This window comes from Paenibacillus agricola, assembly GCF_011440305.1.
Classification (GTDB): Bacteria; Bacillota; Bacilli; order Paenibacillales; family NBRC-103111; genus Paenibacillus_S; species Paenibacillus_S agricola.
In genome coordinates this window covers 173,014-230,684 of sequence record NZ_JAAOIW010000007.1, presented here as the reverse complement: position 1 = coordinate 230,684, position 57,671 = coordinate 173,014, and the positions used below count along the sequence as shown (strand labels likewise).

General features: G+C 49.0%; 49 protein-coding genes (1 of these 49 running past the window's edge). 28 read left to right on the top strand and 21 right to left on the bottom strand.

Annotation, left to right across the window (positions count from 1 at the left end; all coding sequences use genetic code 11):
- Positions 1-37: 37 nt before the first annotated feature.
- Positions 38-319 carry a hypothetical protein gene (locus G9U52_RS20135; protein ID WP_166152427.1) on the top strand — a complete coding sequence of 94 codons (282 nt, stop codon included), beginning with the start codon at positions 38-40 and terminating at the stop codon, positions 317-319.
- 152 nt (positions 320-471) lie between these two features.
- On the opposite strand, the gene murC is transcribed toward G9U52_RS20135, so the two are convergent.
- On the bottom strand, positions 472-1,764 hold the full coding sequence (gene murC / locus G9U52_RS20130) for a UDP-N-acetylmuramate--L-alanine ligase (RefSeq protein WP_166152426.1): 1,293 nt from the start codon (positions 1,762-1,764) through the stop codon (positions 472-474).
- 130 nt (positions 1,765-1,894) lie between these two features.
- Here murC and G9U52_RS20125 point away from each other — a divergent pair, with 130 nt between their 5' ends.
- The 9 genes from G9U52_RS20125 (at position 1,895) to G9U52_RS20085 (ending at position 12,881) form a co-directional block, all read left to right on the top strand.
- Positions 1,895-2,254: an MGMT family protein gene (locus G9U52_RS20125; protein WP_166152425.1), complete on the top strand. Its 360-nt coding sequence runs from the start codon at positions 1,895-1,897 to the stop codon at positions 2,252-2,254.
- Positions 2,255-2,406: 152 nt separating this feature from the next.
- A complete protein-coding gene (locus G9U52_RS20120; RefSeq protein WP_166152424.1) occupies positions 2,407-4,245 on the top strand; it encodes a cache domain-containing sensor histidine kinase in 1,839 nt (612 codons plus the stop codon).
- On the top strand, positions 4,223-5,755 hold the full coding sequence (locus tag G9U52_RS20115; protein ID WP_166152423.1) for a response regulator transcription factor: 1,533 nt from the start codon (positions 4,223-4,225) through the stop codon (positions 5,753-5,755). The genes G9U52_RS20120 and G9U52_RS20115 overlap by 23 nt, the downstream gene beginning before the upstream one ends.
- 109 nt (positions 5,756-5,864) lie before the next feature.
- Positions 5,865-6,773, top strand: a complete 909-nt coding sequence (locus G9U52_RS20110; RefSeq protein ID WP_166152422.1) for an ABC transporter permease — start codon at positions 5,865-5,867, stop codon at positions 6,771-6,773.
- Between the two features lie 13 nt (positions 6,774-6,786).
- Positions 6,787-7,656: a carbohydrate ABC transporter permease gene (locus G9U52_RS20105; protein WP_166152421.1), complete on the top strand. Its 870-nt coding sequence runs from the start codon at positions 6,787-6,789 to the stop codon at positions 7,654-7,656.
- A 25-nt stretch (positions 7,657-7,681) separates the two neighbouring features.
- Positions 7,682-9,343, top strand: a complete 1,662-nt coding sequence (locus tag G9U52_RS20100; RefSeq protein WP_166152420.1) for an extracellular solute-binding protein — start codon at positions 7,682-7,684, stop codon at positions 9,341-9,343.
- Positions 9,344-9,387: 44 nt separating this feature from the next.
- Positions 9,388-10,308 carry an ABC transporter permease gene (locus G9U52_RS20095; protein WP_243767458.1) on the top strand — a complete coding sequence of 307 codons (921 nt, stop codon included), beginning with the start codon at positions 9,388-9,390 and terminating at the stop codon, positions 10,306-10,308.
- Positions 10,309-10,323: 15 nt separating this feature from the next.
- Positions 10,324-11,196 (top strand): carbohydrate ABC transporter permease, encoded by an 873-nt coding sequence (locus G9U52_RS40120; RefSeq protein ID WP_207953089.1) that lies wholly within the window; start codon positions 10,324-10,326, stop codon positions 11,194-11,196.
- Between the two features lie 68 nt (positions 11,197-11,264).
- On the top strand, positions 11,265-12,881 hold the full coding sequence (locus G9U52_RS20085) for an extracellular solute-binding protein (protein ID WP_207953088.1): 1,617 nt from the start codon (positions 11,265-11,267) through the stop codon (positions 12,879-12,881).
- A 133-nt stretch (positions 12,882-13,014) separates the two neighbouring features.
- Here G9U52_RS20085 and G9U52_RS20080 read toward each other — a convergent pair whose 3' ends face one another.
- The 5 genes from G9U52_RS20080 to G9U52_RS20060 form a co-directional block, all read right to left on the bottom strand.
- A complete protein-coding gene (locus tag G9U52_RS20080) occupies positions 13,015-13,704 on the bottom strand; it encodes a class I SAM-dependent methyltransferase (RefSeq protein WP_166152417.1) in 690 nt (229 codons plus the stop codon).
- Positions 13,705-13,858: 154 nt separating this feature from the next.
- Positions 13,859-14,626: a hypothetical protein gene (locus tag G9U52_RS20075; protein WP_166152416.1), complete on the bottom strand. Its 768-nt coding sequence runs from the start codon at positions 14,624-14,626 to the stop codon at positions 13,859-13,861.
- A gap of 251 nt (positions 14,627-14,877) precedes the next feature.
- Positions 14,878-15,603, bottom strand: coding sequence for a DsbA family oxidoreductase (locus tag G9U52_RS20070; protein ID WP_166152415.1), 726 nt, complete (start codon positions 15,601-15,603; stop codon positions 14,878-14,880).
- Between the two features lie 250 nt (positions 15,604-15,853).
- Entirely contained in the window at positions 15,854-17,185 is a 1,332-nt protein-coding gene (dcm, locus tag G9U52_RS20065; RefSeq protein ID WP_311764900.1) for a DNA (cytosine-5-)-methyltransferase, read from the bottom strand.
- A gap of 368 nt (positions 17,186-17,553) precedes the next feature.
- Complete coding sequence (locus tag G9U52_RS20060) at positions 17,554-17,970, bottom strand: MerR family transcriptional regulator (protein WP_166152414.1); 417 nt, start codon at positions 17,968-17,970, stop codon at positions 17,554-17,556.
- Positions 17,971-18,063: 93 nt separating this feature from the next.
- On the opposite strand from G9U52_RS20060, the gene G9U52_RS20055 reads away from it, so the two are divergent.
- The gene (locus G9U52_RS20055; protein ID WP_166152413.1) at positions 18,064-18,894 is read left to right on the top strand and encodes an SDR family oxidoreductase; all 831 of its coding nucleotides are present in this window, start codon (positions 18,064-18,066) and stop codon (positions 18,892-18,894) included.
- A gap of 63 nt (positions 18,895-18,957) precedes the next feature.
- Here G9U52_RS20055 and G9U52_RS20050 read toward each other — a convergent pair whose 3' ends face one another.
- From G9U52_RS20050 to G9U52_RS20030, 5 genes are all read right to left on the bottom strand, one after another.
- Positions 18,958-19,938 carry a FecCD family ABC transporter permease gene (locus G9U52_RS20050; RefSeq protein WP_166152412.1) on the bottom strand — a complete coding sequence of 327 codons (981 nt, stop codon included), beginning with the start codon at positions 19,936-19,938 and terminating at the stop codon, positions 18,958-18,960.
- Entirely contained in the window at positions 19,935-20,966 is a 1,032-nt protein-coding gene (locus tag G9U52_RS20045) for a FecCD family ABC transporter permease (protein WP_166152411.1), read from the bottom strand. The genes G9U52_RS20050 and G9U52_RS20045 overlap by 4 nt, the downstream gene beginning before the upstream one ends.
- Positions 20,967-20,969: 3 nt before the next feature.
- The gene (locus G9U52_RS20040) at positions 20,970-21,995 is read right to left on the bottom strand and encodes an ABC transporter substrate-binding protein (protein WP_166152410.1); all 1,026 of its coding nucleotides are present in this window, start codon (positions 21,993-21,995) and stop codon (positions 20,970-20,972) included.
- Between the two features lie 92 nt (positions 21,996-22,087).
- Positions 22,088-22,915, bottom strand: a complete 828-nt coding sequence (locus G9U52_RS20035; protein ID WP_166152409.1) for a helix-turn-helix transcriptional regulator — start codon at positions 22,913-22,915, stop codon at positions 22,088-22,090.
- 15 nt (positions 22,916-22,930) lie between these two features.
- Complete coding sequence (locus G9U52_RS20030) at positions 22,931-23,962, bottom strand: zinc-binding alcohol dehydrogenase family protein (protein WP_166152408.1); 1,032 nt, start codon at positions 23,960-23,962, stop codon at positions 22,931-22,933.
- Positions 23,963-24,100: 138 nt separating this feature from the next.
- Here G9U52_RS20030 and G9U52_RS20025 point away from each other — a divergent pair, with 138 nt between their 5' ends.
- Positions 24,101-25,702 (top strand): phospholipase D-like domain-containing protein, encoded by a 1,602-nt coding sequence (locus G9U52_RS20025; RefSeq protein ID WP_166152407.1) that lies wholly within the window; start codon positions 24,101-24,103, stop codon positions 25,700-25,702.
- A 58-nt stretch (positions 25,703-25,760) separates the two neighbouring features.
- Entirely contained in the window at positions 25,761-26,816 is a 1,056-nt protein-coding gene (locus G9U52_RS20020; RefSeq protein ID WP_166152406.1) for a suppressor of fused domain protein, read from the top strand.
- A 112-nt stretch (positions 26,817-26,928) separates the two neighbouring features.
- On the opposite strand, the gene G9U52_RS20015 is transcribed toward G9U52_RS20020, so the two are convergent.
- From G9U52_RS20015 to G9U52_RS20005, 3 genes are all read right to left on the bottom strand, one after another.
- The gene (locus tag G9U52_RS20015) at positions 26,929-27,843 is read right to left on the bottom strand and encodes an L-lactate dehydrogenase (RefSeq protein ID WP_166152405.1); all 915 of its coding nucleotides are present in this window, start codon (positions 27,841-27,843) and stop codon (positions 26,929-26,931) included.
- The gene (locus G9U52_RS20010) at positions 27,836-28,810 is read right to left on the bottom strand and encodes a TRM11 family SAM-dependent methyltransferase (protein WP_166152575.1); all 975 of its coding nucleotides are present in this window, start codon (positions 28,808-28,810) and stop codon (positions 27,836-27,838) included. The genes G9U52_RS20015 and G9U52_RS20010 overlap by 8 nt, the downstream gene beginning before the upstream one ends.
- A gap of 64 nt (positions 28,811-28,874) precedes the next feature.
- A complete protein-coding gene (locus G9U52_RS20005; protein WP_166152404.1) occupies positions 28,875-29,918 on the bottom strand; it encodes an LLM class flavin-dependent oxidoreductase in 1,044 nt (347 codons plus the stop codon).
- A gap of 271 nt (positions 29,919-30,189) precedes the next feature.
- On the opposite strand from G9U52_RS20005, the gene G9U52_RS20000 reads away from it, so the two are divergent.
- On the top strand, positions 30,190-31,632 hold the full coding sequence (locus G9U52_RS20000) for a DEAD/DEAH box helicase (RefSeq protein WP_166152403.1): 1,443 nt from the start codon (positions 30,190-30,192) through the stop codon (positions 31,630-31,632).
- A 159-nt stretch (positions 31,633-31,791) separates the two neighbouring features.
- On the opposite strand, the gene G9U52_RS19995 is transcribed toward G9U52_RS20000, so the two are convergent.
- On the bottom strand, positions 31,792-33,138 hold the full coding sequence (locus G9U52_RS19995) for a DUF455 family protein (RefSeq protein ID WP_166152402.1): 1,347 nt from the start codon (positions 33,136-33,138) through the stop codon (positions 31,792-31,794).
- A gap of 127 nt (positions 33,139-33,265) precedes the next feature.
- Here G9U52_RS19995 and G9U52_RS19990 point away from each other — a divergent pair, with 127 nt between their 5' ends.
- Positions 33,266-34,147, top strand: coding sequence for an AraC family transcriptional regulator (locus G9U52_RS19990; protein WP_166152401.1), 882 nt, complete (start codon positions 33,266-33,268; stop codon positions 34,145-34,147).
- A 12-nt stretch (positions 34,148-34,159) separates the two neighbouring features.
- Here G9U52_RS19990 and G9U52_RS19985 read toward each other — a convergent pair whose 3' ends face one another.
- Positions 34,160-35,761 carry a response regulator transcription factor gene (locus G9U52_RS19985; RefSeq protein WP_166152400.1) on the bottom strand — a complete coding sequence of 534 codons (1,602 nt, stop codon included), beginning with the start codon at positions 35,759-35,761 and terminating at the stop codon, positions 34,160-34,162.
- A complete protein-coding gene (locus tag G9U52_RS19980) occupies positions 35,754-37,541 on the bottom strand; it encodes a sensor histidine kinase (protein ID WP_166152399.1) in 1,788 nt (595 codons plus the stop codon). Before G9U52_RS19980 ends, G9U52_RS19985 begins: the two co-directional genes overlap by 8 nt.
- Before the next feature lie 193 nt (positions 37,542-37,734).
- On the opposite strand from G9U52_RS19980, the gene G9U52_RS19975 reads away from it, so the two are divergent.
- The 9 genes from G9U52_RS19975 (at position 37,735) to G9U52_RS19935 (ending at position 50,035) form a co-directional block, all read left to right on the top strand.
- Positions 37,735-39,126 carry an ABC transporter substrate-binding protein gene (locus G9U52_RS19975; protein ID WP_166152398.1) on the top strand — a complete coding sequence of 464 codons (1,392 nt, stop codon included), beginning with the start codon at positions 37,735-37,737 and terminating at the stop codon, positions 39,124-39,126.
- Positions 39,127-39,147: 21 nt separating this feature from the next.
- Positions 39,148-40,041: a carbohydrate ABC transporter permease gene (locus tag G9U52_RS19970; RefSeq protein ID WP_166152397.1), complete on the top strand. Its 894-nt coding sequence runs from the start codon at positions 39,148-39,150 to the stop codon at positions 40,039-40,041.
- 80 nt (positions 40,042-40,121) lie between these two features.
- Positions 40,122-40,955 carry a carbohydrate ABC transporter permease gene (locus tag G9U52_RS19965; protein WP_311764902.1) on the top strand — a complete coding sequence of 278 codons (834 nt, stop codon included), beginning with the start codon at positions 40,122-40,124 and terminating at the stop codon, positions 40,953-40,955.
- 407 nt (positions 40,956-41,362) lie between these two features.
- A complete protein-coding gene (locus G9U52_RS19960; protein ID WP_207953087.1) occupies positions 41,363-41,941 on the top strand; it encodes a class I SAM-dependent methyltransferase in 579 nt (192 codons plus the stop codon).
- A gap of 385 nt (positions 41,942-42,326) precedes the next feature.
- Entirely contained in the window at positions 42,327-46,508 is a 4,182-nt protein-coding gene (locus tag G9U52_RS19955) for a response regulator (RefSeq protein WP_166152395.1), read from the top strand.
- The gene (locus G9U52_RS19950; RefSeq protein WP_243767457.1) at positions 46,505-47,341 is read left to right on the top strand and encodes a CheR family methyltransferase; all 837 of its coding nucleotides are present in this window, start codon (positions 46,505-46,507) and stop codon (positions 47,339-47,341) included. Before G9U52_RS19955 ends, G9U52_RS19950 begins: the two co-directional genes overlap by 4 nt.
- Positions 47,342-47,365: 24 nt before the next feature.
- A complete protein-coding gene (locus G9U52_RS19945; RefSeq protein WP_166152394.1) occupies positions 47,366-47,941 on the top strand; it encodes a chemotaxis protein CheB in 576 nt (191 codons plus the stop codon).
- Between the two features lie 33 nt (positions 47,942-47,974).
- Positions 47,975-49,090, top strand: a complete 1,116-nt coding sequence (locus tag G9U52_RS19940; RefSeq protein ID WP_166152393.1) for a sensor histidine kinase — start codon at positions 47,975-47,977, stop codon at positions 49,088-49,090.
- Between the two features lie 27 nt (positions 49,091-49,117).
- On the top strand, positions 49,118-50,035 hold the full coding sequence (locus tag G9U52_RS19935; RefSeq protein WP_166152392.1) for a phosphotriesterase family protein: 918 nt from the start codon (positions 49,118-49,120) through the stop codon (positions 50,033-50,035).
- 87 nt (positions 50,036-50,122) lie between these two features.
- Here the strand turns inward: G9U52_RS19935 and G9U52_RS19930 are convergent, their stop codons facing one another.
- From G9U52_RS19930 to G9U52_RS19915, 4 genes are all read right to left on the bottom strand, one after another.
- Complete coding sequence (locus G9U52_RS19930) at positions 50,123-50,989, bottom strand: polysaccharide deacetylase family protein (protein WP_166152391.1); 867 nt, start codon at positions 50,987-50,989, stop codon at positions 50,123-50,125.
- A gap of 28 nt (positions 50,990-51,017) precedes the next feature.
- Positions 51,018-51,776 carry an ABC transporter permease gene (locus G9U52_RS19925; protein WP_166152390.1) on the bottom strand — a complete coding sequence of 253 codons (759 nt, stop codon included), beginning with the start codon at positions 51,774-51,776 and terminating at the stop codon, positions 51,018-51,020.
- Entirely contained in the window at positions 51,773-52,621 is an 849-nt protein-coding gene (locus tag G9U52_RS19920) for an ABC transporter ATP-binding protein (RefSeq protein ID WP_207953086.1), read from the bottom strand. Before G9U52_RS19920 ends, G9U52_RS19925 begins: the two co-directional genes overlap by 4 nt.
- An 85-nt stretch (positions 52,622-52,706) precedes the next feature.
- Positions 52,707-53,747, bottom strand: a complete 1,041-nt coding sequence (locus G9U52_RS19915; protein WP_166152389.1) for an ABC transporter substrate-binding protein — start codon at positions 53,745-53,747, stop codon at positions 52,707-52,709.
- 236 nt (positions 53,748-53,983) lie between these two features.
- On the opposite strand from G9U52_RS19915, the gene G9U52_RS19910 reads away from it, so the two are divergent.
- The 4 genes from G9U52_RS19910 to G9U52_RS19895 form a co-directional block, all read left to right on the top strand.
- Positions 53,984-54,937, top strand: a complete 954-nt coding sequence (locus G9U52_RS19910; protein WP_243767456.1) for a GDSL-type esterase/lipase family protein — start codon at positions 53,984-53,986, stop codon at positions 54,935-54,937.
- 12 nt (positions 54,938-54,949) lie between these two features.
- On the top strand, positions 54,950-55,867 hold the full coding sequence (locus G9U52_RS19905; RefSeq protein ID WP_166152388.1) for an ABC transporter ATP-binding protein: 918 nt from the start codon (positions 54,950-54,952) through the stop codon (positions 55,865-55,867).
- Positions 55,860-56,840, top strand: a complete 981-nt coding sequence (locus G9U52_RS19900; protein ID WP_166152387.1) for a DUF2705 family protein — start codon at positions 55,860-55,862, stop codon at positions 56,838-56,840. The genes G9U52_RS19905 and G9U52_RS19900 overlap by 8 nt, the downstream gene beginning before the upstream one ends.
- Before the next feature lie 269 nt (positions 56,841-57,109).
- A protein-coding gene (locus tag G9U52_RS19895; RefSeq protein WP_166152386.1) for a methyl-accepting chemotaxis protein crosses the window boundary here: on the top strand, positions 57,110-57,671 show its 5' portion. The gene runs 956 nt beyond the window's last position; 562 of the gene's 1,518 nt are visible here — the first part of the coding sequence; it begins with the start codon at positions 57,110-57,112; its stop codon lies beyond the right edge, outside the window.

Below are 57,671 nucleotides of genomic sequence, written 5' to 3'. Positions count from 1 at the left end.
CATTCAATTAAAAGATAAAGATAGGGTGGGGTAAATTATGACAGATCGATATCTTATCAATATTGAATACTCAACTCGTCAAGGCAAATACAATAAAGAATTGGCAGTAATATGTGCCAAAGCTACCAGACCGAACATTGGCGATTTTACACAGGCATTTAAAGAGCAAGGGATTGAAGTGGAGCTTAAAGACATCCAGAATATGATCTTTCAGCCGATTGACCAGGATTCAACGGATGTAACCTCGCTAAAAGTAATTTCTACATATAAGGATTTTAATTATTCGGAAAAGACCCAGAAAACAAATCGGCGTTTTTGATTCGTTTTACAGCACCACCACCATACAACCCAACCTATTGAGATAAGCAAATAAGACCGGTAATCCTCCAAGGATTTCCGGTCTTACCTGTTTATATTGCCTATGAGCCAGATAGACTTATTCTACGGCAACTTGGCTTGTCATGCTGGGAGCTAAGCCTCAAACAAACGGGCTTGGTATTTCTGGATATCGCCTGCACCCATAAATACAAGGATGGCGTCTTGGTAGGCAGCCAAATCGGCGGCAACGTCCTCAGACAGGAGGCGCGCATTCGGAATCCGTGCTTGCAGATGCTCGATGGCAATAGCGCCATTATTTTCTCGCGCGGAGCCGAATATCGGGCATAGGAATACATCATCGGCTTCTTGTAGCGTGAGGGCAAAGTCCTCCAACAGCTTTTCCAATCGGCTATAGGTATGGGGTTGAAAGACAGCAACAACCTTGTTGCCCGGGTATTTGCTCCTTACGGCTTCAAGGGTAGCCTTGATCTCTGAAGGATGGTGCGCATAATCATCAATCACGATATTGGAGTGCCATGGCTTTTCGGTGAATCTCCGTTTTACTCCAGGGAATGTGGCCATCTGCGCTCGGATCAGCTCCATATCGAGGTCTAATACCAACGCGACTCCGATCACAGCTAAACTGTTTAATACATTGTGCTTGCCAAAGGAAGGGATCGTGAAACGATCAATCCAAGTGCCCTTGTAATGGACATCAAAGGCTACACAGTTATTTTCCACTTTAAGCTCGGAGGCGACCAGCTCATTATCCGGCTCGAAGCCGTAGCGCAGCATCGGCGTCTCCGTTTGCAGCAGGCGGATTTGCGGGTCATCGCCACATACTACCAATTGCTTGCCAGTCAGGGCGGCCATTTCCTCAAAGGCATGCCTAACATCATCCAGATCAGCGAAATAATCAGGATGGTCAAAATCAATATTCGTAATCACCGCTATATCCGGTTTATAGGCAAGGAAGTGGCGCTTGTACTCGCAGCTTTCAAAGATGAACAGGCGTGCATCGGGATGCCCGTTGCCGGTTCCGTCTCCGATCAGGCTACAGGTAGGTTCGACGGCTTGAAGCGCGTGGACCATCATGCCGGTCGTTGTCGTTTTGCCATGTGCCCCTGTAATTGCAATACTGGTATAACCACGCATCCAATCCCCGAGAAAATGATGGTAGCGTTTGACAGGCAGGCCTAATTCCTTGCACTTCACAATGGAAGGATGCTCATCACTGTAAGCGTTAGAGGCAATGACCTCCATCGGCTGGGATAAAGGGGCTTCCCCGAACGTATATAAAGGAATGCTGCGCGAGTCCAAGGGTGCTTGGGTGAACAAATAAGGCGCGATGTCCTCCCCTTGGACGCTATTTCCCAAGTCGTATACAATTTGTGCCAACGCACTCATCCCACTGCCTTTAATTCCAATAAAATGATAACGATCCATAGTAACCTCCAAAAGAAGCAATTACGTTATATAATGACCGTATGTCATTATTGCTTCTGTCTATATAACCATTATACAATATTTTATACATCGATATACATGCAAGGCTTGAGGAAGCGGGGAGAGCACGATGAAACCTTATACTTTAAGGGTCATTACGATTATTAAGAGCATACCGGCAGGTTCTGTAATGACGTATGGACAAGTGGCAGCGGTTGCTGGAAGCCCCAGAGGGGCGAGGCAGGTGGTACGGATTTTGCATGCGTTAAGCGGCATCCATAAGCTTCCTTGGCATAGGGTGGTCAACGCCAAAGGGGAAATTGCGATCAAGGATGAGGAATCGCGCTCTTTGCAGATGCTCCATTTGCAAGGCGAGGGTGTGGTCTTGAATGCAGAGGGGCGAATTGACTTGGCCACATACCGATATATTCCTATGGATATAGATGACGATATGGATATGAATAGGGACGAGGATGAGGATATTCTATAGCGGGACGTAGACCTGTGACGATGATCCAAAAATCTGTAACTATTATCTAAAAATTATAGCTATTCGCCCATAATTTATAGATGTTTAAAGCCGGCAAATGGACTACACTGGCTATGGGGACCTTGTAGAAGTCTTCAGGAGGAATATAAATAATGAGGCATCGGCATGTTCTCCAATACATCAATCAACATTTCAAAGTGAAATTAATTTTGGTGCTGTCCGTCATTATTATTGCCTGCTCCTTGGTTACCGGATATGCTTCCTATAGAATTTATTTGAATCTGTTCGAAAGTGAAATCAGCAAGCAATACCTCAATACGAGCAAGCAAACGATTGAGCAGATTGGCTTCAAAATTCAGGATATGTACCGGATCACCGACTTTATTTTTTTTCATCCGCTGATTGAGCAAATCGTTCAAGGCATGCACACGGAGCCAGCGGACGGTGAGAGCAAGGAATACCGCAGATTTATATTAGAGCGGGATTTAGCGGATATTTTATTGCCTGTTAAAAACGAGACCCCGCAAATCCGTGCCTTATATATTGTGGATTTGCAGGGAAATAACCATTATTTTAGCCATAACAGCCCCTCGATGCAGCTCGAATTTCCTGAGTTTTATGAAAAGGTGAAAAGCGGCTTGAAAAACCAATCCGCCGAGCTTGTATGGCAACGATTACAAATCTCCGATTCCTCCGAGCCCTCAGGTGAGAAAAGCCATCTGGTAGCTGCGCGGCTGCTCAAATCGACCAAACAGCAGACGGTATACGGCATGATTATTATGATTATTGATGAATCCTTCCTAGCCAGCCCGCTTGACTCACTGATGGAAGGACGGACGACAGGCGCCTACATATATGACCAATATAACCGGCTTCTTTACAGCCGCGAGCCTGAGGGAGGCGGCGGATTCGTACCGGACGGGGCTCACCAAGAAGGAACCTTCACCCAGCGCAACGACGGCAATGACTATTTATTTGTCAAAAGCACCTATGATCCACGGTCATTCACGCTAGTGAGCGGAATTTCACTTGCCGATATTGAAGCCAAAGGTCGCAGTGTATACCAGGTCGCGTTAATTTCCGGCCTTGTCAGCGTCATCCTTATGGCGGTCAGTGTTTCCTTCTTTAGCGGCAAGCTGCTGCAGCCGCTGCAAGGGCTGGTTGGGGCCATGCAGCAGCTACGCAAAGGGAATTTGCAGGTGGAAATCGCTACAACCTCGAATGATGAATTTGCTTTTCTGGCGGAAAGCTTTAATGCGATGGTTGCCAATATTCAATCCCTCATTCAGGAGGTATATGTCAGCAAGCTGAGTGAGAAGGAGGCGGAGCTGAAGGCGCTCCAGGCCCAGCTCAATCCGCATTTTCTGTATAATGCGCTCAACTCGATTTATTGGAAAATTATGCTGCTTTACGACGACGCCGAGACCGCTTCGCTGGTGACCAGCTTATCGGAGCTGCTGAGATACTCCTTGGCTTCCATATCGACACCAAGCACCTTGCAGGAGGAGCTGGCGCAGATCCGTAATTATATGACGATACAGGAGGCTCGGCATGGCGAGGGCCTGCATGTCAGTATCGAAGCCGAAGCGGAGCTGGCAAAGTGCGGGATGCAAAGGCTACTACTGCAGCCGCTTGTAGAGAACGTGTTTGTGCATGCCTTCCGCGACCAGACGGCCGACAAGCGCTTGTCGATTCGCGCTTTCCGTATGCATGCTGAAATGCATATTGAAATTGAGGATAATGGATGCGGGATGGATGTGGAGGCCATTCACCATATGACCAAGGATCAGTCCGCCTACGACCCGCATCGGGAACGGGAGAGCATCGGCATCCGCAATGTGATCCGGCGTATTTATTTGGTGCACGGAGAGCCCTACAGGCTGGACATCCAGCGTTTGCGGCAGGGTACCCTGATGCGGTTGATTTTGCCATGTGTAGCTTATGAGTCTAAGAAAGGAGGCGGGGAGGGTGAACCAACTGCTTCTGGTTGAGGATGAACCGTTGTTCCGTAAAGGGCTTGCGAAAATGATTGCCGGATCGGGAACGGACTGGAGCGTGTGTGGCGAAGCAGAGAACGGGATGGATGCGGAGGCGATGATTGCGGAGCTGCTGCCGGACCTCGTGATCACGGATATCCGCATGCCGCTAATGAATGGATTAGAGCTGCTACAGCGTGTCAAAGCCAGGTTCCCGGATATTGAGTTTATCGTTATAACGGGTTTCCAGGATTTTCAATACGCGCAAACTGCGCTTCGCTACGGCGCACTTGATCTGCTTATCAAGCCTTGCAGCAAGCAGGATATTAATCGTGCGCTGGATAAGGTGTACGAGCTTGTGCTGGAAAAGCAGGCCAAGCTTAGGAAAGCGGAAACGGAGCATCAGCTGCAGCTGGAAAATACATTAAGAGCGGTATTCCTAAAATTCCCTTACCGTATGGAGCCAGTGGAAGAGCTCGAACGAGACTTGGGTACCAGCAAGCTGATCCTGTTCCGAGTTATGGATTACTACCCTGCCCATAAGCAATATACGAAACGGGATGTGCCATTATTGCAGTTTGCAGTCTTAAATATTATTAGTGAATTGTTAGATATCCACAGGATCGCCGGCAAGCTGCTGCTAATTGAGTATGGGCGGTATGCGTTACTTCTGAAGGATACCGATCAGGAGGAGGCCGTTTGTGCTGCGGTATGCCATACGGTTAACCATCTGCTGGGCTTATGTGTATCCTCGCATGCTGCCGGTTCGGTCAAAGGCCTTGCCCAGCTGGCTGACCTATACGAGGCCGCCGTGGAAGGGACGAAAATAGCGGAGCGCCCAGAGAAGGAGGAAGAGCCGGAGGCCGCTTTTCCGATGAACCGCGCCCGGCAGCAGCTGATCCGTGCCCAGCTGGCTGCTTTTATGATAGCCGGGCAAATGGAGCCGTTAAAGCAATACCTCGGCCAGCTGATCAAGGGAATTCATGGCCTGTCCGTGGAGAACGGCAAAATCGAGGCGTTATCGCTCAGCTTTGCCTTGCAGGATACGGCACGTAAGGAGCTTGAGCGGATAGCGGAGCCGCAAGTATTGACGGCACGTATAGGCGAGCTGCATGGATGTGTCAGCATTGGCGAGGTGCAAGGCTGGATGGCGGCGGAAACGGATCGGTTTTTGGACAATTTTCATACATGGCAGGGCAAATATAGCGAGAATGCGGTATCAAAGGCGGCACGTTATATGGAGGAGCATTATGCTGAGCAGCTTCCTTTGCAGCAGGTGGCCTCACAGGTGCATTTGAATGCTGCGTATTTCAGCCATTTGTTTAAAAAAGAAACCGGTCGCAGCTTTGTTGATTATTTGGTCGAGCTGCGCATGGAGAAAGCGAAGCAGCTGCTCGCCAACACTGATATGAAAATTACTGAGGTATCGGGCAGGATCGGCTATGATTTGCCCAATTACTTTGCCAAGCTGTTCAAGCAGGCCACCGGCCTCACCCCCAAGGATTACCGCAAGCTGCACCAGTAATGATCTAAAGATTGTCTCGTTTTCCCCATAAATCGTAGATGTCGACAGCTGCCAATTCCCTTACAATTAGCTACATAAAGCAAACAAAAAATGCTGGATGGTGTAGGGAATGCGGCTTGTCATTAACAAAAAAAGGCTCCATCACAACCTTCCCCTGCTGCTGATGTTTATTCCAGTCATCCTGTTTTACCTTTCGTTTAAATACCTTCCGATGCTTGGTGTGCTGGTCGCTTTTAAGGATTACAGCCTTGCCGCAGGAATGGTTCGCAGCCCTTGGGTAGGGCTTGCCAATTTCCAAATGCTTTTCGACCAATCGCAAACTTTGAATATCATTCGCAATACATTGGGTTTAAGCGTATTGAGCTTGGTATTCGGGTTTCCAGTCCCCGTTATGCTGGCAATCATGCTGAATGAAATACGAAAGTCGTGGTTTAAAAGGCTCGTGCAGACAGTGATCTACTTGCCCCATTTTCTCTCCTGGGTCGTTGTTGGCGGTCTGGTGTTGACTCTGTTTTCGATAGAGTCCAGCGTGATCAACCGTGGGATCGAACAGCTATTCGGCAAGCCGTACCCGTTCTTGTACAAGCCGGCTTCATGGATCGCTATCTTCATTGCTTCAGGTGTATGGAAGGAGATGGGCTTTAATGCGATCATTTATTTGGCTGCGCTATGTTCGATCGATCCGAGCCTTTATGAGGCCGCAGCAATGGATGGTGCAGGCAAGCTGAGGCAGCTTTGGCATGTCACCTTGCCAGGCATCCAGACCACGATGAGCCTGCTGGCTATTTTGGCTGTTGGCCATGTGATGGATGTTGGGTTTGATCCCGTCTATAACCTCCAAAACGATGGGGTTAACGGCGTATCAGAGGTGATCAGCACCTATGTGTACCGGGCAGGCATCCAGCAGGGGCAATTCAGCTTGACGGCGGCGATGGGGCTGCTCGAGTCGGCAGTAGCTTTGGTATTGGTGCTGGCGGCTAATGGGCTGGCTCGCAAATACGGGCAGGGGCTTTGGTAGGGGGAGTCGGCTGATGAAGCCAACAAGAGGTGAGAAGCTATTTTATGGGTTCACTTATACGCTGCTGACTCTTATCGCGTTAACCTGTCTGCTGCCCTTGATCCATGTCGGTGCACTTTCCTTCAGCGGAGCCCATGCGATTACTTCAGGTGACATCGGGATGTGGCCGGTGGATTTCACTTGGGACACCTACAGGGAAGTGCTCAAGGGCACGAGGATAATCCAATCGTTTTTGAACAGCGTGGTGATCACAGGTGTTGGCGTTGTGCTCAGTATGCTGGCTACGATATTGGCCGCTTATCCGTTGTCCCGGCGCTCTTTTTATGCGCGGCGATTTTTTACACTTGCCATGGTCTTTACGCTGCTGTTCAATGGAGGCATCATTCCCGCCTTCTTGGTTGTGAAGGGCTTTGGGCTGATGGATTCGTACGCGGCAATTTGGCTTCCGGCGTTAGTCAGCACGTACAATATGCTCGTTATGCGTACTTATTTTGAACGTATCCCGCAGGAATTACTGGAAGCGGCCCATATGGACGGCTGCAATGAATGGAGGCTGCTTGGGCAAATTGTGCTGCCGCTCTCCATGCCGGTATTGGCGACGTTGACATTATTTTATGGGGTATCGTATTGGAATTCGTTTATGAATGTACTGCTCTTTATGAACTCAACGGACAGCTATAATATGGCCGTGCTCGTGCAGCAAATGGTACAAAACCAACAGCTGCTAGGTGAGCTTCGTGCTCCCGGGGATAACGTCCAGCTCGTTGCTGAAGGGGTAAAAGCCGCGGCGATCGTGCTGATGATGCTTCCAATGCTGGTAGTTTATCCGTTTGTGCAACGTTTTTTTGTCAGGGGCGTTATGCTGGGTGCTGTGAAGGGGTAGGGGCTAATCAGGAAGGGGGAGGGCAATGTCTGAACGAATGAAAAGGGTGCTGCTATGGGGTACTGCGGCACTCCTCGCTATCGGTGCGGGCTGCTCTGCCCCAACTGACGAGACTGCTGCGGGCGAAGCGCACAATCTGGAGAAGCGGCGACATATTACCGCGACCATCTATGACCGCGGCAATATTCCCTCCAGTGAGGGCACGATTGAAAACAATAAAATATCGCAATGGATCAACGACGCCGGTCCGGTCCAAGTGAAATTCATTGCGGTGCCTCGGGCACAGTCCGAGCAAAGGCTGAATACGTTATTTGCCGGAGGCGGGGCGCCGGATTTGATCCTAGAATATGGACCGCAGGTTAAGAATCCCTTGATTGACCAACAGCAGCTTCGTCCCATTGACGAGATGATCGAGAAGTACAGCACCGTCTATAAGGGGCTTTTACAGAAATATCCGTTGCTTAAGAAAGCAGGGACGGCTCCCGATGGGCGGATGTACCAGTTTGGGCGTATCAACGAAACGATTCCGCAGCGGGGTCTGTTTATCCGTACGGATTGGCTGGCCAAGCTGAATCTGGAAATTCCACAAACCACCGCGGAGCTTTACCAGGTGGCCAAAGCCTTCACCGAGCAGGATCCGGACGGCAACGGCAAAAAGGACACCTACGGCATGGCGATGTCCTACAATTCGGGAGCAATTCTCGACGAAATGTTTGGCGTCACCTATCCGGGCTTTATCGTGTACAATAACGAGCTTATTCACGGCTGGGATCATATAAAAGCGGCTACAGAGTTTAAGAAACAGCTCTATAATGAAGGCCTGGTAGATCGGGATTACTTGAACGATAAAAACGGTTCGAAGGCGAAGCAGGATTTCCTGAAGGGTAAAATTGGCATCTATATGGAGCAATTTAATGTGCCCTTTGTCTTTTACAGCGATTATTATTTGAATTTGAAAAAAAATGTGCCGGGTGCCGAAATTACGGTCATGCCTTATCCGAAAACACCGGTAGGGCAGTTTAACCCGATTCTTGTTAACCCGGTGCAGCTGACAGCGGCGGTGAACGCCGAAGCCAAGGATCTGGAAGCGGTGATGCAGTATGTGGATTTTGCGGCATCCGAGACATTTATGAAGGCCATGTATTATGGCTTCGAAGGCGTGCATAGCAAGACCGAGCCAGGCCAATGCCCGCAGGTGACGAACCTCGATAAATGGAAAACCGAATTTAATTTCGGCGCTGGCGATTTTGCGATGCTGGCTTCCCCGACTTTGGCGGGCACTTGTTATTTTGGCACAGAAAAGCTGGATGCCAAGGATGCGCTCCAGAACCAGGTGAAGGCCATGTTTGAAGCGAACTCGTCCTTTGTCCATCTGGACCTTCCGATCGCGGGTCCGACGCATGCCGAGCAAATGCCCCAGCTGCCGAAGGAGCTCCAGCTGATTCTGACCAACACGACGAAGCAGGTTGGTGTCGGCGAGGGTGATATCTGGGTCAAGTCGATATTGACGCCAAGCTATACCCCCGAGCAAGCCAAACAGGATGCTATCGCAGCCTGGCTGAAAGCGGGCGGCAAGCAGGTGGATGAGTGGTATAAAAGCTACTATGCCAAGGATAAGGACAAAATGATTTTGACCAAGGATATTTATGAAATTTTCAAGGAGCAACGTGCACTCCAGAAAAAATAAGCACAGCGAATTTGAAGGTAGGCGGTGGGAACGGAATGGGAACCATGTCGGCAAAAAATATGAGATTGGCATTAAGATATGTAAATAAGAAAAAATATTTATATATATTGTTAATTCCGTGCGTGGTTTACTTTTTGGTTTTTAATTATTTCCCCATGTATGGCGTTATTATCGCTTTTAAGGATTTCAATTTTTCCAAAGGGATTCTTGGGAGTCCGTGGATTGGGCTGGATAATTTCCGGTATATGTTCGGGCTCAGTGATTTTTATACGGTATTCTGGAACTCGCTTTACCTTAGCATGCTCAGGCTCATTTTCGGGTTCCCCTTTCCGATTCTGCTGGCCATCCTGCTGAACGAAATGCGCAACCGTACCTACCAACGGATAACGCAAACCATCATCTATCTCCCCCATTTTATATCATGGGTCGTCATTGGGGGGATTTTGGTCAATTTTCTCTCACCCTCCTGGGGAATTGTAAATATTTTCCTTAAACAGATTGGCTATGAGCCGATTTTCTTCTTGGCTGACAATAACTATTTTCGACCATTGGTCATTATTAGCAGCATATGGAAGGAATCGGGCTGGGAAAGCATCCTATACCTGGCCGCTATGATGGGGATTAATACCGAATTATACGAGGCTGCGAGCATCGATGGCGCGAATCGCTTTCAGAAAATGCGCTATATCACGATGCCCGGAATCAAATCGACGATTGTTATTTTGCTGATCCTCAGGCTGGGGCAAATTATGGGCAACGGCTTCGAGCAAGTTTTCGTGCTGCAGAACCCTTTGAATCTAGGCGTTTCTGAGGTTTTTGAAACTTATGTATATCGCGTAGGTTTAATTGGCGGCCGCTTTTCATTCGGAACAACAGTTGGGCTGTTTACCTCCGTAATCGGATTGATTTTCCTGCTGGCAAGCAACCAGATTGCCAAATGGCTGAAAGAGGATGGCATATGGTAAAAGGAGGTCGTTGTAGTGAGTATCCAATCATTTGGTGATAAGGTTTTTGACCTGTTGAATTACATCATTGTCACCTTGTTCGCTTTGGCTTGTTTATTCCCGTTTTTTTATGTAGCCTCCTTTTCGGTGACCCCCTATTCGGAATATTTGCAAAATCCGTTAAAGCTGATCCCTAACGAAATTGAGCTGGGCGCCTATAAGCAGATTCTGCAAATGCCACTGATGTGGACCGGCTATAAAAATACGATTATTATCACCGTCGTTGGAGTCGCTTTAAACATATTTTTACTGATTATTTCCGCCTACCCGCTTTCCAAAAAGGATTTAAAGGGCAGGAATTTAATCATGGTGTTAATCACCTTTACCATGTTTTTCAATGGAGGCTTAATCCCTAATTTCTACCTGATAAAAACACTGGATATTTATAACACGCTCTGGAGTATGATTTTGCCGGGGGCATTGGGTGCGTATAACCTGATCCTGATGAAAAACTTTATTAGCGCTATACCCGAAAGCTTGGAAGAATCAGCCGTGATCGATGGTGCAAATGAAATCAGGGTGCTGTTTAGTATTATTGTTCCCCTATCCAAGCCAGCGATAGCCACCTTTGTTATTTTTCATGCGGTGACCCAATGGAACACCTTCTTCTCGGCGATTATTTATACGTCCAAAAGAAGCCTTTGGCCACTGATGCTCATATTGCGGGAGATGGTCGTCGAAGATGGAGGCATTGCCAAGGATGCAATGGATATGAATAATACAGGAGTCACGGTCTTTACGATCAAAATGGCGATTATTATTTTTGCCACGCTCCCGATTTTGCTGATCTATCCTTTTATGCAGAAATATTTTATGAAGGGCGTATTGGTGGGCTCGATCAAGGGATAGCCGTTTGTTTAAAACCGATTAAGATCTGCGGCCTGCTGCAGTTTTAATAATGTTGAAATTCAAAGGAGATGTTGGTATTGAAAGGGTCTGTCAAAGGTCTTGTCAGTTCTTCCGTTAGTATTTTATTGCTTTCCTCCCTAGTTGCGGCCTGCAGTTCAAATTCAGGTCCCCAAGGCAATGGGGCCACAAGCGCCACACCAAGCACGACACCAAGCACTATCACAGCAACACCAGCTCCCGCCAAAACAGCAGCACCCGCAGCGATCAAAATATTTAACAGGGTCAATGCCACGGTTGTTGTCGAGAAAAATCCGGTAATCGCAGAAGCTGAAAAGCTGGCCAACGTCAAATTGGAGGTGGAAGCCCCCCCGATTAATAATTATGTAGATAAGCTGCAGGTGCTTATGGCCTCAGGGGATTTACCAGACCTCATCTATAATTGGGGTGGCGCAGATGCCAATATGGAGAAATGGGCGCAGAACGGCCTTCTTGTATCTCTGGATGACAAGATTAAAAATTACCCCAATTTGACCAAAAACATAACGAAAGAAATGTGGGATGCGGTCAAGTCCGTTAACGATGGAAAGACCTATATCATTCCAAGAACGAATATCGTCAATCACTGGGGATATAAGGTCAACCAGCAATGGCTCGATAAGCTTAAGCTGAAGGCTCCTACTACCTTGGACGAATTTACCAACGTCTGTAAAGCTTTTACCAATAATGATCCTGATGGCAATGGGAAGCCGGATACGTATTGTGTAAGCTTTTCCAATCCGACGTTGGGCGCTAATACGATTTGGAATGCCTCTAATTTTCTGACCTCGGCCTTTAGCCTCCCCGTCGTTAATGGAGCTAAGGATACAGACGGTGCTTATAAAATAAGGGAAAAAATGTCGGGCTATATTCCTTACCTGACCTACTTGAAGCAGTTAAATGATGAGAAATTAATTGATCCTGAGTTCCTAATTAACAAAATCTATGTGGACCAGGAAAAGCAGAACCAGAATCGTATCGGGATCATTTATGCCCATCAGTATTCGGTTATGGCCAACCTGTCCAATGATAAAGATTCGGATAAAAAGTACACGTATCAGCCTGTTCTAAAGGATAGCAAGGGTGTTGCATCAGACTGGGTTACGCCAGCGATGTGGGGTGGCTGGATGATCGCCAAAAACTCCAAAAATATCGATGCTGTGTTGAAATTTCTCGATTGGGGCAATACCACTGAGGCCAATACGTTGTTCCAAGTTGGCTTGAAAGGGCTAACTTATGAAAGCTATGACCCGGCTACCAAGAATATAACCAGAACGGCAGACCAAACGACCAAGCTTGCTTCGGTCACAAGCACTTACATGACGCTCGCTAACGCTATAGATGGGAACGGTGCCATTATCGAAGGTGCCGATTCGCTGGAAAGGCTTAACATTTATAAAACGCAAGCAGATGCTGCTTTAAAGCAGATGACTGTTATTAACGTTCCTGCTGTTCGGTCACCGAAAATATTAAACCTGAATAGCTCCATCCCCGACCTTGTCAAGAAAAAGGACGACCAAGAACTCAAGTACATCACGGGTAATATTACGCTGCAGCAGTTCAAGGATTTCCTGGAGAAGGAATGGAATCCAGCGACAGCCGATGCTGAAAAGGAATACGTGGAGTACATGAACAAGGTAGCTAAATAAAAGGGGAAGATGTGGCTCAAGACCAGCTGATTTTGAAGAGAGTCAAGTAATTCTCGGTTCAAAGCCCCCTTCCCATGGAGAAGGGGGCTTTGTTTATGAATCCCATCTTTCGTTAGGGATGTGCAGTATGACATTATTCCGTATGCAGCCACCAGACCCCCGCACATTCCGGCAAACGCACAAGGTTCTGCTGTACGACCCTGTCAGCCAAGGTATCGTCGAAGAAAAACCGGGTTAAGCTTTCTGCTTGCTCGATATGATCGAATTGGTAATCCGTCCTTAGCCAGGTATGGGAGAAGCCGTATCGCTGAGCGAGCTCCGCATAATAGCTGGTTAAAAAATCAGGAGGTGTCGGTGTCTCGAAGCCCGTCCCCATCGTTTCAAAGATAATGATCGTCCCCTTGAACCGCAGCACCCGCTTGATTTCGTTTATAACCTGCTCTAGGTTAAGCTGCCAATCAGGCACGTTCCTACTGGCTACATAGCAAATGCTCCAGCCGGCTACGATCAAGTCAGCACTGTGGTCTGGCAGCGGAAGCTTGCGCAGATCGGCGACCTGGGTGCGTACATTCGTAAGCCCTGCCTCCTTTAACCTGTCGGCTATAAGGCGTAGCATCGCCTCGGAAGCATCCAGGGCGATGACCGATTGCGCCTGTGCGGCGAGCTCCACCGTGAGCCTGCCGGTGCCGGCACCCAGGTCAACGATATCCAATCCGTGGATCGGTCGAATGGCTTCAATGTGCGGGAGTAAATCCGCTTGCTTGGAAATTAAACGGTGGTAGGTTTCTGCTTGCTGCATGTAAATGTAGTCATGATCGGGCATGGTAATAACCTCCTTAAGATACTTGCAAACCTATCGTAAACGTTGACGCAAGGTGAAGGTCAAGGCTAATTTGCGATCTATGCTTATGCATGGGGCCTGCACGTCGGAGGGAACCCCAATTTTAAGTGTTGCGGAAATGTGTATCCGTTCTTAATTAGCTTGAACGCTGATAAGGGGGCTCCGTGCCCTCGCTCCCTTTTGCCCCCATCGTACCTCGGGTGACCTCATAAATCATTCGGTGTTCTCCAACTTCTTCTCCTTTGCGCCAACTCTCAATGAAATAAACGAGATATTGTTCCTTTACGCCCGTTTCCACTACCGCCGTTTCTCTCTCCACCTCATAACCTTCGATCTGTCGTTTCGTTATTCCTACTCGTTTTGGGAACCAATCGATCGTGGAGCCGCTGCCCGAGGTGGCGAAGCTTACTGCATCATTAGGCGTGAACGGTGGTTTGGGCGGGGCAGACAAATACAAGGCACTCACAATAACCCCAAATAAGAGAAGAGGTGCAGTGATCAGAGTGACATATTTTCTCCACCTGAAGAGGGGTAAGGTTTGGGGGATCATCATATCGATACTGAAAAAAAGTACCGCTGCTGCACCACCCATAATGCTGAATAACGAAGATTGAAATATCAAACCGAAGGAGAACCCCAAGATGACATGAATGCAACCAGATACTGCCCATTCCATGAAGCCAGCGAGCTTGAGCTTTTTAGCTGCCAGCTCCACGAGTGATGAAACGAGAATGCCGTACACAAAGATACTAGGTACTGCGTATAGTGCAATGATAAAGGCCCATGACGTATAGGTTCCAACTACACGCCAAGTTGCTCCTCCCACGTTTAAAGAAGGGAAGGAGACCCAAAGTACCACTATCCACGAAGTGAAATAAGCAGCTAACATTTTTCTAGCGACCATCTTACAGCCCCTTCTGTATTGGGTTTATTTATATGATTACCCATTTATTAGAAAAAATAAAAGCCAACCCAGTTTGCCGCAGCGCGGCCTGAATTGGCTTTTATGAAGGGTCATTGCTTGCTGGGAGCAAGGCGAGGCGAGACCCACCCACTTGGTTATTGTATGCTAGCGTAAGGCAACACCCGCCTGCGTGGTCATCTCTTGCTATACCCAGGATGCAAGCACCCAAGCACCGAACACCCACTTGATTATTATGGCTTGCTAGGGGCAGGAGCGCAAACGCCATCTACGCAAGCTGCACCGTCTTCAGTATTGTTTGGCTCGTTAAGGAGGGTCAGCGGATGGTCTTCAGCCCATGCTTTCTGCATCGCCTCAAGGAATACTTCGCTCGCTTGCGCACCAGAGATCGCATATTTACGGTTGATCACGAAGAAAGGGACACCACGAATGCCAAGTGTATTTGCTTCTTGCTCGTCGCTGCGCACTTCGGCTGTGAATTCGTCGCCAGTAAGCACTTGGGCAACCGCCGCCTCGTCGAGGCCGACTTCTACAGCCAAGGCGGTTAATACGTCATGGTCGCCCACATGCTTCGAATCGGTGAAATAGGCCTTGAGCAAACGCTCTGTCATTTCTTTCATAAGCCCATGCTTGGCAGCGAAATGCGACAAACGGTGTGCATCAAAAGTGTTGGTCAGAATAAGGCTGTCGAAGTGAAACGTGAGGCCTACGGACTCTGCTTGGGTGACCAGGCCTTGGTTCATTTCCCTCGCTTTTTCGGGGCTCATATTGTACTTGGCTGCCAGCATTTCGTGCACATTCTGGTTTACATCGCGTGCAGCGCTGGGGTCGAGCTCAAAGCTGCGGTAGATGACAGTTACACCATCACGGTTCGGGAACTGCTCAAGCGCCGCCTCAAAGCGGCGTTTGCCAATATAGCAAAAGGGACAAGCAAAATCGGACCATATTTCAATATTCATTAATTGGGCCTCCCTAGGGTTACTAGCTATTTTTATGATATACCAACCGCAAATAGGATGCAAAATTGTTTATCGCCTGCAGGCAGTCTATCCATACATCAGCTTAGAGGGAATTCCCCCTGCTTTTTGAGCCTGAACAAGGATATAAATGAGTATAACTGGAAAAAATCCAGCTATATTCTCTCCTTTTCAAGACTTGAACGAAAAGGGCTTGAATCAACTGGAGCTTTTCCAGTTAACAGAGTCGCTACTACAAAGGCTTATTTTTCGCGATTTTGGATAAGGAATAGGCAATAGCGAGCCCGACAGCCTCCGCCATATTGACAGGTACGGCATTGCCGATTTGCTTGTAGGCATTATTCAGGGAGCAATCGAAGCTCCAATCGTCAGGGAAGCTCTGGATTCTGGCATATTCGCGCAAGGTAAAAGGCCGGGTTTCATCGGGATGGCAGCGTTCCGTCTGCTTTTGGGCGGGGGAGCAGGTTAAGGTCAACGAAGGCTCGTCCCAGGACAAACGGCGCGCCATCCCTGTGCGCCCACCACCTGAAAAGTAGCTTTTGCCCATATAGCTTTTGGCCACAGGCTCCGGCAGGTCTCGCCAGTAGCCGCCTGCGGGCACTAAATCCAGCACCCTCCGTTTGGCTTCGGGATATTGGACACCTAGAGAGGCAGGCACATCCTGCAGCACGTCCCTGAGGTTTAATTGATAACCAAAGGGCTTCGGAAATTTGATTTCCGTATAGGGGGCGAGCTCCTTGCGGACACCGATAATTACGATGCGCTCCCTTTTTTGGGCAACACCATAATCCAGCGACCGAAGCAGCTTCCACTTGACCTCATAACCAATCTCCGCAAAAACACCCAGCATCGTCTGTAACGTTTTTCCGCCATCGTGGTTAATCAGCCCGCGTACATTTTCGGCAAGAAACATTTTTGGCTTCAATTCTTTAAGAATTTTGGCGTAATAATAAAACATCGTGCCGCTAATATCATCCAAGCCCATTTTTTTTCCCGCATAGCTGAAGGCTTGGCAGGGATAACCACCGGATAAAAGGTCGATTTCATCCACCGCAGGAATATAGCTTCGTATGCCTTCCTCGGACACCTTAATAATATCGTCTTCAATAACGTTCCAATGAGGGCGATTGGCCCTTAAGGTTTGGCAAGCATATTTATCAAACTCAACCAAGCCTAATGATTTAAATCCGGATTTCTCAAGACCTAAGGCGAGGCCACCTGCGCCCGCAAATAATTCCATTACGTTATAGGCATGTGCCGATTTATTGCCTCTAACCTCTATGTAATCGTTGGCGTCATCTAAAGCCTCATTAGCAGGCTCCTCGGGATCAACCGTAATATTCATAAAATTCATTTCCAGCTGTTCTTTATTGAGGATTTCATCAAGAGGAATATCGAGAATTTCGCATAGCTTGCGGGCACTCGATTTGATCGGGTCAAATTTAGGTGACAATAACATCGATATTTGGTTTTTGCTCATATCCATTTTTTGCGCGAGCTCTTTTTGGCTGGTGATTCCAGCCTTTTGCATATACAGCCTTACTTTATCCTTGCTAAAAGACACCTAAAAACCCTCCTCAAAGTTAACGTATTTATTTAACTTTCTTAAGGTTATTATAATGGATGCCGACTGAGCACGTCAAAGCTTAATTGGGTGAGATCCAGGTCACGGTTAATAGGGCCAAGGTAAAAAGGTTCGGGTGCTAAAAATAACCTTGCCGCTCATTGTTCAAGAAATAAGCAGCAAGGCTATTTATGGTTATTATCAAGAAATAAAAGGCATATTATTTGAACTTAACATTATGAAGCACCTAGCTTCAGCCGGAAACGGTGCCTTTGTCCGGAAATATAAGAATCGTATATAGGTGAAACTTAATCTTTCTTATATTTTGAATAATACCTAAACGGCTCTCTGCAACATCATCCAGAGGATCAGTGTCCTGCATTGGAATGTTTAAACGCTGCTAACATGGCATCGGCTTTTTGCGGGTCATTCATCAATGCCGTCCTGTATGTCAACATCCAATTAAGCGTACCCAGTATCTGATCATATTCGTCTTTCTTCTGTTCGACTTCGCTTATTTTGTGCTGGATCCATTCGATCATTTGCTCATTCGTCCGCTTGCTCTCATTCACATCCTGCAAGACATCCTTCAGCTCGACCAGCGAACAGCCCATGCTCTGAAACTTTTTTATGAGCCGCAGCCGTTCAATAGCCTCGTCTGAATAATTGCGATAGTTGTTATCTTCTCTCCGGACATGCCGGCTGTCAAACAAACCTTCCTTTTCATAGAACCGAATGGTGTAGGCTGTGAAACCGGTCTTCTCCGCTAGTTCTTGAATTTTCATGCAGGTCTCTCCTTAACCAGCTTGCCTTAGAGTACACTCTATAGTTTACAATAGAATTGTTCAAGTAATCAATAGCTATGAGGAGGCATTACTATGCGTGTTTTTGTAACAGGAGCAACCGGCTACATTGGATCTGCCGTTGTCCGCGAACTGATTGAGGCCGGTCATACGGTCGTCGGGCTTGCCCGCTCAGACAATAGTGCCACGGCATTGAAAGAGGCTGGAGCCGAGGTGCACCACGGAGACATTGATGACCTCGACAGCCTGCACAGCGGAGCCGCTGCTGCGGACGGCGTCATTCATTTGGCATTTAAGCACGACTTCTCGGACTTCGCCGGCTCGCTCCAAACCGATCTGCGCGCCGTTGAGACATTGGGAGCAGCGCTTCTTGGCTCGGGCAAGCCATTCGTGACCACCGCCCACTTCAACGGGACGGCATCGGACAACTTGGTACTCGCGTTGGCTGAACGCGGAGTCCGGACATCGATCGTGGAGCTTTGTCCATCCGTTCATGGTGAGGGCGACAAAGCCTTCGTGCCGATGCTGATCGGCATAGCCAAGACGAAAGGCGTCTCGGCCTATGTGGGAGACGGGTCCAACCGCTGGCCTGCCGTGCATCGGCTCGATGCCGCGCACCTCTACCGCCTCGCGTTGGAAAAGGCCCCTTCCGGTTCACGGCTGAACGGAGTCGGAGAAGAAGGCGTGCCCTTTCGCGACATTGCGGGCGTCATCGGCAAGCACCTGAACCTGCCCGTAGTCAGCATTCCACACGAAGAGGCAGATGCGCACTTCAGCTTTCTCGGTGCCCTCGCGGGGCTTGATCTTCCTCGGTCGAGCGCGCAGACGCAGGAGCTCTTGGGCTGGCGGCCTATGCACACTGCACTGATCCCGGACCTTGAACAGGGTCACTACTTCAACCATTGATAGAAACGCTCCCGAGTGCCTCCGGTTAGGCCGGGGGCTTTTTCTTATATTAATAATTTATTATCACCATTTTCGCTGCCGCTCCTTGCGCAGCAGATAGATGAAATAGGGCGCGCCAATCACGGCCGTCATGATGCCTACCGGCACCTCGCGCGGGATAATGATGATGCGCCCGAGGCAGTCACCGAGCAGCATTAGGTCGGCGCCGAGCAGTGCGGCGAGCGGCAGCAGCCATTGGTGCCGGGCACCTACAAGGCTGCGCGCCATATGCGGAGCGATCAGCCCGATGAAGCCGATCGCGCCGACCGCGGAGACGGATATGCCGGCGAGGCCAACCGCGAGCAGCAGCAGCCAAAAGCGCTGGCGCACGATGTTCAGGCCAAGCGACGCCGTCGTGTCATCACCGAGCTGAAAAATATTCAGCTTGGCGTAGTTCCACCACACGATCGGCAGCAAGACCGTGATCCAGGGCAGCAGGGACCATACGGTTTCCCAGCGTTTGCTCCACAGGCTTCCCGCCAGCCAGAGTAAAGCCATATTAATATCGGTCGGATGCCTCACGATCAAATATTGCGTCCCGGCCTGGAAGACGGCGCCCAAGGCGATGCCTATGAGGGCAAGGGACGCAGGGGATAGCGTCAGCCTGCGGCTTAATGCCAATAAAATGGCAAAGGCCAGAAAGGCGCCCGCCAAGGCTGCTAAAGGCAGTATATAGGCAGGCGATTTGGGAAAAAGAAATATAACCGCAGATGCGCTAAGCCCTGCACCTTTGGTAATACCGATCACATCAGGGCTCGCCAGCGGATTGCGCATAATGCTTTGCAGAATGACACCGCCCACAGCAAGCCCGAAGCCGGCTAAGATGCCAACCAGCACCCGTGGCAAGCGCACTTCATAAATAATAAACAAAAACTTGTTGTTTTCATGCAGCAGGCTCGCCCAGACATCCTGGAAGGAAACGGGTACGGCTCCCAGTCGAAGGGACATTAGCGAAAGGAATATCATGAAAAGGAACGCAACGACAAGGTACAACCACTTTTTCATCGTTTGCCAGTACCTCCTTGTTTGCGTGCCAAATAGATGAAGAACGGGGCGCCAATCGCGGCGGTGACGATCCCTACTGGCGAATCGTAGGGGAACGCGATGAACCGTCCCAGCAAGTCGGCATAAACAAGCAGGTTGCCTCCGAGCAGCCCCGTTAAAGGCACGAGCACGTTAAGGTTAGTTCCCACCAAGGCACGGGCAATATGGGGCACAATCAGGCAGATGAAGCCGATCGGGCCGCATAAGGCAACAGCGGAGCCAGCGAGCACAATGACGAGCAGCATGCTGATAGCCCGTACAACCGTTACACGCTGGCCGAGCCCTGCGGCGATCTCATCGTCCATCACCAAGAGGCGGAACGAAGGCAGCATAAAGCCGAAGACAAGCAGCCCGCCTGCAAAGAAGGGGAGGAGCATACGCACCTCTGTCCAAGCGGCTTGGCTAACCGAGCCCACGAGCCAAAACATCATGCTTTCCGTCGTATGCTGGTTCAGGATAATTAACCCTTCGGTTAACGAGGAGAGCAGGAAATGGATCGTAATGCCCGCCAAGGCCAAGCGGACATATTGCTTGGGACCTGTGCCAGCGAGCGAGCCGACCAGCAAGGCGCCCAAGGCTGCCCCGATCATAGCGAGCCAGACCGAGTTGGCCAGGGAAACATTTTTGATCACCACCAAGCCAAATACAACAGCTAGTGCCGCTCCGGCATTAATCCCAAATACATGTGGGGAAGCGAGTGGGTTTTTTGTGGTAAGCTGGGTCAGCAGCCCCGCCAGTGCCAGCTGGATCCCGACCAAGCAGGCGGTTATGGTGCGTGGAAGCCGCAAGGTTTGGATATATAGATGCTCTTTATCGTGGCCCTGGTAGGTCAGAGCTTCCCATAATGTTCCCCATGGAACATAAGCTTGCCCCCATTTTACGCTACCGAGCATACCGACCATTAAGCCCAAAAAAGACGTGCAAAAAAGGAAGAGCAGAAACCCTGTTCGGTTCTGCTTTTCCAAGTTTTTCTTTCCCATGCTACTCATACGCTAAGCTCCTAGGTTTTTGGCAACGTCCTCGGCAATTTTCTCCGCCCCAAGCAATCCGCGGGAAAGCGACCAGTCGCGGCGCTCAACCATTATTACTTTCTTATTGGCAGCAGCGTCGATTTTTTGCCACAACGGATTGGTTTCCCATTGATTTACGATCGTTTCTTTCTCTGTAGGCATCAGGAACAGCACTTGCGGATTGGCTTCGACCAATTGCTCTAGTGTCAGCTGCGGGTTAGCCGCCGTGTTCTTCACCGGATTGCTAAATCCGATCAAGGTCAGGAACGAACCACTGAAGGAATGGTCGGAATGCGCGTAAAATCCTTTGGGATTAACTACGGCTGGAAGCACGCGCAGGTCTGTGTGGGTCAGCTTCTTTTTCACGGCATCGATCTTGGATTGGTGCTCGGCCAGACGCTTCTTGCCTTCCTCTTCCTTGCCAAGCGCTTTCGCTATAATCGCATAGTTTTTAAGCATCTGAGCATAATCGGCTTGAGAATCATCAAGCACAAGAAGCGGGGCAATGGCTTTTAATTGCGGCAGCGCGTTTTTGTGCTTGTTCAGGTCCGCGATAATCAGGTCCGGCTGCAACGAGCTGATCAATTCAATGTTCGGCTCATAACGGGAGCCGACGGAGGTGTAATTTTTCAATTGGCTTTTCACGGCATCCATGAACAAGTCAGGGCTGGAATCGTCAGCGACCCCGATAGGCTGGGTGCCCAGGGTGATAAGCGCATCGGTAAAGCTGAAATCCATCGTTACAATTTTTAGCGGCTTCTTGGCTAGCTCTACGGTTCCCATCGCATCCTGGACGGTAATTTTGCCGTCTTGGGTAGCGGCAGCTGCCGGCGTAGTTGGTGTAGCAGCTGGTGCTGCTGTTGGTGCAGGCGTTGCGGCTGGAGCTTGGCTGGCTTGTGGTGCTGCCCCGGATTGGTTATTAGTCGATGTCCCGCATGCGGCAAGGCTTATTGCGACAAATAGGCTCATCCATGCAAGGCTAATCGGGCGTTTTTTCCAAAGATTCATCTGTAATCCTCCTGGTAATGATTATTATTCTCATTCGGATTATAGCTGATTCCACTCTAAAGAAACATATCCAATATTAAGAATGGACATGTCTAATCTTTAGAAGTTGGCTGGTCGTTGTTAACGGATAATGCTTGCTGGAACGTGGAGGGGGAGCAGCCTGTCCATTTTTTGAACACCTTACTGAAATGGAAATAGTCGATATATCCGACCTTCTGGGCAATTTCTTTGGCGAGCAGGTTTGTTTGCTGGAACATCTGCTTGGCTTTTTCAATTCGCAGCTCGTGCAAATAATGGGTCATGGTTTTGCCGGTATGCCTTTTGAACAGCACCGTGTAATGCCCTTCGCTTACACCTGCACGCCTGGCGAGCATAGGTAAGGTCAGCTTCAGCATGTAATGCTCGTTGATGTAGGAGAGCGTTTCCTCCAAGGAGTCAGCAGTCGATTTCATATCCTCCCGAATCCGCGACTCGTACAAATAAATAAACAGGATGCGTTCTAGCATCATCCGTTTTCTGAACTGCTGTGCCGCCGCTTCTTCTATAGAATGGGTATGGATCTCCTGGGTGGTGCGCAGCAGCTCATCAATCATGTAATGGATTTTGATTTCGCTTAGTGTGCTGAGGGGGCCTGTCAATGTCCAAGGGCTAGTTTCCGGAAGCATCCGGTAGGTGATGACCGCATATTCGACCTCTTTCGTCTTGGGCACCTCGATAAGGTAGGCACCCTGCTCAGGGTGGCAAGCAAAGCTCTGCGAACAGACGGCAGGCTCCTGGCCTGGGGTCGATATAAGCAGATGGCCGCGCCTCACGACGACCAGCCGGTGGATTCCTGGAGAAGCCTCCATGCGGCAGCTTGTCGCATAGAGGCTGATAAGGTCAACGGTAGGTGTAAGCTCAATAAGCTGTTGGAAGTGCATGGTGGAAGAACCTCTCTATGATGGATTATGCTCGATTACAATTTTTCCAATCGTGCTGCCAGACTCCACCCGCTTATGGGCTTCGCGCAAATTCAGCGCATTCATAGGCCGGAGCCTTGTAGTAAGCGTGGTCCGCAGCTCTCCAGCATCGATTCGCGCCGCAAGCTGGTTCAGGATGTCGTGCTGCTCAGTCATATCCGGCGTTCCGTAAATCGGCCGAGTGAACATAAGCTCCCATACGAAGGTGACGCTTTTGCTCTGCAGAAGCTTAAGGTCTACGGGTGCGTTAGTTTCGACGATCGAGCATATTTTGCCCTGAGGGGCAATCGCTTCCGCCATCTGTGCCCAATGCTGGTCGGTTGCGTTCAGGCAAAAAATATAATCCACAGCCGTAAACCCAATCGCCTTCAGCTGGGGCAGGAACGGCTCATAATGGTTAATGGTATAGGAGGCACCATGCTGTAGCGCCCATTCAATGGAATCGGGCTTGGACGCTGTTCCGATCACGGATAGCCCCGCTGCTTGGGCGATTTGCGTGGCAATCGAGCCTACGCCGCCAGCCGCGCCAATAATCAGGATGGTTGTGCCTTCATTGTCGGCGGGGCTTTGCGAGAGGCCCAGCCGGACGAACAATGCTTCCCAAGCGGTTAACGCGGTAAGCGGCAGTGCAGCGGCTTCAGCATAATCAAGTGATTGTGGCTTGCTCCCGACAATGCGTTCATCGACCAGATGAAATTCACTATTGCAGCCTGGACGGGTAATGCTGCCTGCATAGTACACTTCATCTCCCGGTTTAAACAGCGTGCAGTCGCTGCCGACGGCTTCAACAACGCCTGCGACATCCCAGCCCAGTATACGGGGGGCTGCTTCGGTGCGATCCTTGGGTGCGCGCACCTTGACGTCAACGGGATTGATGGAAATCGCTTTGACAAGTACAAGCAGGTCATGCCCTTGGGGTGTTGGCTTCTCTATTTCGATATCGATTAAGCTCTCCGGGTGCTCGATGGGCAAGTAACGGGTTAGACCGACAGCTTTCATAGTGGGCATGGGCTTCAATCCCTTCCTTTTGCTTGAGAATTTTATTGCTATTTTGTTTAATATAAACTACCGCGATACGAAAAGCGAACGAAATACCCTGTTGTGTATATCAAAGCATAAATACCATCCAGAAAGGACCGGTTGATTATGAAGACTGCTCACATAGAGATGGAAGCATGGAGTGGTACGTTACAGCAAGGCATGCTAAGCTTTATTAATTATTACTTATCCCATGGGCCGTTGGATAAGGTAGTTGCCGAAGCCAAGGCGGCTGTGGCACTTGCCGATGAGGTTATCCTGCACAGAGCGGCAGAGCGGTACCGCCAGGAGCTAGGCGGTATCCTTACTTCCACCGAGCAATTGCTGGAGCTCCCAGGGATGAGCAAGGAGGTGCTGGAGCAATTGGCGCATTTGGTCAGCAAGTTGGACCTTGCCAAGCTGCATGCGCTCGTGCCGCAAACGACGTGGAACAACCGGGTCGATGCCTATTTGAATGGACCAGACTGCCTGCAGTTGATGCTGGAGGAGATTCATAATGCCAAGCATTATATCCATTTGTCCGTCATGCTATTTTATAATGACGATGCAGGCAATCGGATTGCTGGGGCCATGCTGGATGCGCTCCGCCGGGGCGTTACCGTCAGGATCATGGTGGACTACGGGATTACAGCCGTTGGTTATGATAAGAGCCTTAAGGTTGGAGATTTCACCAGTATTGCCGAGCAGTTGAAGCAGGCAGGCGGCATGCTGATTGATACCTTCCATGCGTGCTATCCAAAGGGCGAATGGTCTATAAAAAGGGCAGAGCTAGCCGAGCAGGGCGTGCCGGAGAGCAGCCTGTTCCTCCAGGATTACGTACAAGAGCAGATGATGACAGGGACGAACATGATTAACCATCGGAAGTTTATGGTCATTGACGGTATCACTGCGGTGCTGGGCAGCCTTAATATCGGCGACCAATATTTGTTCGAGACGCCCATCCAAACCTCGGGGCATGAGCAGGTAGATGGGCGGAAGCTGGGCGTGCCAAGCAAGGTCGAGCAATGGCATGATGGCTGCTGCCGTATTCAAGGGGCGGCGATCCAGTCGCTGAACCAAACTTTTGCTTTCCAGTGGACTGTGCATGGGGGCGATGTGTATGACCCTTGTGACTCCTTCTATTATCCTGAGATGGACAGGAATTTGGGCGAGGAGCAATGCACGTTATTTACGAGCTTTCCCGGCAACCCGGTGAACCTGATCCAGCAATATTATTTGTCCTTGATCACTTATGTGAGTGATGAAACGATTATTGTAAACCCGTATTTGATTGACCAAGCTTTCTGGGACCGGCTGAAAAGCCTTGGTGAGGAGCAAGCCCGGCATCTTACCCTATGCAACCCGCTGCTTGTCAATGACCATCCGACCAACCAAACCGCTGTACGCAGCCAGATGTATGAGCCTTTTTTGAAAGGCGTTTCCTTTTATGATTACAGCCAAACGGAAAGGTTTTCCCATTGGAAAATCACATATGACCATCGCTCAGACTGCGTGTTCCATGGCTCGTATAATATTAATGAGCGGAGCGCCTGCCATGATTTTGAAATCGGGGTACTGGTAAAGAGCAAGCCTTTTGCAAACAAAGTGAAAAAGATGATCGATTACGACCTCAGCATGTCCCGGCTGCTCACGGAGAGTCAGGAGTTTTATCAATATCCGGCGCTTCACCCCAGCACTTATCTGGACAAATGGACTAAATTTATTACATGAAAAAATTACACCTGCCTCAAAAATTCCCTGCACATGCAGCATTTGAAGGAGAACCTTTATGACAGAACAAACCGAAGCGCCTGGTTGGGACGCTATTGACCAAGCATTTAGCGGCATCTATGGAAAGACGGAGCCCAAGCATTATGGAACCCTGATTCCTTACCAGCTTGGAGGTCCAGACCCGTTGGACGGAATTAGCGCTTATCCCCGCAGCGAGCCTGTGCCGCATTGGCATTTTGTTACATACGGATTCAGCGAGCTATATAAAAAAGAGGGCACTAACCCCGATTATAGCGGCTACGGCTTTGAACTGACGTTCCGGCTGCAACGGGATAGCTCGGAGGAGGAGCCACCCGCCTGGGCGATGAATATGCTGCAAAATATCGCGCGCTACGTTTTTAAAAGCGGCAACTATTTTCAAACTGGCCATTACTTGGATATGAGCGGCCCGATTGCACTGGAGAGTGATACTTTGCTGCGAGCCATTGCTTTTATCGACGACCCTGAGCTGCAGCCAATCCAAACGCCTAACGGCGAGGTCGTTTTTTTGCAGGTTATGGGCATTACCGTTGATGAGATGGAAGCTATCCAGGCCTGGAATTGCATCGGGCTGCTGAAGGCGGCGGCTCCTTACCTGCCGTTGTTCGTAACCGATTTGTCACGCTCCTCTATCATGGGGCACGCGGAGGTCGCAGCGGCATGGCAGGCGGGCAAGCAGCGTGATGGCTCCAGCACGGGCAGCTTATTCGTGGAAAATTTCCAGTGGGGAGCGGAGGAGCAGGGAGGCACGACCTCCTATACCATTTCCCTAGGTGCCAGACAGGCGCCGGTGGTGGGCGGGGTTGTGAACGGCCGTATCCGGATGGGCAAGCAGCTGCTTTTATTTGGCCAAGGGATAAGCGTAACCTTCCGTCCAGATGGAAAGCCCCACGCCGGGCTGGAGGAAGAGCAGCTTGTCCTCCAGCTGGATGAGCCTACTGCCTTGGAGCTTGCGGATAAGCTGTTTCCTAAAGAAGGCAGCTTCACGCTGAGTACGCTACCCGATGTTCGTTTCCAAATCACGAAGTCGGATATTCGGGATCAAGATGGGAATATCGTGGAGACGATTGGCTGAAGCTTGGCAGGAATCTACTACCTAGTAACAGGAGTGAAAAAAGACGAGTACAGCCACCGCCTACGGGTGGTCTGTACTCGTCTTTTGCTTGCCTCTCTGCTAGATTACGACCTTACATACTAATCGACGTAATCAATTCTTTTAGCTTATTCGCCGAACGATGGAGCAGCTCCCGCTCATGCTCGGAGATATCCAGGTTAAGTACCTCCCGCACCCCTTGGGCATCCACAATGCAAGGCACGCCCATGTATACATCCGAAACACCATGATAGTTTTGCAGCATCGTGGATACATTCAAGACTGAGCCCTCATCACGAAGAATCGCTGTACAGATGCGGTCGAGCGCCAAGGCGATGGCATAATACGTCGCTCCCTTGGCATTGATGATCTGATAGGCCGCGTCTCGGGTATTCGTGAAGATTTCTTCCTTATCCTCATCGCTGATGTCAATTGGTGTTCCCGCAACATTAGCAAGGCTCCAGAGCGGCAGCTCGGAATCTCCATGCTCGCCGATAATATGGGCATGCACACTGCGTGAGTCGATATGCAGCCGCTCCCCAATCAAATAACGGAAGCGGGCGCTATCAAGTAAGGTGCCAGAGCCAATAATGCGGTTCACGGGCCACTGGCTTTTTTTCCAGGAAAAATAGCTCATGATATCTACCGGATTGGACGCAATCAGCAAAATGCCATCCGTATTATATTTCATGACCTCATCCATAACACCTTCGAAAATCGAAATATTCCGCTTAAGCAAATCGGTACGGGATTCCCCAGGCTTCTGGGCGGTTCCAGCGGTGATGATGATAATATTGGCGCCGCGGCAATCCTCATATGTGCCTGCCCATACCTTGGTTTTGCCAAGGAAAGGAAGACCGTGGTTCATATCAATGGCATCGCCAATCGCTTTATTCTCATTAGCGTCGATCAGCACCAATTCATCCGTTCTTTCTCTTAGCAATAAGGTATAAGCGGTCGTTGATCCTACCGCGCCGACTCCGATAACTACGATTTTCGTTTTACTCAATGGACTCACACTCCCTTGTACAAACGATAATATGCCGGACGAACTGTCTTTTTTTAGCGACACCACGGTCTACAATATGAAGCCCTGCGCTCGCGATCATTTCATCAATGGCTTCAATCGAGATCACAACCACTTTACCCGCGATACGTCGTGCCTGCTCCAGGATCGATAGCTGCTCTTCGGGTGTAGTAGTCGAAAATAAATTGTAAGGCATGTCCACAATCGCTACATCGTAGTGCTCGGAGACATTGGCAATAGCGCCTAGCGTTACCTCACATTCGAATCCGAAATGGGCAATATTCTCACGTGCACCGCGGGTAATGAACGGGTTAATATCGCGCCCCACAATGTCGATGCCCATGGAGAGCGCCTCGACCAGTACCGTCCCAATCCCGCAGCAAGGGTCGATCGCCCGGATTCCTTCAGGATGGGGAACGGCAATATTGGCCGCGGCCCGGGCTACCCGTGTGCTGAGGGCGATGGAATAATTACGCGGTTTTTTCATATGGTGCAGCCACACGGCCGCATTTTTGAGGTACGGGCCAAAATACCAGCGACCGCCAAGCGTAATGAGACCAAACGTATGGTCGGGATGGTGCACATCCGACTCCCCTTCGATATGCAGGCCCATCTCGCGCTCAATGGCACGGCGGTCCTCGAACTCGACCTTTTCGGACGCATCCAGGTCATTCAATTTGACAAAAATGACTTTAAACGTCGAATCGGGAAACTGCAATTGCTCCACCTGCTCATAAATATGCGTCAGGCTGTCCCCCTCGTATAGCACCTCAACCCGCTCTTTTATAAAAGGACTGCGGCTAGGATCTATCGATAGGGTGCTTTTTAACAGGTTATTGTGGGCCTCTGCTTGGAAAAAGGCACGTGTTTCCAGCTCACACAAGGAGAGCTCGTCCTCACGGCAGGCAAAGGTATATATAAATGCCGGTATCCGGCTAAGTTGATCCAAGCTTGTCCCATCCCTTGTTTTACCTAATTTACGTTTATTTGGCTCTTTGGCTGTCATTAAGCCGTTAATTGGAAGCTCCGTCTTTAACCACCTCAGCCAAATATTGATACGACCGCAGGCGCGCTTCGTGGTCGTAGACCTGCGCAGTAACAATCAGCTCGTCGGCTCCCGTTTCGTCCAGAAAATATTGCAGCTTTTTCAGCACGGTTTCTTTGCTTCCGGTGACTGTATAGCTTAATTGCTTGCGGATATGTGCTTCCTCCTGCGCGTTCCACAATGCATCCATGCTCTCAACCGGAGGGTTAAGCGGGCCTGTACGTCCGCGGATCAGGTTGAGAAACTGCTGCTGCTGCGAGGTGGACAGCTTGAGGGCTTCTTCATCGGTATCGGCAACAATGACGTTAAGCCCGATCATCGCGTAGGGCTCATCCAGCGCCTCGGAGGGCTGGAAGTTGCGGCGGTATAGGTCAAGGGCAGGCAGCAAATAATCCGGGGCAAAATGGCTCGCGAACGCGAAGGGCAGACCGAGATGGCCAGCCAGCTGCGCACTGAAGCCGCTGGAGCCAAGCAGCCAGATCGGGATGGTGAGCCCCTCGCCAGGGACAGCGCGTACGCCCACCGGGCGAGCTTCGGAAGCGCCGCTTAGGTAGCCGCGGAGCTCGCTCAAGAGCTCGGGGAAGTCGCTGCCGTCGCTGCTAAGCCCGCGGCGCAAGGCACGCATCGCCGGCTGGTCGGAGCCCGGCGCCCGGCCGAGGCCAAGGTCGATGCGGCCAGGATACAGCGATTCCAGCGTGCCGAACTGCTCGGCGATCATTAAGGGCGCATGGTTGGGCAGCATGATGCCGCCTGAGCCAACGCGGATGGTGTGGGTGCCAGCGGCAATATAGCCGATCACCACAGAGGTGGCGGAGCTGGCGATGCCTGGCATATTATGATGCTCGGCGAGCCAGTAGCGATGGTAGCCCCATTGCTCGGCATGTTGGGCGAGATCGAGCGAATTGCGGAATGAATCGGCTGCCGTGCCGCCGACAATGATGGGGGCAAGATCCAGAATAGAAACTTTGATATCTTGCACTTTTTTTGGTGAAGTTGTATGTTTATCTGTCATCTGTTCATCATCCTCCTAAAATAGGTAAAGATATAATAAGCGATATACGTTATTATAGCAAAGAAGCAGTTAACCGTGGAAATCCAACCATGCAGGCTTTTGTAGACAGTGAACTTGATGCTCGTCCGTCCCGTTGATGATAAACAACGGATTTAAAGATCTTTTCTTTCAACCTAAACGTGCGGTGAATAACTAGCGAGGTGGCTGGGGTGTTCTCCAGCCACGAAGCGGCACTTATTCACTGCACCCACAATCCAAAGGAGCACATTCGATGAAAACAAGCTTTAAAGACTATGCACTAAGTGAAGATATTATCCGGGCGTTAGACAGCCTAGGCTATGAGCAGCCAACAGACGTCCAGATGGAAGTGATCCCACTCGCGCTTGCGCGAAAAGACCTTGCCGTCAAGGCACAAACAGGCAGCGGCAAAACAGCTGCTTTCGGTATTCCCATCTGCGAGCTGGTGCAATGGGAGGAGAATAGCCCTCAAGCTTTAATTTTAACGCCAACGCGGGAGCTTGCCGACCAAGTTAAGCATGATATTACGAATATTGGCCGGTTCAAACGGATTAAGGCGACCGCTTTGTATGGCAAGCAGCCTTTTGCCAAGCAGCAAGCTGAATTAAACCAGAAATGCCATGTGGTCGTGGGCACGCCGGGACGGGTTATGGACCATTTGAAAAGAGGGACGCTGGATCTGGAGCGCTTGGAATATTTGGTCATCGACGAAGCCGATGAGATGCTGCGGATGGGCTTTATCGACCAGGTTGAAGCGATTATTAACGAGCTGCCAACGGATCGGATGACGCTGTTATTTTCCGCTACTTTACCTAAGGATGTAGAAAAGCTCTGCCACCGCTATATGAAAAGCCCGGTTGATATCGAGATTAAAGCGGCGGTAAGCACAACCGACCAAATCGAGCATTCGCTGTTTATCGTGAAGGAAGACCAGAAGTTCAGGCTGCTGCAAAACGTAATTATCGTAGAAAATCCAGACAGCTGTATGATCTTTTGCCGTACGCAGGAGCATGTGGACCAGGTTTGTGAGCAACTGGAGAAAGCCCATTATACCTGCGAGAAGATCCACGGGGGCATGATGCAGGATGACCGCTTCAAGGTGATGAACGCCTTCAAAAGAGGCGAGTTCCGGTATTTGGTGGCGACCGATGTAGCGGCGCGGGGCATTGACGTGGATAGCATTACCCATGTGATCAATTACGATCTTCCAATGGAAAAAGCAAGCTATGTGCACCGGACGGGAAGAACAGGGCGCGCGGGCAAAACCGGCAAAGCAATCAGCTTGGTTACGCCGCATGAGGATCGGTTCCTGGCCGAAATTCAAGGCTATATCGGTTTTGAAATCCCGAGAAGGGAAGCTCCAAGCTATGAGGAGGTTGAGGAGGCAAGAGCCGCTTTTGACACCAAAATGCAGACACAGCCCGAGGCCAAAAAAGACAAAAATGAAGAGCTCAATAAAGAAATATTAAAGCTGTACTTCAATGGCGGCAAGAAAAAGAAGATCAGGGCGGTCGATTTTGTCGGAACGATTGCCAAGATCGAAGGGGTTACTGTCGAGGATATCGGTATTATTACGATTCAGGATAATGTGTCTTATGTCGATATTTTGAATGGAAAAGGGCCACTTGTGCTTAGAACCATGCGGGATACCACCATCAAAGGCAAGCTGTTAAAGGTGCATGAAGCGTTTAAATAAAGGATGATATGAATATTGGCTGTTTTTCAAGCGCAAAAAAAATAGACTTTAACTCCATGTGGAGTGAAGTCTATTTTTTGCAGATTTTGTAGAGCCACGTCATGGTGTCGCAATACCCAGATCGCTCGGTGGTCGGGAAGAAATACCCTGATGAAGGGATTAATAGTTGCTGTATTCCAGTGTACTGGTGTGGAAGCCGCAGAATGCTGGGAAGTTTTTGGCCAGCTTATCGATCTCATCCGGTTGTATCGTCTGGAGCTCCTCCAGACGTCGTCTGCGCGCCCTCTCTGCCATGACCCGCGGTGTAATCATATCGCCAAGCTGCTGATAAAGCTCCGGTCCCCATTTGGTACCGAAATCCACGTGAGCCCGCTCATCAACAATATCAAATTCGGTTTGAATGGCTGACAGCGCATCGCCAAATTTCCAGAATGCTTCTACCGCTTTGCGCTTTTTGGCAAACGAGCACGCCTCTGCTACCATCGTCAACCAAGCATACATATCGGCATAACGCGCCTCGTTGTCTTCGCTAAGCGTCGAAGTCCGCAGCCATTTGAAATCGGTGGTCTGGTAGCCGAATTGCTGTAGACGGCGCATACCCATCTCGCTATGACGGAATTCATCCCACATATGGCGGGCGAAGTCGTAATAGAACGCCAGCGGCATATTTTGTATGGAATAATACAAATAAGTCATGGTTTCTGCCGGAGAGATTTCGGTGGCATTAATATAAACCATCTGGCGTACAGAATGAAATAGCGGGGACATCCCGTCATCCGAGTAGGCTTGTGCCGCTCCGCCATGAGCCGTAAGCGGAGGGAAGCGCTCTTCGTCCATAGCAGGCACAGCAGGGATCGGCCCTACAGGCACAGCGCTTGGTACTGCAGGTAATAAAGGCTGTGTCCCGGGCTCTGCATTGCTTAACGTGCTCCACAGCTTGGCTGCATAATCCGTCCACTCGCTAATCATCTGCCCTGCCTGCTCTTCCAGGCTTGCAAAACGCAGCTGCTCCTCCAGCCATGAGGTGATATCCAGGCGATCCATGAGCACGAGGCGAAGCTGGTCCACACTTGGGGCATCAAGAACTGGATCGGCCTTTGTCACAAATTCATCGTAACGTGCAAGCAGATTACGGTAGAACAAGTAATAACCAGCCAGAAACGCAGCTGTTGAAGGCGCTGCCGCTAACCGTTCATAAACCTCCCTGATCAGTGCGGGGGATTTCTGCTCGCCTAGGCCTCCAGGCAGCTCGTCCATCCGCTTTTGCAGGTTTTCAACATGGCGGATATGCAGGTAGGTGAGCCTTCCCAATTTCAGCTTCACTTCGTAGGCTACACTCGCTGTCACCCATCCGGCTGCCATGCGGGACAGCTCGAATTCATGCCATAAAAGCGGTTTCAATATTCTCGCCGAATCCGTCGGACGCAGAAACCGCGAGCCCTTCACTTCTTTCCCCGCTTCAGTCCGATCGATATCCACAATACCTTTTGTATGATGATCACTCATTTCAATTCCTCCTTCGTAGTGTTACCTTTAATTTATCAGATTCCCGCAGCCATTTGTCACACCCCATTGCTGGAAAATAACACAATGTTGCGATTCGTGTTACAATGGCTGTAAAGGGAGGTGACATATGAATCGCATCGAGTTATTTGACTTAAATACATATCCATTTTCATCTGTCATCCGCAGAACCTCGGAGCTGTGTGATTCGTTCAAAGAGACCTTCCACGCCCATCAAGGAATGGAATTACAATTTATTCATGAGGGCAAGGGCCGTCTGCTGATTGACCAACGATCCTTGGATATCCGTTCCGGCACACTGTGTTTGTTCCAGCCCTTTCAATTGCATCGGCTGCAGCCGGAAATTAATGAGTACAATCGTTATGTGCGTAGCTTTGTGCTGTTCGAGCCTACAGTTTTTGAGCCCTACCTGCAGAGCCTTCCTCTGCTGCATTCTTTCTACAAGCAGCTATGCCACGGCTCACTCCAAGCACCTATCCTGCATCCAATAGGGGAAGAGCACGAATTCGTTAAGACTCTGCTTGCTTTTGGTGAAGCTAGGATTGAAGCTGGAGCAGAGCAGCACCGCGAGGATGCGGCCACCTTCCTAATTTCGCTGCTCCGCCAGCTCCGAGCTTTATTATCCGACCCCAAGCGGTTGCCCTTGGTCAGCCCAAGACCCGCTCATCGTGCAGAGCAAATGATGCAGTGGATCGAGCAGCATTATACCGAAGCGTTTCGTCTGGCAGCCTTGGCCGAGGAGCTGCACATGTCCCCGTATTATGTGTCCCACATCTTTCAGGAGACGACTGGTTCCAGCCTGTCAGAATATTTGAAAGCGCGCCGCATACGTCAGGCCTGTGTGCTTCTAACGTCCAGTGAGCAGTCTGTAACAGAAATCGGCGAGTCGGTGGGCCTTGGAAACACCTCTTACTTTTGCCGGACATTCAAGGATGCTAAAGGCCAGACCCCTCACCAATATCGTCTGCAATGGAAAAAGAGCAACGTTTAAGGCAGCTGATGCTCACTTGTAAAAGTCCTTAAATTCACTTGGCGTCATCCCTGTATGCTTTTTGAACAATTCGCGAAAATATTTTTGATCCTCATACCCAAGCTTCTCCGAAACCGTCTGAACGGTGGAGCCGGATACGAGCAGCTCTTGAGCCGTTTTGATGCGCTCCGTTGTAACAAATTGCACGAACGTCATTCCCGTTATTTTCTTAAACAGGCTTGCGAAATGGGAAGGGCTTAGATGTACGTGCCGGGCACAATCCTGAACCGTCATATTCAAATGCAAGTGTTCTCTGATAAAAGTCTCAGCCAGCTGAACCACGTCCTGCGCATCGCTTGTTCTCCTTGATTTAAAGCACAACGCAATCTCGCTGCCTAAGCCCAATAAAATCTGTTGCCAGTCCTTTAGCGTATGCGTGGGTTCGAACAGCGAATGCAGCTTGTCCTCAATAGGCGCAAACGCAGCTTCGGATAGTTTTGGCTTGACAGCGTAAGCCATCTTTCTAGCTAGCTCCCAGTAGGTGTTGGCCATATAGTCCGGTGTGGGGCGAACCTCTTCGTCCTGTATTTGGTCGAATACATCGGCTAGCACGGCATGTACCTTATCGGAATTACCGGATACGAGGCTTAAGATCACCTTTTGCTCCAAATCGGAAGCGTAAACAGGAATGTACGGACTGATTTTGAAATCCCCGAACCGGATCACGCTGTTGCCCTCCGTATAAAAATGACAGGCGAGCGCCGTTTGAGCCTGCCGATAGGATTGCGGCAGCCCAGCTAAACCTGCCGTCTCCAAACCCAGACCGATCGAAATCGTTTGTTTCGTGTAAGAGACCGTGTTGTGACAGCAGGCTTCGGCAATTTCAATCGCGTCCTGGTCCTTATCCATGCGGAACAGACAGACAAATTTCCCGATGTTATCCCGGAAGGTAACATGGGGAGCCCAGCGGGAAACGGTTTCTTCCAGTACATTTTGTACGGCGAACAGGATAAGCTCCGCTTCACCCGGTGGCAGCGGCTCAACCTTCTTCGTGAAATCATCAATCTCAACGACCATCAGAACCAGGCGGGATGGCTCAAACCCGATTTCGAGGAACGACCATCGTTGGCAAGCCAGCGATTCGTTCGCTTTGTAACGGATCAACATCTTCAAATACTCCTGCCGCAGTAAAGGCAGGCTTTCCCGCATTTTTTCCTCCAGCTCCTGCAGTCTCTTCCGTTGCTCCAGCTCCTTTTCGCGCTCCTCTTTTGCTCGCAGAACAACTTCGACCAGCTGACTGGGCCGGAACGGCTTCGTCAAATACTCAAATACACCAAGGCGTACGGCCTGACGCGCATATTCAAAATCGTTGTATCCGCTTAACACAATGACCTTCGTATTGGAAAGCTCGCCTGTCGTTTGCTCGACCATGCTCAAGCCATCCATAACAGGCATCCGTATGTCCGTTATGATGAGCTGCGGACGCGTCTGGAGGATCAACTTCAGCCCATCCTCCCCGTTCGTAGCGGTTCCGACAACCCGAATCCCGTACTGCTCCCATGGTATTTGAGAAGCAATTCCATCCACTATGGTTTTGATATCATCGATCACGCATAGCGTCATGGGTTCATTCATGAGCTTTCCCCCATTCCAATTCCTGATGATTAGACGGAATCGAAAGAACCACCTTGGTCAGAACGCCCGGTGTGCTTTCGATCCTGAAGCCAGCCTTCACGCCGTAATAAAGCTGCAGTCTTTCATAAATATTGCGCAGCGCATAGGAAGTGGGCTCTTTGGCCGGAGCTTTGATCTGCTCCATTAATTGCTCTGCATCCATGCCACTGCCGTTATCTTCAACGATGAAGAAAACTTCATCCGAAGCGGAGTACACCGAAATTCGGATATGCCCGCCTGATTTGCGGTCTTGAAAGCCATGCTGGATCGTATTCTCCACAAGAGGCTGGAGCAGCAGCTTCAGCAAGCCCATCGTCCGCAGTCCCTCTTCCACTTCGATCTCATATTCGAACCAATCCTCATAGCACCGTTTTAAAATATTCATATATTCAGTCACGTGGGTAACTTCCTTCTCTACGGTCGTCATATCCTGCCCATGATTCAAGCCGAGCTGGAACAACTGGGATAAGGAAAAGGTCATCTCCTTCACATCGTCGTACTGGGCAAGCTCTGCCTTCCAATAAATCGTATACAAAGTATTGTATAAAAAATGGGGATTAATCTGCGCTTGTAGCGCTTTCATCTCTGCGACCCGCTTGCTCTGATCGGCTTGCTTCATATCAACAATCAACTGCTCAATCTCCTCCAGCATCCGGTTGAAGCGGTTCCCGACAAGGGCGAATTCATCCTGCCTTGCGGTCGTGAAACGGACAGTAAGATCACTTGCTTCGACCTTCTTCATGAGCTGAACCAGATGCGCGAGAGGCCGCAGTAGGTAGGAGGTTAACATTCTTGAAAAGAATAAGGCCAGCAGCCCGCAACCGCCGATAACCGCCGCAGTCGCCCATTGAATGGCAACCACCTGTCCGTACAAATCACGTGTAGACCGTACCCCCGCCAGTATCCAATCGTCCGTAAGACGCAGCCTCTGTACATCAATCAAATAATCATTGTGAGCATAGCTATAAGCAAAATGAGGCTCCGATTCGGAAGAAATCTGTCCGAGAAAATCAGAATCCTTCAAGAACGGCTTGGCAAAGGGTAAGGACGTGGTGAGCACATTGGTGCCGTTACCCGTCATTAAATACAGATCGTTTGCAGGCTCTCCCCATTCGTCAGCCAAAGCTTCCATGAGCATATTCACATTGATGTTCACGATGATATAAACACCTTTCATTCGCGTATGATCATCGATAAGAGGCTCCATGACCAAGGAAATGACACTTCGTTTCCCGCTAAAAAAAAGGTCGGTGTGCTCCGGTATCCAGATGTTATGCTTCTTCTCCTCGATCACACGATGCATATCACTATGGACAAATAAATATTCACGCAGCCGGTTTTCCGTTGTAGGATAGAAGTCACCCATTGGAGTTGTAATGAAGAGCGATTCAATGGAGGGCTCACTGACCTTTATTTGCATAAACCAGCCCTGCAGATCGGCAAAGTGTCCGTAATAGGAATCCGAATTATTCAGACGGATGTCCTTCATCGTGTTGGTGAATGAATCATTGAGCATACCGGACATCACCGTAACCGTTATTTTCCTTAATCGTTCATCAAGCAGCAGGGCTGACTTACGAATCGAGCTCTTGTTTAAATCCGTGACATTCTTCTCCAATACATTCGCTGCAATGATATGGGATAAGGTGCCCGAAGAGGAAACAGCGATCAGAATGAGAAACAAGTATGAAAGCCATATGCGGTTTTTGAATGACATCTGTGGGAATAATAAAGGCTTCATATGCCTCCTCCTCTTCGCTTTTCAGTATGCTAGTATTGTAACTTTAATGTCTCAAGGGGGTAAAGCGTTTTCATGAACATCGTCGTTTTGTCCCCGCTTAATCGTTGAATACTCCCCTAACAGGCAAGCCTTATTCGATATACAATCATGATGAGCGTACAGCAATGCATCCGAAATACAAGGAGGATTTACCATGATTAACAAACGTTCCACTACGTTGTCATTATGTTTGGCGTTATTGATCGTATCGGCCGCCTGCAGCAATTCCACTAATCCAGCTTCAACAGGTAAGCAAGAAGCCAATGGTACAACCAAAGCCATTCCAAAAGTCAAATTGAAATATTGGACCCCTGACCGTGGATTCTCCGAGCAAATCCGTGAAGAAGTGGATCGGTTTAACAAAACAAATACCGATAATATCGAAGTTGAGCTGACAATTATGGCGGAAAATTATCCCCAGTCGGTTGATATTGCTTTTTCCAGCAACCAGGCACCGGATATTATCCGGGTGAACAACGTCACGTTCATGCCTTTCCTCAAGAAAGGCTATTTGGACCCGCTGGATACCTACATTCCTGCAGAAATGAAAAAGAAATTTGAAACCGTATTATCTGAGGAAATTAACACGAAGGACGGTAAAATTTATTCGCTTCCGAACTACGGTTATACCCACCGCTTAGTGTATAACAAGGATTTGTTCGAGAAAGCGGGTATCAAGAACCCTCCACAAACGTTAGATGAGCTGGTGGCCACTGCCAAAAAGCTTACCGAGGCGGGCAACGGAGCTTCATTCGGTTTCTCCGCCAATTTGAAAAGCTCGCTGAATGCGATTGAGCGTTCCCCCCGTGCAATCGCTGAGCTGAGCGGTTACCCTGGTTACGGTTATGATTTCAAAACAGGCAAATACGATTTCAGCGGATACCAAGCGATTATTGAAGCATTCCGACAAATGAAAAAAGACGGAAGCTTCTTCCCAGGCTCGGAATCTCTAGATATTGATCCACTACGTGCCCAATTCGCGGAAGGAAAAATCGGGATGTATATTTCCATCTCAGCAGAACCGAACGTGTACAAGCAGCAGTTTCCGGCGAAGATCAAGTGGGGAGCCGCTCTGCCTCCGACCATCGATGGCAATATTCGCGGTGCGATCGGTCTGACCCAAGCAGGTGCTTGGCTATCGCTTAGCAGCAAATCGGAGCATAAAGCAGAGGCCTGGAAATTCCTGCAGTATCTTTACGGTGATGAGGTCCTTAATTCTTACTACGAGAAGGGCTTGGGAACGTCACTTGTGCCATTCGTACTGTCTAACGCAAAAAAACCTCAATTAGAGGGTGTTGAAGGCTTCCTGCCTACCAAATACGATACGCTGCAGCCTGCTTCACCGACGATTACTGTGGATGGAATGAACTACGGTGACGCCTTTCTTCGATATATTCTCGACGGCGGGGATTTGGCTAAAACAATTGCTGATTTGAATCAACGATACAATCAATCTTTGGATAAAGCCCGTCAGTCAGGTGATGTCAAGCTGGCCGCGGATCCTAGCTTCGATCCTGCCAAACTGCAAGGAAAGCTTGTTAAATAGAAGGCGGAAGGAGCCCGGCTGATGAACAAATTACGGTATTATACCGAAACCTATTCGTTTGTATTGCCGAGCCTGATCATCACGCTTATTTTCGCTGTTTATCCTATTTTTTGGGCCATGCGATATATGGTATATGATTACCCAGGCTATGGGAAAGAGGTATTCGTGGGGCTTGGCAACTTCGCGAAGCTACTGAAAGACGAAATTTATTGGCAATCGGTAGCCAACACGTTTATTTACACCCTTGGCAAGCTGATCGTTACGATTCCAGCTTCCTTGATTCTCGCTGTCATATTGAATCAAAAAATGCGCGGAAGGCAATTTCTAAGAGCCGTATACTTCATGCCTACGGTTATCAGCACAGCTGTCATTTCCATCGTTTTTTTTCTTATTTTCAATTCGTATAACGGTATTCTGAATCAGTTCCTTCTGCGTCTGGGTATCATTAAAACTAATATCGATTGGCTTGGCAGTGATTATGCCATGATTACGCTCATTATCGTCGCCATTTGGGGGGCTCTAGGCAACTATATGCTGCTGTTTATTGCAGGATTGCAGAGCATTCCCAATGATGTATACGAAAGCGCTGCAATAGATGGAGCGAACTCCGCGCAGAAGCTCTGGTACATTACCATCCCCATGCTTGGGCCTGTATTACAGATGATCGTGATGCTCGCTATTCTCGTATCGCTGAAAGGCTATGAGAGCATCATGCTAATTACGGAGGGCGGCCCCGCAGGCCGCACTGAGGTTATGTACTTGTACGTGTACAAGTTATTTTTTCCGGTCTCCACCGGATCTGCTGCTGTCCAGCAGATCGGATATGGCAGCGCCGTCGGCTTCACATCTGCACTGCTCGTTGGTATTGTCACACTTATTTACTTTCAACTATCGCGCCGCTTGAATCAGACCTAGAGAAAGGAGGAGAGCTATTGCAAACCGTTCACCGCCAGCTTGCCGACAAAAACGAAGCAACCGAATCCGTCACACGCCGTATCGCCAAGCAGCTACCCGCCAAGATCATCATCTGGTCATTTCTTCTCTTCGTGCTCGTTTTCACGTTATTTCCAGTGCTTATCTCTGTACTCGGATCATTAAAGACGAATGCCGAAGTAACTGCAGGAGGGACATTTTTTCCGCAGGAATGGAAATTTTCCAACTATCTGGAGGCATGGAGGCAGGCGGACTTCGCCCGTTTTTCATGGAACAGCCTGTTCATTAGCACGATGACGACGGTTATTGCCCTTCTCATTTCTTCAATGGCCGGATATGCCATTAACCGCAGAGAATTTCCGGGCAAGCGGTTTTATATGATCGTTCAGGCTTCAACGATGTTTATTTCCATCGGTGCCGTCGTTCTCAGACCGCAATTCGAGCTAATCGTAGCCATGAATCTAAATGCCAGCCTGTGGGGAATTATCCTCATTCTTCTGGGCTCGCATGCTGCTGTATTTTTTATGCTCATTGGATTTTACGGCTCTATTCCGCGTGAACTGGATGAAGCAGCGACCATTGACGGCTGCAGCTTTTACGGGGTTTTCTTCCGGATTATCTTACCCTTGCTTCGTCCCGGATTGGCTGTCGGTGCCTTATTCCAGTTCCGTAATGCATGGAACGAGTACATCATACCGCTTGTCTTTACTATGACCAATCCCAAGATGCAGACCTTAACTGTAGGTCTCGCTAATCTTCGATACGGCTATAACGCGGCAACACAAACCCATTTAATGATGGCCGGAGCCTGTATATCGCTGCTTCCGATTCTGATCGTCTATGTCTTTGCCAACCGCTCCTTTATGCAAGTCACCGCTGGCTCTGTAAAGGGCTAACACTAAAAGTCTGGTGAATAAGCAAGCGAAGGCGAAACGGACTCTTTCTAGCCACTACAGCTACTTTGAATAATTTATATAACCTCAAATGCTCAAATGAACATAAAGCCTTGTCGCGGTAATTCATACCGCGACAAGGCTTTTACCCTTAAGTAATGACTAATAAAAGTTAGTCAAGTTGACTATATGGATGGACTACACACTATAGTTTCTAATAGGTTAATCTCTAAAGAGATGATAACATGAAGGTGTTGAGGGGGAGGTTGCAGTATAGATCCGCTGCCCCAACCGTGAAATCGACATTTTTTGTAGGATGCTAGATGACCAAAGCTCGACGTTAAACGACGGGCACAGGCGACCGCACGGGCAGGGGAGTTGCGTTTATTGGAGAGGAAGGGGGGAGAAACTTGGCAGGCATCGTCTATCAGGCTGGATCGGTAGCCTTAATAGTAGCCGTGCTCTTGGCCTTGCTGTCTATTGTGTATACCAGCTGGAGAAACGGTATTTCCCCGATGCCTTCATCGTTTCATGTGCGGCGAACCGTGGTCGCAGAGATCAAGAGGTTCTCAGGAAACGGCACGATCGTAGAAGGGGGCTCAGGTTGGGGAACCCTCGCGCTGGATGTGGCCAAGCATTGCCCTCGATGGCGGATTATCGGACTCGAGAATTCGATTATTCCGCTGGGGGTATCCCGGCTTGCAAGCCGCTGGGCTTCTCGTGGAAGGGCAGCACCGGACAATGTTGCGTTTATCAAGGAAGATCTATATAAGTATCCCTACGATCAGGCTGACATGGTAGTCTGCTACTTATATCCCGGCGCAATGAAACGGTTGAGCGGCATCTTTGGGGAACGCTTGGTACCGGGAACCCCAATTATTAGCGTTTGTTTTGCCCTACCCGGATGGCAGCCCGAACGCGTGATTACGTGCAGGGACTTATACCGGACGAAGGTGTACGTGTACGTCCACAAGCAGCAGGTTCCTTAGCTATGTATAGCGAATCTACTATATTAAAATATGAAGCAGGAAAAAGAGAGCTCTTACTTTGATAGTGGCTGTGGTGACGAAACGGATCCACACTATCAAAATAAGGGTTCTTCAGTGATTCTTTTACAAGTGCGGCCTGGATGATGAGTGGAGGCGATCCGCCTAGAATACGCAGTGCCGAGTGGCGAAGGCAGCAGCCCTTCACCGCATGTCGTGGAGCATGGGCTCATCAGCTTCATGGCTTGAAAGTTTGACACTTTGCAGATGCAGGCACATGGGGAGCATGCTATATTCAATAAGCAAGGGGGAATTTGCTGTAATATGTAGAATGTAGTATGTAGAATGTAGAATGAAGTTAAACCGCACATAGGAGAGGATAAGCCAGATGCAATGGATTAGAAATGCCAGAATAAACAGCAAGCTGCTATTGATGATTGCGCTTCCTATGCTGGGCCTGCTCTATTTCTCTATCGATACCGTCTATGACAAGATAAAGCAACTGTCGGAAATCAATAAGCTTGAAACGCTGGTTACCGTAGAAATTTCAATGAATGATTTAATTCACGAGCTTCAGAAAGAGCGTAGCCTCGTATCAGGTTATTATGGAGATCAAACCGCAAGCCGTCTAAATATGCTTATGGCCCAACGGAAACTTACAGATGATAAAGCCAGTGTATGGCGCGATCAAATAAAGTCGGGTAGTGTAGCGGCATTAGGTGACCGTTTTTTTAAAAATGTAGCGGATCCGGTCGCCAAGCTGGACAAGATGGTTGCGCTTCGGGCCCTGATTGACCAGAATAAATTGAGTGAAAGCGAAGCCCTTGCTTACTACTTAGATTTAATGGATAGCTTTTTTGTCGTCATGGAGAACGAGAATCATTCGAGCACACATAAACAGATTTCCGATATGCTGTCTGCTTATATCCATTTCTCCAAAGGCAAGGCGGCAGTCAGCAAGGAAAGAACGGTGCTCTATAACACCCTTATTGATAATATAATTACTAACAATGACGTTCAACAAATTAGCGTCCTAGAGAGAGAGCAAAGCCTTTACTATACAGTCGCTGGAACCTTTGCAACAACCGCGTCACGCAGCCTATACCAGAGCTTGATCAAAGGGCAAGTCATCGATGAAATCAAGGCCATGGTCCAACAGGTACTGCTTTATGAGCCTGGCAAGCCGATTACGATTAACTCGGAGCGCTGGTACTCCCTGGTGACAGAGAAGATTGACCTGCTTAAGCAGGTTGAGGATGGGCTTTCCAATGAATTGCTGCAGACCATGCAGGGCATTAAGCAGGCTACAGTCCAATCGTTATGGTATGTAGTTATTCTGAATATAATCATTGTGCTGGCTTCCGTTATGGTCATTGTGGTCATTTCAAGGATGATGGTATCACAGCTCCGCAAGCTAAAAAGCTCCACCGAGCTGATCTTGCTGGGCGAAACCAATGCTCAGCTGGAGGTGTCCACCAAGGATGAATTCGGTGATTTAATGGGTGCTTTTAACCAAATGGTAGCCAGCTTCCGTGAGGTCATCCAACAGGCGGATCGGATCTCCTTAGGTGAATATGAGCAAACGATCCTTCCGCGATCGGATCGCGACCAGCTGAGCATTGCATTAATCCGAATGCTGGCTTCCCTGAAGCAAACAACGGAGGAGAATGAGCGGCAATTTTGGTTGAAAACGCAATTAGCCCGTTTAACCGGAGCCGCGCAAGGTGTAGTTAGCTTGCAGCAGCTCGGCAGCATGCTGATATCGGAAATTTCGCAGCTTGTCGAAGCGGGACAAGGGATCCTGTACACTAAAGAAATGAATAAGAATGAGTTCTCGGGAGCCTACCAGCTTTTGGGCAGCTATGCCTATAAAGAAAGAAAAAATGTGTCCAACCGGATAGAGCCAGGTGAAGGCTTGGTCGGCCAATGTGTTCTGGAGAAAAAGCCGATCCTGCTCACCCAGGTACCCAGCGATTATATCCAGATTCAATCCGGGCTTGGAGAAGCGAAGCCTTTGGAAATTTTAGTACTGCCGATTCTTTTTGAGAACGAAGTGCTCGCCGTCATTGAACTGGCTTCATTTAAAGGCTTCACGAGCATCCAGCATGATCTATTGGAGCAGTTATCTTCCACCCTGGGGGTTGTCATCCATAGTGTAAACAGCCGCCAGCGTACGGAACAATTGCTGCGTGAATCGCAGTTATTGACCGAGGAGCTGCAAACCCAGCAGGAAGAGCTGCGCACAGCCAATGAAGAGATGGAAGAGCAGACCCATATGCTGAGGCAGTCGGAAGAAAAGATGCGAATCCAAAGCGAAGAGCTGCAAGCGATTAATGAAGAGCTGGAAGAAAAAACGAATTATTTGGAAGTACAAAAGGCAGATATTGAAAAACAAAATAGATTTATTCAGTTATCCAAGCAGGACCTGGAGGAAAAGGCCAACGAATTGGAGCTTGCCAGCAAGTATAAATCCGAATTTCTCGCCAATATGTCGCATGAGCTTCGGACGCCCTTGAACAGCTTGTTAATATTGGCGAAATCCTTGGCCAGCAATGAGGAAGAGAATTTATCAGAGGACCAAATCGAATCGGCCAAGATTATTTACAGCGGCGGCTTGGACCTGCTGACCTTAATTAATGACATTCTTGATCTATCCAAAGTCGAGGCGGGCAAATTAAGCATTAACATGGATGAAGTGAATGTCGATTCCATCCTGCAATCCTTGCAGTACCAGTTTAATCATGTAGCCAAGGATAAAGGCCTGGAGTTTGTAGTGGCTCGGGATAATGACGTGCCGAAGCGATTGGTTACGGATAGCCAGCGTATGGAGCAAATTATGAAGAACCTGCTATCCAATGCGTTCAAATTCACTTCTTCAGGCTCAGTCACCGTTCAGGTCGCGCTTACTGGTCCAGGAACCCGTTACCAGAATATCGGCCTGTCGAAGCAAGAAATGCTGGCGTTTAGTGTGATTGATACGGGGATTGGCATACCCGAAAGCAAGCAGAAGGCGATATTCGAAGCTTTCCAGCAGGCCGATGGCACAACCAGCCGTAAATATGGCGGGACGGGTCTGGGCTTAACGATTTCCAGGGAGCTGGGTAAGCTGCTGGGCGGCGAAATCCATATGCAGAGTACAGAAGGCGAAGGCAGCCGGTTCACCTTATACCTGCCGCTAAATGAGCCTGCAGCCTCTCATGCATCTGCCCAAAGCCAGCCGTTCCTGCAAACGCGCACTGATGCGCCAGTGAATCCGGCTCCGGCTTCCCTGGTAGTTAGCAGTGAGTCGCTTGTAGCCAGCGCTAGCGCTGTGAGCGATCTTGAGCCCCCGCTTCCGATCAAAGCTTATTTGGCTGATGACCGGAGCCAGATTGAGTCGCCCGCCCAGGAGAAGGTCATTCTGATTGTTGAGGATGATCCGCAATTTGCCAAGGTATTGATGAGTATGATCCGTAAAAAAGGTTTTAAATGCTTGGCAGCGGGGGATGGCTTTAGCGCCTTGCAATTAGCCAAGCAATATATCCCGAGTGCGATCCTGCTTGATCTCGGATTGCCGGACATGGACGGACTGAAGGTGCTGGACCACCTGAAGTATCACAACGAAACCCGGCATATTCCCGTGCACGTCGTTTCAGGTAAAGAGAAAAGGCCTGATTCCTTGCAGCGTGGAGCCATCGGTTATTTATCCAAACCGATCAGCGCGGAGGATATCGATGCGGTTTTTAATAAAATCGGCAATGTGCTGAATGAACGCGTCCAGCAGGTGCTTGTGGTAGAGGACGACCCCAATAACCAAAAAGCAATCCATGAGCTGCTGAAGCATAAGAACGTGGAAATCCACAGCGTCTATACCGGTAAGGCAGCCTTGGAAAGTATGAAATCACAAGTATTCGATTGTGTGATACTGGACCTGAAGCTCCCTGATATGACAGGCTTCGAGATGCTGAAGGAGTTGGTCGCCGGAGCCGGGGATGTCGAAAATTCCGTGCCGCCAATCATCATTAATACCGGCAAGGACTTGTCCCAGGAAGAGTTTAAGGAGCTGAACCGTTTCACGGACAGCATTGTTATTAAGGGTGCGAACTCGCCAGACCGTTTATTGGATGAGGTATCCTTATTCCTGCATAGTGTCCATAAATCGCTTCCGCCTGAGCATAAGGAAAGAATTCGTATGGTACGCGATTCGGATGAGAGCTTGAAGGGGCGCAAGGTCTTGCTAGTGGACGATGACCTGCGCAACACCTTTGCATTGTCCAAAGTATTAAAAAAGCATGGCTTGGATGTCGTGATGGCCGACAATGGCAAGCTTGCTTTGGATAAGCTGGAAAGTGAAGAAGGCATCGAACTGGTCATTATGGATATCATGATGCCGGTGATGGATGGCTACGAGGCGATCGGGCGCATACGCACCATGCCGAAGTTCCAGTCGCTCCCGATTATCGCCTTGACTGCAAAAGCGATGACTGGCGACCGAGAGAAATGCATAGAAAGGGGAGCCAACGACTATATGACCAAACCTCTAGATACCGATAAGCTGCTGTCATTGATCCGCGTATGGCTTTTTAAATGAATATGGGTGATAAGCAAACGGAGAAGATCGAAATCGACCTGCTCCTGGAGGCCATCTATCAGCAGTATGGTTACGATTTTCGTAACTATGCCCGATCCAGCTTGATGCGAAGATTGCATTTTGTCCGCGAAAAGTCGGACCTGGAGCGAATTTCAGATATGATTCCGTTGGTTTTATATGAGGCTTCGTTTGCTAACCAATTGCTGCTGGATTTGTCGGTGACCGTTACCGAGATGTTCCGTGACCCTGAGTTTTTTCTGGAGCTGCGCAACAAAGTCATTCCTTTGCTGCGCACGTATCCTTTTGTGAAAATATGGCACGCTGGTTGCGCAACGGGCGAAGAGGTATATTCGATGGCTGTTTTGTTGGAGGAGGAGGGCTTCTATGACCGGGTGCAAATTTATGCCACTGACATTAACCAGGAGTCGTTGAAAATTGCCGAAGAGGGGATATATCCTGTAGAAAATATCCGTAAATTTACTACCAACTATCAGAAAAGCGGAGGCCAGTCCACGTTCTCGGACTATTACCATGCCAAATATGAAATGGGTAAAATCAATGAAAGCTTAAAAAGAAATATCGTGTTCTCCCAGCATAATTTGGCGACTGACCATGCCTTTGGCGATATGCATATTATTATTTGCCGTAATGTCTTGATCTATTTTGACAAGCATCTGCAGAACCACGTATTTAATTTATTCAACAGCAGCCTTATAACCCGGGGCTTCTTGTGTATCGGCAGTAAGGAATCGATTGAATTTTCCGATATCCATACGCAGTTTGAGGCGATCTCGTCCAAATGGCGAATATTCAGAAAGCTGCTGCCGAAATAAGCGAGCTCTTTCAGGAGGTAAATTATGCAACAAGTGGAGATAATCGCTATCGGTGTATCGGCAGGGGGAATGAAGGCTTTAGCTACCCTGCTTGCTTATCTCCCAGTGGACTACGGGATCCCTGTTATTATCGTTCAGCATTTATTGGAAGGCAGCGATAGCTTTCTCGCCGAATATTTGAATGACCAGGTCTCCATCCATATCCAAGAAGCTGTAGACAAGGAGTCTCTGCAATCCGGCATTGTTTATCTGGCTCCGCCTGGCTACCATCTATTGGTGGAAGATGATTGTACACTAAGCCTGTCGATAGACCCCAAGGTTAATTATTCCCGTCCATCGATAGATGTGCTGTTTGATAGTGTGGCTTTCGTTTATCAAGAGAGGTGTCTAGGGGTTATCCTAACGGGTGCTAATCAAGACGGGAGCGTCGGACTTCGAAGCATTAAAGAAAATGGAGGCATGGCAATCGTGCAGCGTCCAGAAACAGCCGAGTACCCCGCCATGCCACTAGCTGCTTTAGCTACGGTAGAAGTCGACCATATTATGTCGTTGGATGAAATAGGGGAGTTTCTCACAACCTTACAACATCAAGCCCGCTGAAACCTTAATATATGCCTGGCTTAGGAGGATTCTATGATTATTACTCATGCCGCATACCTTGCTGCCAAAATTTTGGTAGTGGATGATCGTAAAGAAAATTTATTTGCGATGCGGAAAATATTGCAAGTGCTTGAATGCGAGATATTTACCGTTGAATCCGGCAATGAAGCGCTATCGTATACGCTCCGTCATGATTTTTCCCTGATCTTGCTGGATGTGAATATGCCGGAGATGGATGGCTTCGAGCTCGCTGAACTGCTGCGCAGCAACGAGGAAACCGAGCATATTCCGATTATTTTTGTAACTGCGAGCGACAAGGAGGACCAAAGCGTCTTCAAGGGCTACGAAAGCGGAGCGGTGGACTATTTGTTCAAGCCTGTGAACGCGGATATATTGCTGAGCAAGGTCAAGGTTTTTTTGGAATTACACATGCGTACCAAGGAGCTTGAAGCGATCCAAGTCGAGCTCGAACGAAGTAATGAAAGCCTGAGGGAATTTGCACAGGTCGTCTCCCATGATTTGAAAAATCCGTTGAATGTGATAACGGGGCTGAGTGAGCTTCTAATAGCCAAGCATAGCTCGGAATGGACGGAGAAAAACAAGAAATATATGGGGCAAATTGCAGCGACTGCCGAGCGGATGAACCATCTAATTACGGATTTGCTTTCCTATGCCCAGCTGAATGCCCAGCCTGCTTCTTTTACTGCCGTAGACCTGAATGAGGTGCTGGCACAGGTAATCGCTGATTTAAGTGGCAGGTTGGGGCAAAATGGAGGGCAAATCATAGTCAAGGACATATTGCCTGTAATGGAAGCCGATGGGACGCAGATGTACCAGCTATTCCTGAATATTATTGGCAATGGTATTAAATACCAACGCGCGGGCTGTCCGCCGAACGTGCAGGTTTCCTTATTCACCGAAACGAATAGCTTTACGATCCAGATCGAGGACAATGGAATCGGGATGAGAAGTGAGGATATTCCCGATATTTTCAAGACCTTTAAGAGGCTCGACAATGCTAAAGGCTTTGAGGGCAGTGGTGTGGGGCTTGCAACGGTGAAGAAAATTGTGGAGCTGCACCAAGGGGAGATTGATGTCCAGAGCGAGCTTGGCCAGGGCACGGTTTTCCAGATCAAATTACCATTATAAATATAAGGAAACCTGGAGGTGCTATTTATGCTACAAACGGTTATAGGCAACATAGATGAGCAACAGGCTGGTAAGATTCTGGTGCATGAACATGTGCTTGTAGGATTCGTAGAAGGAGGGACATTGACGCCCGCAGATTATGATAGCGAGGAAGTGGTAGCCTTGATCCTTCCTCTGCTATTGAAGCTGAAGGAAGCTGGCTGCTCTACCTTTGTCGATTGTGCCCCCGAATATCTAGGGCGGGATCCTTATATTTTGAAGCAGCTCGCGGAAAAGTCGGGTTTACATATGATCACAAATACAGGATTTTATAAAAGCCCGTATTTACCAAGCTTTGTATATCAAGCAAGCATTAAAGAGCTGGCAGACATCTGGATTCGCGAGGCCAGGGATGGGATCGGAGAGAGCGGAGTCCACCCAGGCTACATCAAGATCGCTTTAAATGATGGAACCGCCATTGATGAAACGCAGGAAAAAATATTGCGTGCCGCCATCTTTACCTCGATGGAAACGGGGCTTGCCATTCAATGCCATACGATAGGCGCAGATATCGCGCTCCATGCTAACGAGATTATGAAGCATTCTGGGTTTAATCGTGAACGGTTTATTTGGGTTCATGCCCAATCTGGTAAAGACCATAAGGTCTACCGGAAGCTTGCCAACGAAGGCATGTGGCTATCTATCGATTCTATTCTACCCGGTACCTATGAGCGGCATGTAGAGCTGCTTCAGGAGCTGGTGGATGATGGAGCAGGGGAACAAATATTACTGTCCCAAGACACCGGCTGGTATACAGTAGGTAAGGAAAAAGGCGGCAATCTTCGTCCCTACCACCATTTGTTTACCGATTTTATTCCGTTTGCGATCGAAAACGGTCTGGATGCCCAGTGGCTGGAGCAGTGTGTCACCCGGCACCCTTTCCAGGCTATGCGTAAACGTTTCTGAGCCGTTCAAAAACAGGAACAGCTTTGGGGGTGTCCTACCCCTCTGCTGTTCCTGTTTAAGACGTTATAATGTTTAAGATGGGCTCTATTAATCAACAGGCTTTGCAGAATCCTTCGCAGCTTGCTGCGCATAATAGCTAATAATTTCGCTTCCGGTGGCGAACCAGACTTTATCAAATGAGGCTAGGTAAGCGAAAGCGCGCTCCAGGTATTTGATGCGATGTGGAACTCCGATCAGGAAGGGATGCAGGGCAATTCCCATCACACGTCCACAGGTTTCCCCTTCCTCATACAGCACATCAAACGTATCCCTGATGCGCCTCTCGAAGTCGTCGACACCGATACTCGGTATATTAAATAGGGGCATATCGTTTAATTCAATAGAATAAGGAATGGAATGCAGGCCATTATTCATCTTGTAAGGAAGATCATCATTGACCCAATCGCACACGTACTCGACCTCTGCTTCTTTCAATAAGGACAGCGAATTCCAGGATTCGGTCAAGCCGGGTCCCAGCCATCCACGCATTTTTTGGCCCATTTGCGCAATCGCGTCCCTCGTATCCAGAATTACTTTTTTTTCCTCTTCCTCCTGTAGCGCGGTCAAGTGGATGGAATTCGTCATGCCATGCCCCATCAGTTCCCAATCAAGGCCAACTGCGGCTTCCATAATTCGAGGTATCCTTTGGACGACCTCTCCGTTCAAGGCGACACTGCCCCGAATGCCATATTTGTTCATCGCGTCCATCAACCGCCAAATCCCTACGCGGTTCCCGTAATCGGTTCGGGAAACGTGGCGGATATTAGGTTGGGTGGGCTGTGTAAACTCCAGCCGGTAGTATTCGATATTGGGGATAACCCAAACGGCCACTCTTGCTCCATTAGGCCAATGAAATGGCTTATGGTCCACTATGGCCCGGTAATCAAAAGCCTCGGAAATATCAAATGGTTTCATAACATAGCTCCTCACTTGAAATGGGTTATTAGGTGTGGGAATCATTCAAACGCCAGCGCAGTACATAACTTTCCGCTTTTAGGAAGATGGTGTTCATCAGGTATCCCAGCAGGCCTAATGTGAAAATACCGACAAACATCTCAGGAACATGAAACGTTCTTTGCTGATCGAGAATGTAGAAGCCAATTCCGCTATTGCTGGAAATCATCTCCGCTACAACAACCACGATCAACGCAATACCAAGGCTGATCCTCATCCCGGTCAAAATACTAGGCGTCGAATCCGGCAACGTGATTTGCCATATGGCCCGCCATCCTGTTACACCGAAGGTTTTGCCTGTATCCTTGAGTATAGGGTCGACGGCAAGGACACCGCTGTAAGTATTGAGTAATATAGGGAAAAAGCAAGCCATGAAAACCACGAAAATTTTCATCTCCTCACCTATTCCAAGGAACAGAATAGCTACCGGGATATAAGCGGAGCTCGGAATCGGACGAACGAACTCCATAAGCGGCTCGAGCAACCTGTAGCACATTCTATTCGTCCCCATCAATAGTCCTACTGGAACTGCAACGATTGTTGCCAATGTAAAGCTGATTAATATGCGTTGAATACTGGGCAGCAGTTCCTTCAGCAATTTCCCGCCCATAATTCCTTCATATCCCGCAATCACAATGGTGGTCACTTTGGGCAGGCTCACCGCATCGATCAATTTCATCGATGTCACGAATTGCCAGATGGCGAGCAGAACAATGATGAGCATAAATCCTGGCCATCGCAATTTCATGTCACATCGGCCTCCTGCTGAAAGATATTAGCAAACAGCCTTTGGCTGTAATCGACGAACTTCTGATCTTCCCTAGTTTCAATCGGGTGCCGCGGATGAGATAAATCAATTTGCAAATCATTCTCTATCCCGCCAGGCGATTTGCGCAACGACAGCACCCGGTTGGATAAAAACACAGCTTCCTCTACATCATGGGTGACGAAAAGAATGGTGATTGGTATTTGCTCCCAGATTTTCATAATAAGCTGCTGTAGCTTTGCCCGGGTCATCGCGTCGACAGCACTGAACGGTTCGTCCATGAGTATGACCCGCGGCTCGCAGATCAACGCTCTTGCGATAGCCAATCTTTGCTGCATACCACCGGACAATTGGGATGGATAATGCTCATCGTAGCCTTCCAGTCCGACTAATTTGAGATATTCCCCGCATTTTTCGCGGCGTTCTTTCTTGGGCATCTTGGTCATATTCTTGATACCGAACTCCACATTCTCGATCACCGTTTTCCATGGGAAAATCGATTTTGTATATTGCTGGAATACATAGATCATCCCTTTAGGCGCACCTGATACCAGCTTTCCCTCAAAGATGATCTCGCCATTGGTCGGCGACTCCAATCCGGAAATCATTTTCAGTAATGTAGATTTACCGCAGCCGGAGGGCCCGATGATAGACACAAAGCTATTGGTTTGGATCGAAACTGAAAGAGTATCGAAAATTTGCAGCGCTTTGCCTTTAACAGTAAACTGCTTCGACAACCCCTTGATTTCCAATATCGTCTCCTTAGATGCCTGAGGGGTGGGAATGTACGGCAGCGACTGTACATCTGCAAGAGCCCGGTTCATCATTGAAATCATCCTCTCCGTCATTTTTTGTAACATAAGAAATGATAAGTTTTTAGCAGGGATGGACCATGCAGGTTTTTACAAAAGATTATTTTTTGATATAAGGTTTAATATAATCGGACAAGAACTCTTCAGCTTTGTGGTCCTTATCTATTTCCCCATATGCCTTCATATAAGTAACAACCTGCTGCCAAACCTTCAAATCAACTTGGTAGTCCCAATCAATCAAAGGCATTTTGGCAACCAGCGCTGGGTCTAATCCAGTATAAGCGGCAACAGCTTTTCTAGCTTCATCGGGGTTCGCAAGCATAAAGTCGATCGCTTCCTTGGCCGATTTGTTATAGGCTTCAACCTCTTTTCCGTGTGCTGCCACCCACGACTTCTTGGCGAACCATGCTCCCAGTGGAGCCTTTGGCAATGTGTCGGCATAAACCCATTTCATCACCTTACCGATATCCGAAGAAACAATTTGCGTTGTATACGGGTCAATCGTAGCGACAGCATCCACCTGGCCGGACTTAAGTGATTCTGCTACTGCTGAATAGGGAATTTCCATCATTTGAATCTTCTTGAAATCCACTCCCTCTTTCTTGAGAAGCTCCTGCAGCAGGACGGTGGCTTGGGAATGCAGAGTAGCGACGGCCAGCTTCTTGCCCTCTAAATCTTTCAGGATGGCGATCTTCGAATCATTTTTCACCAAGAGCGCACCGGAATCGGGACCTTTTTCATGAGCCGTTTCGTTTTGGAATATCGCTGTTAGTTCAAATCCTCTTTCGATCGCTGCCATCGCTGTGCCTGGAATGGATATCGCGATATCAATGCTTCCAGACTGCTGGGCAGCAATCGCATCATTACCGTTATTAAATTGGATCAATTCGACGTCTAGACCATTCTTAGCAAAAATGCCTTTTTCCTTCGCAACATAAATATTCGCTACACCCGCGATTTTGAGCATCCCTACCTTCACCTTGGAAAGTGGAGCTCCCGCACCGGCTGTACCAGATGTAGCTGGAGAGGCTGCCGCGGGTGCCGTAGTTGAGGTCGTATCCTTCGAACCGCAGCCCACAGCAATAACTGTTAATATAAGTAGTATGACTCCCCATAAAGACCAATGTTTTACTTGTAGCATAACCCCAGCTCCTTCTCGCATATTTGTATGCTCTTCGATTGGTAAACCCTGCAATGTAATGTAATCTGTCATAAGTATAACAAGGTAATAAAACGAAAAAAGACTCAATAATGAATGGCTTCATACAAATCATGAATGTAAACGCTGCTATAAAAATTTCAGAGCTTTCAGCTTGCTTTCAGTTTTATATGCTATGTTGAAATGAGAGAAATAGGGCGAGTAGAAAGGGGAACACGATGAGAGAGAAAGTGATTCGTTGGACGATGGTGGTATCGGCTATATCCTGTCTCGTCTGGGCAGCAGGGCTTGCTTGGGCGCTCCAGGATTATTTCTTAGGTGCTGCCGCAGCACCGCCAATGGAGCAAAAAGCTCCTTCTGGTCCAGCGGCCGGTGCATCTGCAAACATAGCTGGAAATATAAGCGGCAGCACAACTGGTAGTGCATCCGCGCCTACAGGCTCATCTGCCAATGGCTCCGTGCCTGCAAGCGCAAGTGCCAATGGATCTGCACCAGCAAGCGCACCAGCAGCTCCATTGGATGCGTCTATGCCAGCACCCGCCGCCATGGACGGAAGCTTCCGTGTTATGGCTCTTGGCGATTCCTTGACACGGGGCACTGGTGACCCGGAGGGCAAGGGCTATGTCGGCTATTTATTCGACCACTTGAAGGAGAAGCTGGGGCAAGAGGTATCGGTGGAAAATGTCGGGCTGAACGGGCAAACCGCCCCACAGCTGGCCGCTTCACTCGGCCAAGGTCCGCTGCAGGCTCAAATTAAAGCGGCGAATGTCATTACCGTTAGTATTGGCGGGAATGACCTCTTCAAGGGCGGGCAAACCTTAAGTGACCTCGACCCTGTAAAAATTAAAGCGATCGAAGACCCCTATATGCGTGAGCTGGATGGGATTTTGCAGCAGCTGCGGGCGCAGAATGCCACAGCGCGGATTTTCTTGGTTGGCTTGTATAATCCATTCATCGATTTGAAGGATACCGTAGCCACGACCAAGATCGTCAGGGACTGGAACTATAAAGCCGCAGAGGTGGCAGCCAAATATTCGCAGGTCGTGCTGGTGCCAACCGCTGATTTGTTCCAATTGAAGGTGCAGGATTATTTGGCAAGGGATTTATTTCACCCTAATGCAGCGGGATACCGCTTGATCGGAGAGCGTATAGCTTCACTAATTACTTGGTAAGGGGGTGGATGTATGGATGCTAAGGAGATTACATTGTCAGTAAAGGGCTTGCGCAAATCGATTGGCAAGCGGGAAATTATTCAAGGCCTCGACTTCGAGCTGAAGCGCGGCGAGGTGTTCGGATTCCTGGGCCCCAACGGGGCAGGGAAAACGACAACGATCCGCATGCTGGTTGGGCTTATAAGACCAACGGCTGGCACTATTGAAGTATGTGGCTATGATTTGCATAAGCACTTCCCGGAAGCGATGAGGAATTTGGGTTGTATTGTAGAGAATCCAGAGTTATACACATACTTGAGCGGCTGGAGCAACCTGCAATATTTTGCACGGATGATGGAAGGCATAGGCGAGGCACGGATTACGGAAGTGGTAGGTTTGGTAGGGTTAAGCGCAAGAATCCACGATAAAGTGAAAACTTATTCACTGGGCATGCGGCAACGGCTCGGCATCGCGCAGGCTTTGCTGGGCAACCCAAGGGTGTTGATTCTCGATGAACCGACCAACGGCCTGGATCCTTCCGGCATTAGGGAGATGCGGGAATTTATTCGCTACCTGGCAGAGAAGGAAGGGCTAAGCGTACTCGTATCCAGTCACTTGTTAAGCGAAATTCAGCTCATGTGTGACCGGGTAGCGATCATATCCAAGGGCCGGATTGTCCGGGTGGATACGGTAACTAACTTGCTTACGCAGCAAGGGCGCGTTAGCTGGCAGCTTGCCCCTTTGCCCCTAGGGTTTGAATTACTGCAGCAGCTGGCAGGCTCCGCAGAAATGCAAGGGGACCGCGCTATAACCCCCTATATCGAGCAGGAGATCGGGCACTGGAACCAAATCCTTGTGGAAGCGGGAGTGATCGTGACGGAGATTAGCCGCAAGCTGCCTTCTTTGGAGGATTTATTCATCGAGCTGACGGGAGGCCAAGGCATTGATTAATTTGGTCTATAACGAAATGGTAAAACTTTCGGGAAAAAAAAGGCTGTTGGTTATAGCGGTAATCCTTGGGGTTCTGATTTCGGTATTTACTTACGCACAATATCGCCAAGCCGAAGAGGGTCGTAAACGGTACGGGGATGTAAATTGGCGGGTGGCCTTGGAGCAGCGGATTGCAAGCTGGCAAAATCGATTGACGAACAGCCGGACGCCAGAGGCAACGCGCAAGGAACTGGCCATTCGCATTAACCAGCAGAAGTATTACCTGGATTATGATGTTAACCCGGCTGAACCGGGTGCTCCGACCTTCGTCCGAGGCTTTGTGAAGAGCGGCATCAATCTGCTCCTGCCGCTAATGATGATGATTATTGCTGCAGACCTAGTCTCCTCCGAGCATAGCGGGGGTACGATGAAGGTGCTGCTGACCCATGCAGTTAGGCGTTGGCGTATCCTGCTCAGCAAATATTTGGCGTTGCTGCTGTCCGCCTCGATGATTATTACACTGTTTGGCATGCTGTCCGTGGTCATATCCGGGCTTGTATTTGGCTTCCAAGGCTGGACTACCCCTGTCATTACAGGCTTCACAGTCCGTGGCGGGCAGTTGGACGCGACGGGCATGCATTTGGTACCACAATGGCAGTTTATTCTGATGGCGCTTGGCCTGGCCTGGTTCGTCTCTGTGGTGGTGGCAACGATCACCTTTATGTTCTCGGTGCTGGTACGAAGCACCGCCGCGGTAATGGGCATTATGCTGGCCTGCCTCATTGCAGGGACGATCCTAAGCTCGATGGTAGCCTCTTGGGAATCGGCAAAATATTTGTTTATGGTCAACCTGCAATTAATTAATTATCTGGAAGATGCTGCACCGCCGATCGAAGGCATGTCGCTTAGCTTTTCGATGCTGGTGCTGTTAGTCTGGGGCGTAGCTGCATTAGTGATCTCATTTATTTCGTTTACCCGCCGGGATGTATATTAATTAAATAGGTAGCTGCAGACCGCGCCATTCAAAGGTTGCGGTCTTTTGTCGTCTCGCATCCTGATAGCCGGTATCATCGTATTGAGATGGAAACAGCCGAAAAGAAAGAAAATCCACTTGAAATGTAAGCGAACTCATTATAAAATCTAGGTCATTGTAATTTTAGTCGACAAATTACGAGGAAATTCTTATAATGAAATTATTAGTTAATTTGGTTCTGTCTTGCAGCTTTATGTACTGAAATAGGCTAACTAAAAGGATGGATGCTCATGTCGAAAGTTACACAAATGCAAGCAGACGGTAAGCTAAAGGATAGTCATTTATCAATACGAGACCAAGACATGGTACGGCGAAATTCAGTTGTATTGGCTGCGTTAACGTTCACGTTTGTTGTGACCCTAGTAAATGCGCTGGTTTTATTGGTGGAAGGAAGTAGCGAGTTGGAGCTGGTTGCCATAGCGGGGTTCATGCTTATTGTTCTAGGGGTTTATGTGTATTTGCACTTCACCCGCAAGCTGATCCAATATATCTGTTATCTGGGTGTATGCATGAATACTGTTATTTCGGTATCCTCTTTACTCACTTCCCCGAGTATTACCAACTTTTTCGACATTTTCTTTTTGCTCGTAGTTTCCGTAGTTTTCATGAAGCTTTGGCCGTTGGTTCTAGGGATATCAATCGGTTTTGCCGAGCTCTTGTATTTGGTTATTGGCAATCAGGAGCAGTTGAATCTGGATCCAACCACCGTTCCATTCTACATTATTTTATACACACTTATATCCGTGATGCTCTTTGCCTTGCTAAGAACGTCAACACAGATGATTAGGACTA

What these genes read in the sequence shown, in the direction of transcription:
- G9U52_RS20135 (WP_166152427.1), top strand. Translation starts at nt 38, where the DNA reads ATGACAGATCGATATCTTATCAATATTGAATACTCAACTCGTCAAGGC.
- murC (WP_166152426.1), bottom strand. Translation starts at nt 1,764, where the DNA reads ATGGATCGTTATCATTTTATTGGAATTAAAGGCAGTGGGATGAGTGCG.
- G9U52_RS20125 (WP_166152425.1), top strand. Translation starts at nt 1,895, where the DNA reads ATGAAACCTTATACTTTAAGGGTCATTACGATTATTAAGAGCATACCG.
- G9U52_RS20120 (WP_166152424.1), top strand. Translation starts at nt 2,407, where the DNA reads ATGAGGCATCGGCATGTTCTCCAATACATCAATCAACATTTCAAAGTG.
- G9U52_RS20110 (WP_166152422.1), top strand. Translation starts at nt 5,865, where the DNA reads ATGCGGCTTGTCATTAACAAAAAAAGGCTCCATCACAACCTTCCCCTG.
- G9U52_RS20105 (WP_166152421.1), top strand. Translation starts at nt 6,787, where the DNA reads ATGAAGCCAACAAGAGGTGAGAAGCTATTTTATGGGTTCACTTATACG.
- G9U52_RS20100 (WP_166152420.1), top strand. Translation starts at nt 7,682, where the DNA reads ATGTCTGAACGAATGAAAAGGGTGCTGCTATGGGGTACTGCGGCACTC.
- G9U52_RS20095 (WP_243767458.1), top strand. Translation starts at nt 9,388, where the DNA reads ATGTCGGCAAAAAATATGAGATTGGCATTAAGATATGTAAATAAGAAA.
- G9U52_RS20085 (WP_207953088.1), top strand. Translation starts at nt 11,265, where the DNA reads ATGTTGGTATTGAAAGGGTCTGTCAAAGGTCTTGTCAGTTCTTCCGTT.
- G9U52_RS20080 (WP_166152417.1), bottom strand. Translation starts at nt 13,704, where the DNA reads ATGCCCGATCATGACTACATTTACATGCAGCAAGCAGAAACCTACCAC.
- G9U52_RS20075 (WP_166152416.1), bottom strand. Translation starts at nt 14,626, where the DNA reads ATGGTCGCTAGAAAAATGTTAGCTGCTTATTTCACTTCGTGGATAGTG.
- G9U52_RS20070 (WP_166152415.1), bottom strand. Translation starts at nt 15,603, where the DNA reads ATGAATATTGAAATATGGTCCGATTTTGCTTGTCCCTTTTGCTATATT.
- G9U52_RS20060 (WP_166152414.1), bottom strand. Translation starts at nt 17,970, where the DNA reads ATGAAAATTCAAGAACTAGCGGAGAAGACCGGTTTCACAGCCTACACC.
- G9U52_RS20055 (WP_166152413.1), top strand. Translation starts at nt 18,064, where the DNA reads ATGCGTGTTTTTGTAACAGGAGCAACCGGCTACATTGGATCTGCCGTT.
- G9U52_RS20050 (WP_166152412.1), bottom strand. Translation starts at nt 19,938, where the DNA reads ATGAAAAAGTGGTTGTACCTTGTCGTTGCGTTCCTTTTCATGATATTC.
- G9U52_RS20045 (WP_166152411.1), bottom strand. Translation starts at nt 20,966, where the DNA reads ATGAGTAGCATGGGAAAGAAAAACTTGGAAAAGCAGAACCGAACAGGG.
- G9U52_RS20040 (WP_166152410.1), bottom strand. Translation starts at nt 21,995, where the DNA reads ATGAATCTTTGGAAAAAACGCCCGATTAGCCTTGCATGGATGAGCCTA.
- G9U52_RS20035 (WP_166152409.1), bottom strand. Translation starts at nt 22,915, where the DNA reads ATGCACTTCCAACAGCTTATTGAGCTTACACCTACCGTTGACCTTATC.
- G9U52_RS20030 (WP_166152408.1), bottom strand. Translation starts at nt 23,962, where the DNA reads ATGCCCACTATGAAAGCTGTCGGTCTAACCCGTTACTTGCCCATCGAG.
- G9U52_RS20025 (WP_166152407.1), top strand. Translation starts at nt 24,101, where the DNA reads ATGAAGACTGCTCACATAGAGATGGAAGCATGGAGTGGTACGTTACAG.
- G9U52_RS20020 (WP_166152406.1), top strand. Translation starts at nt 25,761, where the DNA reads ATGACAGAACAAACCGAAGCGCCTGGTTGGGACGCTATTGACCAAGCA.
- G9U52_RS20005 (WP_166152404.1), bottom strand. Translation starts at nt 29,918, where the DNA reads ATGACAGATAAACATACAACTTCACCAAAAAAAGTGCAAGATATCAAA.
- G9U52_RS20000 (WP_166152403.1), top strand. Translation starts at nt 30,190, where the DNA reads ATGAAAACAAGCTTTAAAGACTATGCACTAAGTGAAGATATTATCCGG.
- G9U52_RS19995 (WP_166152402.1), bottom strand. Translation starts at nt 33,138, where the DNA reads ATGAGTGATCATCATACAAAAGGTATTGTGGATATCGATCGGACTGAA.
- G9U52_RS19990 (WP_166152401.1), top strand. Translation starts at nt 33,266, where the DNA reads ATGAATCGCATCGAGTTATTTGACTTAAATACATATCCATTTTCATCT.
- G9U52_RS19985 (WP_166152400.1), bottom strand. Translation starts at nt 35,761, where the DNA reads ATGAATGAACCCATGACGCTATGCGTGATCGATGATATCAAAACCATA.
- G9U52_RS19980 (WP_166152399.1), bottom strand. Translation starts at nt 37,541, where the DNA reads ATGAAGCCTTTATTATTCCCACAGATGTCATTCAAAAACCGCATATGG.
- G9U52_RS19975 (WP_166152398.1), top strand. Translation starts at nt 37,735, where the DNA reads ATGATTAACAAACGTTCCACTACGTTGTCATTATGTTTGGCGTTATTG.
- G9U52_RS19970 (WP_166152397.1), top strand. Translation starts at nt 39,148, where the DNA reads ATGAACAAATTACGGTATTATACCGAAACCTATTCGTTTGTATTGCCG.
- G9U52_RS19955 (WP_166152395.1), top strand. Translation starts at nt 42,327, where the DNA reads ATGCAATGGATTAGAAATGCCAGAATAAACAGCAAGCTGCTATTGATG.
- G9U52_RS19950 (WP_243767457.1), top strand. Translation starts at nt 46,505, where the DNA reads ATGAATATGGGTGATAAGCAAACGGAGAAGATCGAAATCGACCTGCTC.
- G9U52_RS19945 (WP_166152394.1), top strand. Translation starts at nt 47,366, where the DNA reads ATGCAACAAGTGGAGATAATCGCTATCGGTGTATCGGCAGGGGGAATG.
- G9U52_RS19940 (WP_166152393.1), top strand. Translation starts at nt 47,975, where the DNA reads ATGATTATTACTCATGCCGCATACCTTGCTGCCAAAATTTTGGTAGTG.
- G9U52_RS19935 (WP_166152392.1), top strand. Translation starts at nt 49,118, where the DNA reads ATGCTACAAACGGTTATAGGCAACATAGATGAGCAACAGGCTGGTAAG.
- G9U52_RS19930 (WP_166152391.1), bottom strand. Translation starts at nt 50,989, where the DNA reads ATGAAACCATTTGATATTTCCGAGGCTTTTGATTACCGGGCCATAGTG.
- G9U52_RS19925 (WP_166152390.1), bottom strand. Translation starts at nt 51,776, where the DNA reads ATGAAATTGCGATGGCCAGGATTTATGCTCATCATTGTTCTGCTCGCC.
- G9U52_RS19920 (WP_207953086.1), bottom strand. Translation starts at nt 52,621, where the DNA reads ATGATGAACCGGGCTCTTGCAGATGTACAGTCGCTGCCGTACATTCCC.
- G9U52_RS19915 (WP_166152389.1), bottom strand. Translation starts at nt 53,747, where the DNA reads ATGCTACAAGTAAAACATTGGTCTTTATGGGGAGTCATACTACTTATA.
- G9U52_RS19910 (WP_243767456.1), top strand. Translation starts at nt 53,984, where the DNA reads ATGAGAGAGAAAGTGATTCGTTGGACGATGGTGGTATCGGCTATATCC.
- G9U52_RS19905 (WP_166152388.1), top strand. Translation starts at nt 54,950, where the DNA reads ATGGATGCTAAGGAGATTACATTGTCAGTAAAGGGCTTGCGCAAATCG.